The organism is Arthrobacter zhaoguopingii (assembly GCF_009828605.1).
GTDB lineage: Bacteria > Actinomycetota > Actinomycetes > Actinomycetales > Micrococcaceae > Arthrobacter_D > Arthrobacter_D zhaoguopingii.
This window is the reverse complement of record NZ_WIAE01000018.1, coordinates 1-46,987: the sequence shown is the minus strand read 5'-3', so window position 1 is coordinate 46,987 and position 46,987 is coordinate 1. Positions and strand designations below refer to the sequence as shown.

Sequence of the window (46,987 nt, the reverse complement as noted above, 5' to 3'; positions counted from 1 at the left end):
GATGCTGAACTCGCCGACGTCCAAACGCTACTCAACATCCGCCCCCGACAAACCCTCCACTGGCGCAAACCCTATGACAAACTCAACGAACTGATCACCGGTGTTGCGCTAACAACCTGAGACAGCCACGGGCTTTCGGTGGTGTACTGCACACTCGCGGCGGTGGTTACTGCGCGGTGCCGGTCCAGCCTTTTTCTTCGCGCTCGTCGCCCGTGGAAAGCACCCGCAGCACGGTGGAGGCGGCCTTCTGCACTGCCTCGTCTGCGCCCTTACGACCCTTGGTGTTGACGGTGCCGGCCGCATACCCCACGAGGAAGGCGCTGATGGCTCCCGCGTTCGGCGAGACCGCGGCCGAAGACCGATCAGCCACCTCACGGATTTTGGCGGAGTCCACCTCGAGGTCGAGGATCTGCAGCGCCTGGGTCAGGGTGCGGCTCCAGTCGCTGAGCTCGCGTTCCTCTGCGTCGGGACTCGTTGTCATCGCTTCTCCTTCGAAACGCTCCGCTGCGGACATCTTCTAGGGATAGCACCGCAGGAGGCGCTTCACAACGAAAAACTGGAAGCGTCCTCGATGCTTCGGCCCAGTTACTTGACGGCTCCCGCAGTCAGCCCACCGATCAGCCTCTTTTCGATCAGGGCGAAAAGGATGATCACGGGAATGATCGCCACGACCGAGATGCCGAACACGTACTGCCAGCTCGTTGCGTACTGACCGATGAACTTGGTCAGCGCCACCGACAACGGCTGGTTTTCGGCCGTGGACATGATCACCAGGGAGGCTGCGAACTCGTTCCAGGAGGAGACGAAGGTAAAGATGATCGCCGTGACAATGCCGGGCCAGACGAGGGGAAGGTTGACCCGGAACAGGACCATGAGCCGGCCGGCGCCGTCGAGCTGGGCTGCCTCGTCGATCTCCTTGGGGATGCCGGCAAAGAAGCTGTGCATGATCCACAGCGCGAACGAAAGGTTGAAGGCTGCGTTGATCAGGATCATCGCCAGCCACGTGTCGTTGATGTCGAGGACCAGCATCTGGCGGAACAGCCCCGCAGTCAGGACGGCCGGCTGCAGCATCTGGGTCACGATCACCAGGAACAGGAAGGCGAGCTTTCCCGGGAAGCGGAAACGCGCCGTGTAGTACGCCGCGGGCGTGGCGACCAGGAGCACGAGTAACGTCGCAAAGATCGAGATGATCAGCGTCGAGATGAGGTTGTAGGGCAGCGGGGTCTCCGGGGTTGACCACATCGAGACGTAGTTGCCCAGCTGGAGTCCGTCCTGCGGGAAGTACCGCGGCGGCACCCCGAGAATTTCAGGACGCGTCTTGAGCGACCCGACGAGCATGATCAGGTACGGCGTCAGGAAAACCAACGCGATGATGACGCCGACCGCAACGCGCAGTCCGAGCCGCCGTCCGCTGATTCCGTCGGGGCCGTACCTGCGGACGCGGACCTGCTGGGGAGGGGCCGGAACGGCCTCGACCGGGGTACTGACTGACACCTCAGGTCTCCTTCATGGGCTTAACGAGCTTCACGTACACCGCGACGATCAGAACGACGACGGCGAAATTGACCACGCTCAGGGCGCTGGCGATATCGAGGCGCCGGTCGAACTGGAGCACCTTGAAGATGTAGGTCATCAGGGTGTCGGCGCTGTAGCCGGGAATCGACCCGGTCATGATGCGCAGGATAGGCAGGTTGTTGAAGACGTTGATGACATTGATCAGCACGGCCACCGCGAGCGCCCCGCGCAGCTGCGGCAGCACCACGCTGAAGTAGGTGCGGACCGGGCCGGCGCCATCCACCTTGGCCGCTTCGAGGGCGTCACCGGGAACGGCCTGAAGGCCAGCGAGGATCGTGTAGGTGGTGAAGGGGATCGAGACGAACACCGCGACGACGATCGCGGCGCCGAGCGCCGTCGCCACGTTCTTGGTGAAGCCATAGCTGGAATCGAGGACGCCGATGTCGACGAGGAAGGCGTTCATGATGCCGTAGTCACGGTCCAGGCCATAGTAGAAGACGGTCGTCGTCATGACGACGCTGGCCGCCCACGGGACGACGACGGCCATGCGCACCAGGGTGCGGCCGGGGAAGGGTTTGTTGAGGAAGTTCGCCAGCGCCAGCGACAGCACGACCGTCACCGAGACCACAACGACCACCCAGACCAGGGTGTTCACCAGGATGCGCGGCAGGTTGGGATCGGCGAAGACTGAAGCGAAGTTGTCGAACCCGACGCCTTCGACATTGGTTCCGGCCTGGCTGATCCTGCGGGTGGAGTTGTAGATCATGTAGCCGGCGGGGAAGAGGACCACCCCGAAGATGAGGAGCAGGACGGGACCGACCCAGGGCAGGGCCGCCCACAGGCTGTCCCGGTTCTGGAGGCCGCCGGGCCTCCGCCCCCGGGTGATCGGGGCTGAAAATGTGCTCATGTGCGGTTCGTTCCTTGGGGAACGCGAGGGAGCCGGCCGAATGGGCCGGCTCCCCTGCTGGCGGACTAGAGATGCGCTCCGGTGACGGACCGCACGGAATCAGGCGGCGTCGGCCTTGGCCTGGATCTGGTCGAGCACCGTCTTGGCGTCCTGGTCCTCAAGCTGGCCCATGAGCGACTTGAAGGCGCCGTCGGTCGCGTTCCACGCCGGGTTGGACGTGGGGTAGAACTTGGCGTCGGGGAGCATCTCCAGGAAGGGCTTGAGGTCCTCGTTGGAGGCCATGGCCTCGGCGCCGCTCTTGGTGGTGGGAAGGAAGCCTTCGGTCTCCACCCAGTTCACGTAGGTGTCGCTTTCAAAGAAGAAGTTCATGAACTCGGTGATGGCCTCCTGCTTGTTGTCGTCGTTCTTGAAGGCCATCAGGCGGTCAGCGACACCGAGGGTGGCGGGCTCACCGCTCTTGGTGGGCACGTTGGCCACCCCGTAGTTGAGGTCCGGGTTCTCCTTCTCGATCTGGCCGACGGTCTGCGGGAGGGCGTAGACCATACCGATCTGGCCCTGGGCAAAGACGTTGATCATCGGAGTGCGCTGGGTAGCTCCGGGGTCGGGCTGGGTGACTCCGTCGGTGATCATCTTCTTCATGAACTCGGCCGCTTCGATGTTTTCCGGGGTGTTCACGGTGATCTCGGATTCGTCGCCGAAGCCGCCGCCGTTGCCCGCGAACCAGATGAGGCTTTCACCCTGGGCCTCCTCCGAGCCCAGCGGCATGCCGTACCCGGGAGTACCGGTGTCGGTGATCTTCTTGGCCGCGTCGTAGAGTTCGTCCCAGGTCTTCGGCGGCTCGGCGACGCCGGCCTCCTCCATCAGGTCCTTGTTGTAGAACAGGGCACGGGCCGAGGCGATCAGTGGAAGGCCGTACTGGGTGCCTTCGAACGACTCATTCTCGGCGAAGGACTCCTGGAAGTCGCTGATGACGTCCTCCGAGGCGATGTCCTCGGCCGGGTACAGCAGTCCCTCTGCTGCAAAGGCGGAGAAGGCACCGCCGTTGTAGATATCCGGGGCCTCGCCGGCCTGGATCTTGGTCTGCAGGACCGACTCGAGGTTCTCCCAGGATTCGATCTGGAGGTCCACGGTGATGCCGTCATTGGCAGCCTCGAACTCCTCGACCACGCCCTCCCACAGCGCCTTCGTGCCGTCGGAATAGCTCGGTACGAGCATGTTGAGGGTGGTGTCTCCACCCTCGCCCCCGCCCTCGGAGCCGCCTCCGCCGAATCCGCAGGAGGTGACCATCAGGGTCCCGGCGGCAACAGCTGCCACCAGGCCGCTACGCAGTCTGTTCTTCATGAAATCCTCTTTCAGGTGATGTTTCGAGTGAGAGCACCGAGGGGGTGTCCTGATCCCGACGGGCTGGACGGCCAGAAGCGCGGCTCGAGGTTGCAAAGTGGTGTTTTGTGATACCTGAAGGCGCTCCCCAATCACAAGGAATCACCTAATTCCAAAATAATGACGTGATGTGCGTCTCACGTCAAGGGAAACTCGCCGGGCCCGGACAGCGGGTAACGGCGGATCGAAGGGTCGGTTCCGGCGCTCGACCCGTCCCCGGCCGCCGCCGAGGGGGAGTCCCGCCACTGATCGAGGTTGAGCACTGGACATCTGGATCGATCACGAGCCATCATGGGAGCACGCACCCCCACCGTTTCCCGCACCGGGCGCCACCGCCCGAAGGAGCCACCCATGGCACAGCCCGCCGACCCGTCCACGCCTCCGGCTGCCCTGCCCGGTCGGCACATGTCCGCCGAGCTGTACTCCCAGCCCGAGGTGTGGGAGCGCGCCATCGCTCAGGCCGGGACGGAACAGTCGCCGATTCCGGCCGACGGCGCGCGCGTCGCCGTCGTGGGCTGCGGGACGTCCTGGTTCATGGCGCAGTCCTACGCCGCCGCCCGCGAAACCGCGGGCCGGGGTGAAACCGATGCCTTCGCTGCATCGGAAGCCTCGGTACTGGAGACCCGGGCCTACGACGCGGTCGTTGCCATCACCCGCTCCGGCACGACCAGCGAGATCCTGACCCTGCTGACGCAACTGAAGGGCCGGGTTCCCACCCTGGTGATCCTCGGCGACCCCACCTCCCCCGCCGCCGGACTGGCGGACGCCGTCGTCGCCCTTCCCTACGCCGACGAGTCCTCGGTGGTGCAGACGCGCTTCGCCACCACCGCCCTTGCCTACCTGCTGGCCACCCTCGGGCACGACCTGACCGGCGCAGTCGCCGATGCGCGGCGGGCCCTTGAGGAGCCGGTTGCCCAGGACCTGCTCGACGCCGAACAGTTCAGTTTCCTCGGCACGGGCTGGACCGTGGGCCTCGCGCACGAGGCGGCCCTAAAGATGCGGGAGGCCGTGCAGGGATGGACCGAGTCCTATCCCGCCATGGAGTACCGGCATGGCCCCATCGCCATCGCCGCCCCCGGCCGCGTCACCTGGCTGTTCGGCCCGTCCCCGGACGGGCTGGCGACGGAGGTCGAGGCAACCGGAGCGTTCTTTGCCGCCCCGGACCTCCATCCGCTGGCCGGCCTGGTCCGGGTGCACAAACTGACCCTGGAGCGGGCCCTCGCCCGCGGCCTCGACCCCGATGTTCCCCGGCACCTGTCCCGCTCCGTCATTCTCGGGGCCGAATCCCCGTGAGCGTCGTGGTGGAGCCCACACCCGAACCGGAGGTGCGCAGCAGCACCGGCAAGCCCCCGCCCGCCCGCGGCGTCCTGGCCTTCGACGTGGGCGGCACCGACATGAAGGCCGCCCTGCTAGACGACGCCGGAGACCTCCACGCCCTGGTCCGAATCCCCACCCCCCGCGACGAGCGGCATCCCGGTGACGCCATCGTGGCGAAGGTCGCCGCCCTGACCGGGGAGTACCGGGCACGGTTCCCGGACTGTTCCATCGAATCCATCGGCTTCGTGGTGCCAGGGCTCGTTGATGAGGACGCCGGCATCGGCATCATGTCGGCCAACCTCGGCTGGCGGGACTATGCCTTCACCGAGAACATCACCCGTGCCACCGGCCTGCCCGTGGCCTTCGGGCACGACGTCAGTATCGCGGGAGAGGCAGAGATGCGGGCCGGCGCCGGGCGCGGGCTGCGCGACGTCGTCATGATGGTCATCGGCACGGGCATCGCCGCGGCGGTCTTCTGCGACGGCCGCCGGGTGCGCGCCGGCGGGTACGCCGGCGAGATCGGTCACGCGGCCGTGCCCGGCGGATTCGCCTGCCCCTGTGGTGCTGCCGGCTGCCTCGAGACCGTTGGATCCGCCGGAGCGATCACCCGTCGGTACAGCGAACTCTCCGGTTCGCCGGTGTCCGGGGCGAAGGGCGTCCTCGAGGCGGCCCGCCGCGGCGACCCGCACGCCGTCCAGGTCTGGGATGACGCCGTCGACGCCCTGGCGTTCAGCATCTGCCAGCTCTCGGCGGTCCTTGGCACTGAGGCAGTAATCCTCGGCGGCGGGCTCGCCCAGGCCGGCCCTGCGCTCCTGGATCCGCTGCGCGAACGGGTGAAGTCCGGCCTGTCATTCCACCGAGTTCCGCACCTCACCACCTCGGTGCTCGGCCAGGATGCCGGGCTGATCGGGGCAGGCCTCCGGGCCCGGGACCTGGTGGCCGGGCCGTGACGGAAGCCCCTCCCGCCGGACGGGTGCTCACCGTGACGCCGAACCCGGCACTGGACGAAACCTACACGGTGGCCGGACTCGTCCCCGGTGCCACCCACCGGGTGGGGACCCCTTTCGTGCGGGCCGGAGGCAAGGGCCTCAACGTCGCCCGGGTCCTCCACCAGCAGGACGTCCCGGTGCTTGCCCTTGCCCCCGTCGGCGGGCCCGCCGGCGGGCAGTACCGCACCGATCTCGCCGCCAGCGGCATCCCGGCGGCCCTCGTCCCCATCGCAGCGCCCACCCGGCGGAGCCTCGCCTTCCACGATTCCGCAGCCGGTGACACCACCCTGTTCAACGAGACGGGCCCGCCTCTCGACGGCGCCGAATGGGCGGCGCTCCAGGCGCAGATCGACGCTGCCGTCCCGGGCGCCGGCTGCGTCGTCGGCTCGGGCAGCCTGCCGCCCGGAGCTCCCGATGAGTTCTACGCCGGACTCGTGCGGCGCGCGGGGCGGACAGGGATTCCGGTGATCATCGACGCCTCGGGGCCCGCGCTGCTGCGTGCCGCCGAAGCCGGGGCTGATGCCCTCAAGCCGAACGCCGCCGAACTGAGTGAAGCGACAGGCACCCGGGACCCGGTCGAGGGCGCGCGGCTCCTGATCGGCCTCGGAGCACGCCGCGTCTTCGTCAGCTGCGGGGAGGACGGGATGCTCGCCGTCACGGCCGAGGACCCCGACGGCCACCTTCATGCCACCCTCCCCCGGCCGCTGCGTGGCAATGCAACCGGTGCCGGTGACGCCGCGGTGGCCGCACTCGCCGCACTTCTCGTCTCCGGCCACCGGGACACCGAGGAGCTCCTGCGCACCGCCACCGCATGGTCGGCGGCCGCCGTGCTCATGCCCGCGGCCGGTGAAATCCATGAGGACCACCGCCGGCTGGCGGAAACCCTCGTGGTCACCCGGCGCACCGGGGGCGTCGGCACGCCGGGCACCCCGGCCGGCCGGAAGGACACGCCATGGGACTGACTCCGACGCGCGACCTTCTCACTGCGGCATTCGCCGCGGGAACCGGAATCGGTGGGTTCAACGTGCTGCACCTCGAGACGGCAGAGGCAATCGTTGAAGGCGCCGAATCCTCCGGGCTCCCGGTGATCCTCCAGATCTCCCAGAACTGCTCGGCCTACCACGGTGCGCTCGCGCCCCTCGCCCTCGCCTGCCGTGCCGTCGCGGCAGGCGCCCATGTGCCGGTGGCACTTCACCTCGACCACGCCGAGGACGAACGGCTCGTCGACGAGGCCATCGAGCTGGGCTTCGGATCGGTGATGTACGACGGCTCAACCCTTCCCTACGCCGAAAATGTTCGATCCACGGCCCGGGTGGCAGGGCGGGCCCGCGACGCCGGCGTGCTGGTGGAGGCGGAGCTGGGACGCATCGGCGGCAAGGACGGAGCCCACGCCCCCGGGGTCCGCACCGATCCGGGCGAGGCGCGCAGCTTCGTCGAGGCGACAGGGGTCGATGCCCTCGCCGTCGCCGTGGGATCTTCGCACGCCATGACCGAGCGGACCGCGTCCCTCGATGTCGGCCTCGTGCGGGAACTGCGCGCGGTGCTTGAGGTTCCGCTCGTGCTTCACGGCTCCTCGGGGGTTCCGGATGACACGCTCGTCGCGGCGGTCCGGGCCGGGATGACGAAGATCAACGTCTCGACCCACCTGAACGGCTTCTTCACCCGGGCGGTGCGCGGTGTACTCGAGGAGCAGCCGAACCTTGTGGACTCACGGCGCTACCTGGGTGCCGGACGGCGGGCCCTGGCCCCCGAGGCGGCGCGCCTCCTGCGGCTGCTCGCCCTTTCAGAGGGTGGGAGCTGAGCGATGGAAAAGACCGAGCGGCTCAACGCCATCCTGGACCTGCTCGCCGCCGACGGCCACGTGCAGGTCGAAGATATCGTCCGGGAGCTGAAGGTTTCCCCCGCGACGGCCCGGAGGGACCTCGACAGCCTGGCCACCCAGCGCCTGCTCACCCGGACCCGCGGCGGGGCCACCATGGAGTCGGTCGCCTACGACCTTCCCACCCGGTACAACCGCGACGACCACACAGCGCAGAAGCAGGCCATCGCCCAGGCCGCCAGCGCCCTGGTCCCCAAGGGCGCGGTGATCGGGCTCTGCGGTGGCACCACAAGCACGGCCATCGCCCAGGCCCTGGGCATGCGGCCCGACCTGCTCGAACCCTCGAACAAACCGACCCTCACCGTGGTCACGAACGCCATCAATATCGCAGTGCAGCTTGTGGTTCGGCCGAATATCCGCATCATGGTTACCGGTGGGGTGGTGAACCCACGCTCCTACGAGCTGGTGGGGCCCTACACCGACGTGATCCTGCAGCGCGTCGCGCTCGACATCGCCTTCGTCGGGGTGAATGGCCTCGATCCCGAGGTCGGCCCCACCGTCAACGACGAGGGCGAAGCGGCGGTCAACGCCCTGATGGCCCGCCGCGCCTCCGAGACCTACATCGTCGCGGACTCATCGAAAATCGGGATGCGGAGCTTCGCGACCATGACCGGTTTTGTCTTCAACAACCTCATCACCGACAGCGGTATCACCGCCGCCCAGAAAAAAGCGTTCGAAGCCGGCGGCACGAAGGTGATCGTCGCCCCACCCGCCCCGCTCTGACCGACTCCCGAATCCGCCGTAACGATTGGCTCCCCATGCACATCGTCATCCTCGCGAACGCCGCCGATATCGGCGGGTACGCCAGCGACCGAATCCTCAAGCGGTCAGCCGCCGGCACGCTCCGCACCTTGGGGGTGGCCACCGGGTCCTCCCCGCTGTCCCTCTACAAGGAACTTGAGCGCAGGTGGACACCCGCGCTCGGTTCCCTCAACGCCTTCGCGCTCGATGAGTACGTCGGGCTGCCTCCGGGCCACCCTGAAAGCTACGCCTCGGTGATCCGCCGGGAGGTCACCGACCGGCTCAGGCTCGACCCGGCGAAGGTCCACGTGCCGCAGGGCAACGCGCCGGACCTGCAGGCGGCATGTGCCGAATTCGAGGCCGCCATCGCCGCCGCCGGTGGCATCGACCTGCAGATCCTTGGGATCGGACGCAACGGGCACATCGGCTTCAACGAGCCGACCTCCTCCCTTGCCTCCCGGACCCGCGTCAAGACGCTGATGTCCGCGACCCGGGTCGATAATTCGCGGTTCTTCACCGACGAATACCAGGTGCCGCGCCACTGCGTAACGCAGGGGCTGGGCACCATCCTCGAGGCACGGGAGGTGCTTCTCGTGGCACAGGGGGCGGCCAAGGCGGAGGCGATCGCACGGGCGGTCGAGGGACCGGTGTCGAGCATGTGTCCGGCGTCGGTGCTGCAGCTTCATCCCCGGGCAACCCTGGTCATTGACGAGGAAGCGGCCCAGCAGCTCACGCTGCGCGAGTACTACCGTTACGTGCAGGAGAACCCTGTCGAAAGGGCGACCGGGGCGCCCTGAGTCGCCAGCGGTCCGGCGCGTTCGGGGCAGGATCGGCCGGACCTGCGGCACCGACCGGACCGGGAAGGGTGCCCTGCCCGGGCAAAGCAACTACCCTGCTGTCATGCCGCGCGTCATTTACAACACCGCCACCTCGTTCAACGGGTTCATCGCCGATGAGTCCAACTCGCTTGACTGGCTCTTCGCCGCCGAAGCCCCCGACCCGGCCGGCCATGAACGGTTCCTCTCCGGGATCGGCGTGCTGGTCCAGGGCTCGACAACCTACGAGTGGGTTCTCCGGGAGGAGAATCTGCTGGAGGCGCCCGAGAAGTGGCCGACCTATTTTGGACCCCGACCCACCTTTGTCTTCACCTCCCGGACCCTGCCAGTCCCGGAGGGAGCGGACGTCCGCTTCGTCAGCGGGGCGGTGGACACGGTATTTGAGCGCTTGACCGAGGCAGCCGGCGACCGGGACATCTGGATTGTCGGCGGCGGCGACCTCGCCGGGCAATTCCTCGACAGCGGACATCTCGACGAGATCCAGATTTCGGTCGCCCCGGCGGCTTTGACCGGCGGCGCCCCCCTGTTTCCCCGACGGGTCAATCCCGACGCCCTGGTGCTGCGCGAAGCGACCCAACAGGGGCAGTTCGCCCAACTCATCTATGAGGTGAGGCGGTAAGGCCGGCGCCTGGATTCCCGACAATCAGGCGGCGTCAGTCAGGCGGCGTCAGTCAGGCGGCGTCAGTCAGGCGGCGTCAGTCAGGCGGCGTCAGTCAGGCGGCGTCAGTCAGGCGACGTCGCGGTGGGCCTTCCGGAGGTCGCGCATGGCCGAGGCTACAACAGCGGCCCGCTCGGCGCCCAGGATGTCGACGTAGATGGAGCGCACGACGTCGGCCACCAGGCGTTGGAGACCGGCGGCCATCTCCCAGCCAGCAGGGGTCAACTCGAGATAGGTGATCCGGCGGTCATCCGCACCCGGTGAACGCTGAACGAGCTGGCGGCGCGCCAGCCGGTCGGCAACCTTGGTGAAACCTCCCGAGCTGAACGCAGCCTCCCGGGCCAGCACCGTCATCGGCACCCGATGAAGGGGGTTGCCCCCAAGGCGGAGCATGGTTTCGGTCTCCGGTTCGTCAAGATTGAACGCTGCGGCGACCGCCAGGTGGAGCTTCTTGTTGGTGACGGAGAATCCCCGGATCACCTGGCCCCACTCGGCGATGACCTCCTCGTCGCTGGGCACCGGTGTAGAGCTCGCTTCGCGGGATGACATCTCGAACCTTTCCTGCTCGGTCGCCGCCGACAATTCTGCTTCCGGCAAGCATATTCCACGGAAGCGAACGAAGATGGTCGGGGCGCTCTCCGACGCCGGCGCGCACCTGCTGCAGCCGACCGCGGGGCCGACGGAAGGAACGAACCGGCAGAAGGGGCCCGGCAGTTGCATGGAAGGCGCAATAACCGCCGGAGAGCCAGCTATGTGATTCCTGCTGAACACGGCAATCGCATCTTTGGAATTCATCGGGAAACATATCGCCATTGCCGGCCAACCGGCGGAAATGCATTTTCCGGAACAATGGGCGGGATAAATGAGCAACTCCTGCCTTTCGCGCATGCGCCCACCTATTCTCGGCGCTCGGATCAGTGATCGTCCGGCAGCGGCAGCGGTCACCCCATCTGAGCGGCGCACCCGCGACCCTCAGCACATTGGATGACATTACTACTTCCTGAGGACGATATTCACCCTTTCGGCGGTTCCCGGAAGTTCCGGCAGGCTAGGCTGGAAAGGAATCAGCGGCCGGCTCAAAAATGCCATCGCCGCACAATCAACAAAGCCATCTTCGGCCGTTAGGAAAATATGTCGAATTATCAGTTTCAGGACACCGAAACAAAGAATGGCAACCGGACGTCCGGTGAAGGAGGGGTCGTCCAGCGCACCTCCGGGAGCAGGACCCTGAGCATCACCGGCCTTGTTCTCGCGTTCCTCATCAGCCCGGTCGGACTTATCCTCAGCATCGTCGCACTGGTGAAGGCCCGCAGGAGCGGCACGGGCAACGGATTGGCCGTCGCCGGAATCATCGTTGGGCTTCTCGGCACGGCGATCCTGGTGGTCGGTGCCTTCGTCGTCATGTCACTTGTGCCGAACTTCGTCGAGCTGACTGAACAGTGCCAGGGCCTGGCTTCGGGCGCACCCGTCGAGGTCAATGGCGCAAAGGTTCAGTGCCCCTAGCTGCACCGTGCCGGCAGTAGTTCCGAACCGGCCCCGGCCGAAGGGGGACATCGGCGCATCAGCGATCTGCGGGTCCCGCCCACGCATCAGCCCCTGCAGGCGCAGAGGAATTCCGCCCGCAGGGGCTGATGCGGTGAAGGCACCCGATCGACGTCGACGGGCCCGGAGCGTGCTAACCGCAGTCAAGGGCCGGGAGCGCCGAACCTGCTATTCGAGGTTGGGGATGATCTTGCACGCGAGGGCGACGAGCTGCGCCTGCTCCTCGGCCGTGAGGCGCTGCACGGTTCTGCGTTCGAGCTCTTCCCAGGTCGCCAGGGTGCGGTCCTTGAGTGCATGGCCGACGTCGGTGAGGAAGACAAGGGTGACCCTGCCATCGACTGTGGATTTTTCCCGGCGGACCAGGCCCGCGGTTTCCAGACGACGCACGGACTTGGCGATCGTGGAATGGTCGAAGCGCTGGGTCTGACCAAGGGCCTTCTGGGACTGGCCATCCTCGTCCCAGAGCTGCATAAGGATTAACTCCTGGCTGGGAAATAGTCCAAGATCTGAAAGCATGGAAGCCGCCAGCGCGCGGTGTGAGCGGGCCAGGCTGTAGATCGCCCAACTTGCGGGAAAGTCGCGCGCTATGGAGGACTGGGTCTCCACAGATCCGTTCGGGGATTTCACGATTGCTGCCTTTGGTTCGTTTCCTGAGGTGTGGAACGGGCGGCACATCCGGTCGGACCTCCCGCGCCCAAGCGGGTCAACCCTAGCATTCCGCCCCCGCTGGCGTGATGCAGGAGGCCTGTGACACCTCCGGTGGGGGTGGACGGGCGGTGAGTCCCTCCACCCCCACGGCGCGGCCGGCGCCAGCACGTATGTGCCGTGCGTTGCCTGTGCTATTGCCGCAATCAGGCCCTTCGATGCTTCCGCGCGAGGATCCGACCGCGAAGGCGGTGAAGGTGAGGCATGATGCCATAAATCACGATGGGAACCGCGACAGTAGCCAGGACGAAGGTGCGCAGAACGGGGGGAAGCATTCCCAGCCAGGTACCGAAGACAAGGTTAAGGATGGTCAGCGTGGGGAAGACGGCCAGCCAGATCATCAACGCCAGCTGATGTTTGGTCGGCGGTGTTGGGCGATAGTGCGCGGTTGATGTCGTTGGTGGTTCTGAGGGGTTGGTGCTGGTGCTCATGGGTTTCCTTGCGTGTGATTTAGCGTTGCCGACGCTACGTGCGTACCGCCGGAGCCCGGCTAGCAGCACACGGATGGGCGGAGGGGCACTGAGCCCCTCCACCCCTCGGTGTGGATTACTTCGGCGCGATTGCGCCCAGGTCGCCTGCTGCGCGGATTACTTGCCGGCAGTCTCCAGGACGGGGTAGTCGGTGTAACCGGCAGCACCGCCACCGTAGTACGTTGCCGGGTTGCCCTCATTGAGCTCCGCACCCGTCCGAAGGCGCTCGACGACATCCGGATTAGCCAAGGCCCACGAAGCAATCGGGGCAATGTCGGCCAGCCCGGCCTCGACGTCAACGGCCACGTCCTCACGGGCCCGCCCGGCACGCAGCACCAGCAGCGTATTGGGGAAGGCGGCCCGAATGTCGCGCAGCAGGTCCTCATCACCGATGTGCAGCACGTGCACATAGGCCAGGTCGAGCTTGGCCAGTTCACCGACGAGGTAACGGTAGAGATCGGCCGACTCAGGGCCCTCATCCAGTCCACCAAGGGTCAGGCCCGGGGAGAGGCGGATGCCGGTGCGCTCGGCGCCAATCTCCTCAGCAACGCCGCGGGCGACCTCAAGGGCAAAGCGGGCGCGGTTCTCGATCGATCCCCCGTACTGATCCGTGCGCACATTCGCGTTGGGGGCGAAGAACTGCTGCAGGAGGTACCCGTTGGCGCCGTGGAGCTCGACGCCGTCGGCCCCGGCACGGATGGCGGCCGCGGCCGCGGTGCGGAAGTCCTGCACTGTGGCCGCAATTTCCTCAACGCTCAGCTCCCTGGGCGTGGGGATGTCCTGCGCTCCGGTCCGAGTGAACATCGGAACGCCCGGAGCGATGGCCGACGGGGCCACCGCGGTGCGGTGGTGGGGGGTGTTGTCGGGGTGTGACATGCGCCCTGCGTGCATCAGCTGCAAAAACATCGAGGCGCCGGCCTCATGCACGGCGGTGGTCACTTCGCGCCAGCCCTCCACGTGGGCGTCGGTGTAAATGCCCGGGGTGTTCAAGTAGCCCTGGCCGTCATCCGAAGGCTGGACACCTTCGGTGATCAGCAGTCCCAGGGAGGCCCGCTGGGTGTAGTACTCAGCCGTCAGCGGTCCGGGCGTGCCGTCCTCATTGGCCCGGCTTCGGGTCATCGGAGCCATCGCGAGTCGGTGGTTCAGGGAGATGTTGCCGAAGGAGATGGGGTCCCAGAGGTTCGTCATGATGTTTGTCCAATCGATAGGTGTCGGTGCTGCGTGGTTTGCGGCCCTGAGGCCGCTGGGGGTGGTGGATCGGGGGCGGTGGCTTCCCTTTAGGTTGCCGACCACATGTGTAGCGGATAACGTTCCGGAGATATTCCGAAGCCTGGGGCTGGGATGGCTTCGGGCCAAGGTGTGTCAATGACGACTTACGTTGCCAGCCACATGTATAGCGGATTCGGTGTGCGGATTATTCCCGGCGGCCCCGGAACGGGGAACGCACGGCTCCCTTTGCAGGAGGCGCTCAGGCAGCGTCGGAGGCGAGTTCCTTCCGGAGTTCGGGGACCACGTACTCTCCGAGCAGGTCGATCTGTTCAAGCGTGGTTTCCAGGGGCACTCCCCCAATTTCCAGGGCGAACAGGATGCGCCGGACGTCCCCTGCATACTCACGGAAGGACAACGTCTTTTCGATGACCTGCTGGGGGCTGCCGGCGATAGTGGGGGTCTGTGCCATGTAGTCCGCAAGTGCCGAGCCGCCGGGGAACATCGGTGCATTGTCGAAGTAGGGCTGGAAGTCACGAACGGCATCCTGGGAGTTCTTCCGGATGAACGCGTGCGCCCCAAGGCCCACGATGGCCTGGTCCGCGGGTCCGTGCCCGTAGTGCTCGAACCGTTCGCGGTACAGGCCGATCATCCGGGCGGTGCGCTGCGGCGGGCCGAAAATGTGGTTCGCGAAGAAGCCATCCCCATAGTAGGCAGCCTGCTCGGCGATCTCGGGCGTCTTCACCGAGCCGTGCCAGACGAAGGGGGCGGCGCCGTCGAGCGGGCGCGGGGTAGAAGTGAAGTTCTGCAGCGGCGTGCGGTACTTCCCACCCCAGGTCACCAGGTCCTCCTCCCACAACCGCCGCAGCAGTGCATAGTTTTCGATCGCCAGGTCGACACCCTTGCGAGTTTCCTTACCAAACCACCCGTAGACAGGACCGCTGTTTCCGCGGCCCAGCATCAGGTCGAGGCGACCGTCCGCCAGGTGCTGGAGCATCGCGTAGTCCTCGGCGATCTTCACGGGATCGTTCGTAGTGATCAGGGTGGTCGAGGTGGACAGGTGGAGGGTGCTGGTTTTGGCGGCGATATAGCTGAGAAGCGTTGTGGGCGATGAGGTTATGTAGGGCGGGATGTGGTGTTCCCCGGTGGCGAACACATCGAGGCCTGCCTGCTCCGCGCGCAGCGCCATCTCAACAGTTCCCTTGATGCGTTCACGTTCCGTCGGAAGCCGGCCCGTTGCGGGATCCGCCGTGCGGTCGCCGACGCTGAAAATGCCAATCTGCATGATTCCTCCATCTCATGGCGCCGATACCGCCGCCGTCACCGGCGTGGGGGGCGGCGTCTCTGGTTCCGCCTTTAGGTTGCCAACCACACAACTGACGGACGCGGCTGGCTATTCCCCGTTCGGCTACGGCGTGCCGGGGAATGGAAGAGTCCCGGAGCCGGTTGTAGATACGTGCCCGGCAACATAAAAGATTGAGTGGAAGGAAAGTTCGAAATGACTACGCAAAGGATCCTGGCAGTGTCTGCAGGACTGGGGGCTCCGTCCTCCAGCCGGATGCTCGCCGATCAGTTGGCCGATGGGGTTCGAGCGGAAATGGCGCTCCGCAACCAGCCGGTCGAGGTCGAGGCGGTGGAACTGCGGGACCACGCCGTGGACATCGCCAACAACTTTCTAACCGGCTTTCCCGCGCCTGCGCTTGCCTCGGTCATCGATCGCCTTGCCCACGCCGATGCCCTCATCGTTGTAAGCCCCGTTTTCTCCGGCTCCTACAGCGGCCTGCTGAAGTCCTTCTTCGATGTATTGGACCCCACCGCCCTGGAGGGGATGCCGGTGCTGATGGGAGCCACCGGGGGAAGCGCCCGCCACGCCCTGATGCTCGACCACGCGATGCGCCCCCTGTTCAGTTACCTCCGGGCGGTTGTCGTCCCCACCGCCGTCTACGCCTCACCGGAGGACTGGGGCTCCGGCGAGGCGTCAATACAGCCCTTGGAACAGCGGATCCACCGCGCAGCCCGGGAACTCGGCGGAATACTCCGCAATTCTCCGCGCACTTTTCGGACCAGCCAGGACCCGGTCCCCTTCCAGGAACTCCTCGATCGGGCCGCCGGCTGACCGGCCCGCCCCACCGCGCACCCCACCCCCACCTAAGGCAGCACAATGACCACTCCCCCAGCCCCCTCCCCCACCCGGCCACCACAGGCAGGTGCCGCAATGTCCCAGCGGCAGGTCCTCCAAGCGCTCACCGGCCTCTTCGCCGGACTCTTCACGGCAATCCTCAGCAGCACCATCGTGGCCAACGCCCTGCCGGCCATCATTGCGGACCTCAACGGCTCACAGACGGACTTCGCGTGGGTCATCACCGCCGCCCTGCTCGCCGGCGCGGTGACCACTCCTCTATGGGGAAAGCTGGCGGATCTGTTCGACAAGAAGCTCCTGGTACAGCTGAGCATTGTCGTTTTCGTGGCGGGTTCGGTGCTTGCGGGATTCGCCTCGACCATCCCCGTCCTGCTGGCGGGCCGCGCCATCCAGGGCATAGCCATGGGCGGGCTGACCGCCGTGTCAATGGCGATCATCGGCGCCATGGTCTCACCCCGGGAACGGGGACGCTATTCGGGGTACCTCGGCGGAGTAATCGCCGCCGCCACCGCGGCCGGGCCGCTGCTCGGCGGAGTCATCGTGGATTCGCCGCTGGGCTGGCGCTGGACCTTTTTCGTCGTCGTGCCATTGGCAGTTATTGCCCTCATCCTGCTCCAACTGACCCTTCGGCTCACTTCCACCGCCCGGCGCGTCTCGATTGACTGGGTTGGCTCGGTACTGCTGACCGCGGGAGTGAGCACCCTCCTGATCTGGGTCTCCTTCGTCGGCAAGGAGAGCACCTTCGGGTGGGTCTCCTGGCAGAGCGGGCTGATGGTCGGCGGCAGCGTGCTGCTCCTGGGCTTGTTGGTCCTCGTGGAGTCGAGGGCCGCCGAGCCGGTGATCCCGCTGAAGATCATCACCGAGCGCACCACCGCCCTGGCGATCTTCGCCTCCCTAGCCGTGGGAGTCGCCATGTTCGCCTCGACGACCTACCTGGGCCAGTACTACCAGGTGGCACGCGGCTTCACCGCGACCGACGCCGGCCTGCTGACCCTCCCCATGATCGCCGGAAACCTGATCGGCTCCGTCGCCTCCGGCCAGCTGATCACCCGGTTCGGGCGGTGGAAGCGCTTCCTTGTCGGCGGGGCGGTCCTGCTGGTCCTCGGGCTCGCCCTCGCGGGCACCATCGACGAACTCACCAGCCTCTGGTTCGTCGGCAGCTTCATCTTCCTCTTCGGGCTGGGCCTCGGGATGTTGATGCAGAACCTCGTGCTCGCCGTGCAAAATACGGTGTCGGTGAAGGATGTCGGCTCCGCCAGCGCATCGGTGGCGTTCTTCCGCACCATCGGCGGAGCGGCCGGCGTCGCCGCACTGGGGGCAGTCCTCGGAAACTCGACAGCGGCCCGGACGGCGGAGGGACTTCGGGCAGCCGGGCTCTCGACCGGCACTACCGACACCGGCACATCCCTCAACCCGGCCGGCTTGCCCGCAGCGGTGGGCGACATCATCCGGGCCGCCTATGCTGAAAGTACGGCCCTGATCTTCCTGATCACCGCCGGCATCGCCGTCCTGGCTCTGCTCAGCGTGCTGTTCATCAAGGAAACCGCGCTGCGAGGCACCGTTGACATTCAACCCGCGGCCGCGACACCCCCATCAGCAGCAGGTCCCTCCGCACCGAACGCGGATCCGTCGGCTCCGGACAAGGGCGCCTCCGCACCGGATGCGGACCTCTCCGACGGTCGGGGAACGCTGACCGCCTCGGGTCCGCGGTCCACACCGGTCGGCTGAGCGAAGCCGTCACCTCCAGAAGACGCCGTCGGGCCTCCCGGCTGCGTCTTTTTTCGACCGAAAGCCGCTCCTGTTGACCAGCGTGGCGTCTGTTGTCCGGAAATATCTTCCATGGAAATAAATTACATGGAAGCGAAGTTGTACACACCGCACCCGGACCGCCACGGTCCGAGCGAACACGTTTGTTAGTCGATTGGAGGTGGGCAGATATGCCCACAATGCCTGTAGCCGGGATTACCCCCCGCGCAGATGCGGTCGAACCCGCTGATCTGATTGTTCGAAACGGCAAGATCTTCACCGGCGATCCGGCACGCCCGCAGGCGACCGCCGTCGCCGTCCGGGATGGAAAGATCACAGTCATCGGCGACGACGCCGACATCGCCAAGGTCGCCGGACCCGGCACAAAGGTGGTCGATGCGCAGAACCGCAGGGTCGTCCCCGGGTTGAACGACTCGCACCTCCACGTGATCCGTGGTGGCCTCAACTATGTCCTCGAGCTGCGCTGGGACGGGGTGCCCACCCTGAAGCTGGCGATGCAGATGCTCCGCGAGCAGGCGGCCCGCACCCCAAAGGGCCAGTGGGTCCGCGTGGTTGGCGGTTTCACGAAGGAGCAGTTCGCCGAGAAGCGCCTTCCCACCCTCGCCGAGCTCAACGCGGCAGCCCCCGACACCCCGGTGTTCATCCTCAACCTCTACTCCTCCGCGCTGCTCAACCGCGCCGCAGTGAAGGCCGCCGGCTACTCCAGGGAGACGCCCGACTTCAAGGGCGGACAGATCGTCCGCGGACGCGACGGCGAGCCCACAGGACTCCTCCTCGCAGCGCCGAGCGCACTGGTCCTCTACTCGACCCTGGCCAAGGCTCCGCTGCTGCCCGCTGAGGAACGCAAAGACTCGACCCGCCAGTACCTGCGGGAACTGAACCGGTTTGGACTGACCTCCGCGATCGACGCGGCCGGCGGGTTTCAGAACTTCCCCGACAACTACCGCACGGTGATGGACCTGGCGAACGAGGGCAAGCTGTCCCTCCGCATCGCCTACCATCTCTTCCCGCAGGTCGCCGGACAGGAAGTCGACGACCTCCGCCGTTGGACCGAGACGGTCCGCCCGGGCGACGGCGACGAGTGGCTCCGGCTCAACGGTGCCGGTGAGAACCTCACCTGGGCCGCCGGCGACTTCGAGAACTTCACCGAACCGCGTCCCGAGCTCTCCCCCGACTACGAGGTTGAGTTCGAGAAGGCCGTCCGCCTCATGATGGAGAACGGCTGGAACTTCCGCCTCCACGCCACCTACAACGAGACCATCGAGCGGGACCTCGCGGTCTTCGAGAAGCTTGCCGCCGAGGGCCTGTTTCCCGGAGACAACCGGTGGATCTTCGACCACGCCGAGACGATCAGCGGCCGAAGCCTCGACCGGGTCGCGGCCCTGGGCGGAGCGCTCTCCATCCAAAACCGCATGTCCTTCCAGGGGGAGGCGTTCGTCCAGCGCTACGGCGCCGGTGCGGCAGCCGAAGCGCCGCCGATCCGCAAGATGCTCGACCGCGGACTCGTCGTCGGCGCAGGAACCGACGCCACCCGCGTTTCCTCATACAACCCCTGGGTTGCCCTGCACTGGCTGGTTTCCGGACGAACAGTCGGGGACACCCTCATCTACCCGCCCGAGAACCGCGTGAGCCGCGAGCAGGCGCTCGAGATGTTCACCGTCGCCGGCGCCAAGCTGACCGGCGAGGACAACGTGAAGGGCGTCCTGCGGGAGGGCTTCTACGGAGACCTCTCGATCCTCTCGGACGACTTCTTCACTATCGACGAGCGGGATATCCCGCACATCGAGTCCCTGTTCACCGTCGTCGGCGGCCGGATCGTGTACGCGGCCGGAGACTACCAGGGCCAGGACGAGGAAATGCCCAGGGTGTCCCCGCTGTGGAGTCCAGTGGCCCACTACGGCGGCTATCAGGCGACCCCCAAGCCTTCGATGGCCGGAGGCCGCCAGGCCGAACTGCTCGCCCAGGCCGCAGCCGAGTCCGAGCAGCAGAGGCAGTGGCGCGCAGCCCGATACGGCGCGGCCCCCACCATTGCCGACAACGCGTTCGAAACGCACGCGCACTAAGCCCCCATGAATAAGCAGAACCTGTACGACATCATTCGCACGACATTCAGCAGAAACCAGTTCAAAGGAAAAGAAGAAATGACCACCATCGATTTCGCCAACGTCACCGCCACCCCCAGTGACGACCTGCTCACGCCCGATAACAGCGTGTTCCTCTTCGTTGACCACCAGCCCCAGATGTTCTTCGGGGTCGGCAGCGGAGACCGCACCTCGATCATCAACGCCACCATCGGCCTGGCCAAGACCGCCAAGGCCTTCAACGTGCCCACCATCCTGACCACCGTGGCCGCCCAGTCCTTCTCCGGCAACATCGTCCCGGACCTGGCCGCGGTGTTCCCGGGCCAGGAGATCATCGACCGCACCACCATGAACGCCTGGGAAGACGAGCGCGTCGTCGAGGCGATCAAGGCCACCGGCCGCACCAAGATCGTCCTGTCCGGCCTGTGGACCGAGGTATGCCTTGTCCTTCCCGCGCTCTCCGCGCTGGGCCAGGGCTACGAGGTCTACGTCGTCTCCGACGCCTCCGGCGGAGTCACCACCGAAGCCCACGACAACGCCATGGAGCGCATGACCCGCGCCGGCGCCGTTCCCGTGACCTGGATCCAGGTCCTGCTCGAACTCCAGCGCGACTGGGCCCGCGGCGAGACCTACCTGCCCGTCACCGAGGTCGTCAAGGCCCACGGCGGCGTCTACGGCCTGGGTATGCACTACGCCGGTGACTTCATCGGCGGAAACGCCGGCTGACCAGCACCCGGCTGAAAAGCACGCCCCGCTGACCGGCCGCCCGGCCGGTCAGCACCAGGCACAACGACAAACCCAGGTAAAACGAGAAAAGAGACCGGTTCATGAATGCCGATATTGGAATCCTGCTGCTGCGGGTGGTGATCGGGCTGCTAATCGCCGGCCACGGGCTGCAGAAAATTTCCTTCCGGCTGGGAGGCTCGGGGCTCCAGGGCGGCATTGACGAGTTCCGCTCCGATGGATTTCGCGGCGGTGCCTACACGGCACTGGCCGCGGGTCTCGGGCAGCTCGGATCCGGTCTCTTTCTCGCTTTCGGTGCCCTGACCCCGCTTGCGGGCATGGTAGCGATCGGAGTGATGACCGTCGCCGTGACGGTCAAAGCCCGGAAGGGACTCTGGGTCCAGCACGACGGGTACGAGTACCCGCTGGTGCTGATCGTCATCGCCGCCGCGCTGAGCCTCACCGGCCCGGGCGCGCTCTCGGTGGATGCCCTGTTCGGCATCGCCGACCTGCCGCCCTGGGCAGGCATCCTTTTCCCTCTGCTAGGCGCAGCCTCCGGTCTCATCGTTCGAGTCCTGCTCCACACCGCACCAGTAAACCGACCCGACCAAAGGCACATCTGACATGGCCCGGCTACCGCAGACCCGCTACACCGCCTCATTCGCTATCATCGCAACGACCTTCGCGCTGCTCACCACCGGTGGCACCCTGCCGATCCCCCTCTACACCCTCTGGGGTGAAGACTTCGGATTCGGCGCCGAAACCACGACCTGGGTGTTCGCCGTCTACGTCCTGGGAACCCTGCTCGCCCTGATCTTCTTTGGAGGTCTCTCCGACCAGGTCGGCCGCAGGCCGCTGGCCTTCGCAGCGCTGTCGCTGACCATCGGCTCCACGCTGTTCTTCCTCTTCGCCGCAAACGTCCCCATGCTGCTCGCGGGGCGGTTCCTCAGCGGTATCGGCGTCGGCCTGATGACGTCGGCAGCCACCGCGGCCCTCGCGGAGCTGTACCGGGGTTCCAATAAGGCGTTTCCCTCGATGATCTCAACCGCCGCCAACATGGGTGGGCTGGGCCTTGGCCCGCTGGTCGCAGGCGTCTTCGCCCAGTACCTCCCGGCGCCGACGGCCCTGATCTTCGTCGTCTTCGGCGCACTTGTGGCGGCAGCATTCCTGCTGACGTTCTTCGTTCCCGAAACCCATCCGCGCACGGCCGGCAAGATCAACTGGGCGCCCCGGGTTGGAGTGCCACGCTCCGCGAGGGGAATCTATGGCAGGTCGGCGGTGGCAGTCATTCCGACCTTCACCCTGCTTGGCCTGTTCTCGAGCCTGACTCCCCGCTTCATCTCGCAGACCCTCGACGTGCACAACCTCGCGATCGCCGGGCTTGCGACCTTCATCCTCTTTGAGATCGGTGTGATCGCCCAGCTCACCTTCCGCGCGAAAGCACCCCGGTGGTCAATCCTCCGCGGACTTCCCCTGCTGATCGCGGCCCTCGCCCTCGTCCTCACCGGGTTCCTCACGGGAAACCTCGGAGTGTTCGGTCTTGGCACGGTCATCGGCGGGTTCGGCGCCGGCCTCACCTTCATGGGAGGCCTGGGACAGCTTGCGCGCGCTGTACCGCATGAGAGCCACGCCAAGAGTGTCGCGGCCTACTTCATCGCAGCCCAAAGCGGCCTGGCCATCCCGGTCCTCTCGATCGGCGCCCTCACCGGCCCGCTCGGGCTCACCACGTCAACAACTCTCGTGATCGCCGTCGTGATGGTCCTGGCCGCCGCGGCCTGGATCGTCAACCGCCGGTCACCGCGCGTAGCCGCCTGAAACCGGCGCCCGCGCTTCACACAAGCCAACCCCTCAAAAACCAGCACCACCCTTTGGAGAAAAATCATGGAAATCGGCGTTTTCACTGTTAGTGATGTCACCCGCAACCCGCTCACCGGCAAGACCCCCACCGAGGGCGAGCGCATCAAGGCAGCCGTCGCCATCGCCAAGAAGGTCGAAGAGATCGGCATGGACGTCTATGCCACCGGCGAGCACCACAACCCGCCCTTCTACGCCAGCTCCCCGACGACGATCCTCGGCTACATTGCCGCGCAGACCGAGCGGATCAAGCTCTCGACCTCCACCACGCTGATCACCACGAACGACCCGGTGAAGATCGCCGAGGACTTCGCCACCCTGCAGCACCTGGCCGACGGCCGGGTCGACCTGATCCTTGGGCGCGGCAACACGGGGCCGGTCTACCCCTGGTTCGGGAAGAACCAGCAGGACAGCGTCGAACTGACCATCGAGAACTACAACCTGCTGCGCCAGCTGTGGGACAACGACGTGGTGAACTGGGAGGGCAAGTTCCGCACTCCGCTGCGCAACTTCACCTCGACCCCGCGCCCGCTCGACGGCGTCGCACCCTTCGTCTGGCACGGCTCCATCCGCACCCCGGAGGTCGCCGAGATCGCCGCCTACTTCGGCGACGGGTTCTTCGCGAACAACATCTTCTGGCCCAAGGAGCACTACCAGCAGCTGATCGGGCTCTACCGCGAGCGTTACGCCCACTACGGCCACGGCGCAGCCGACCAGGCGATCGTGGGCCTCGGTGGTCAGTTCTTCATGGCCCGGAAGTCCCAGGACGCGATCAAGGAGTTCCGTCCGTTCTTCGACAACGCCCCGGTCTACGGCCACGGCCCGCGGATGGAGGACTTCATGGCCCAGACTCCCCTGACGGTCGGCAGCCCGCAGGAGGTCATCGAAAAGACCCTTTCCTTCCAGGAATACTTCGGCGACTACCAGCGCCAGCTGTTCCTCATCGACCACGCGGGCCTGCCGCTGAAGACGGTGCTGAACCAGCTCGATCTCTTCGGCGAACTTGTCCTTCCCGAACTGCGGGCGGAGTTCGCCAAGCGCCGCCCCGCGCACGTGCCCGACAAGCCGGTCCACACCACCCACAAGCCGGGCTCCGTCACGGCTGCCTGACCCGGGGCGCAGAACGCACCAACGCACCTAGAGGCGCCGATGCGCCCGAAATGAAGCACAAGCCCCGGTGGATGGGTTCCTTCCACCGGGGCTTGTCCCGTTCACGGGGGTGTCCGGTTCAGCCGGGATCACCCAATCCGGAACGTTCTCCCAATCGGCCCGGCGGACGGCACCGCCCTGCAACGGCAATAATGACGGGATGAGCTTCACCGTCCGCCCAGCGGTTCCCGCCGACGCCGCCGCGCTGGCTGCCTGCGCCGCCGTGACCTTCCCCCTTGCCTGTCCTCCGAGCTCGGACCCCCGGGATATCCAGCGCTTCCTTGAGACCGAACTGTCGGAGACCCGCTTCGCGGAGCATCTCGGCGACCCCGACCGGATGATCCTGTGCGTAGACCTCCCACCGGCCGTTGATGGATCGGACGCCGCGGGTTCGACGGAACGTGGGCTCGGCGGCTACAGCATGCTGGTGAGAGCCCAGCCGGAGGATGCCCGGATCCGCGAGGCCTTGACCGTACTTCCTGCGGTGGAGCTCAGCAAGTTCTATATCGATCCCGCCCACCACGGCGCCGGCGCCGCACGGGCCTTGATGGAGGCCTCACTGGAGACGGCGGCCGGCACCGGAATGCCGGGCATCTGGCTCGGCGTCAACCAGGAGAACGAACGGGCCATCCGGTTTTACTCGCGCAGCGGCTTCCGCCTCGCCGGAACGAAGACCTTCCGTCTGGGAGGGCGGCTCGAAGATGACTTCATCCTCGAACGGTCCCTGACCGGGCCCCGCGCTGTTGGCTAGACAGGTGGACTGTACACCGGAGGTACGGAATCCAGGAGCATCGGAAGCTGGCTGGTGATGAAGGCATAAAGGATGAACCCCCAGATCGCCGAGAGGATCCAGTAGCCGACGGCCGTCCAGGCGAGGATCTTGCCCGCGGTGGAGGGCTCGTCCAGCCGCTCGGCCCTACCCGCCTGAATCAGGGCCAGGGGCACAAAGACGATGGGAATCCAGAAGCTCAGGAACCCGAAGGCCAGGGAGAGTTGCATGTGTTTCTTGCCGGCCAGCGAGTCCGCCGGCGTACCTGCCCCGCGGTAGAACTGCCCTCCGCCGCTGAAGGGCTGCTCGCTGGGATACGCGGGCCTGCTCTGGTGCGCATACTGGGACATCGGAGATTCCTTCCAGGGAAAAGCGGTTGAGGTGCTGCACCTCGCTGATAGAACTGCGAACCGGCCCGAGCCCGCGTGGAAGGTTCCCCCATCGATGCGATCTGTGTAAGGCGGCATGAGAACTATAGCCCGCCGACTCACCAGTGGGAAGATACGCATGTTGCATCTGAGGCGGCAGAGATTCATCCCCGACAGGAGGTTCATGGACGGAACGGTTGTCCTTGGCTGGTTGGCGGTGGCGCTCGGGACCTATGCGCTGCTGCTCCTTGGCCTCGCCGCGTATGCCCGGGCCCACCCCGAGACCCTCACCATGACCGATGCCCTACGGTTCCTGCCCGACCTGCTCCGCCTGCTGCGGCGCCTCGCCGCCGACCGGACGGTCCCCGCCGGCGTGCGCGTGGCGCTCCTGCTGCTCCTCGCGTATCTGCTGCTGCCGATCGACCTGGTTCCGGATTTCCTCCCCGGCATCGGCTATGCCGACGACGTCCTCCTGGTCGCCCTCGTCCTTCGCCTCACCGTCCGCCGTGCCGGCGCCGGGGCCGTTGAGCGCCACTGGCCGGGGAGCCCTCAGGGACTCGCGGTCCTCCTTCGGCTGGCCGGCCTCTAGGCGGCCCGGCGACACGAAACGTAACCCGGGCGCACGGCCGGGCCCGCACCGGGCGTAGTCTCCCGGCATGGTTTCAAGCACAATCCCCGTCTTCGACCTCGGCACGGCCCGCCGCCCCGATGGTTCCTTCGATCCCCGGTTCATCGACCGGCTCCGCGACGCCGCGCACACCGTCGGCTTCTTCCAGGTGACCAACTACGGAGCCTCCGCCACCCAGGCCGAGGACCTGCTGTCGGTGGCCCGCCGGTTCTTCGACCTGCCGCTCGAGGAGCGCCTGCGGCTCGACAACCGGCAGTCCCCTCACTTCCGGGGCTACGCCCGGCTGGGCACCGAGATCACCCGCGGCAGACCCGATGCCCGCGAACAGATCGACTTCTCCCCGGACCGCGCGCCCCTCGAGAGCTACCCCGCGGACCAGCCGTACTGGCTGCTCCAGGGGCCCAACCAGTGGCCCTCCGAGGCCCTTCCCGAACTCGAACGCTCCGCGATGGCCTGGGCGGAACTGCTCTCCACCGTGGGGGCCGAACTGCTCGGCGCCCTCTCGGTGGCCCTGGGCCTGCCCGAGGAGCACTTCGCCGAACCCTTCGACGGCACGCCGGCGTGGATGGCGAAGCTTGTCCACTACGTGGGGGGCGACGGCGAAGCCGGAGGACAGGGCGTCGGTTCCCACGCCGACTACGGGTTCGTCACCCTCCTGCTCCAGGACGAGGTGGGCGGGCTTGAGGTGCTTCCCCGGGGACGCTCCGAGTGGGTGCCGGTCGAACCGATTCCCGGGGCGCTCGTTGTCAACCTCGGGGAGATGCTCGAAGTAGCCACCCAGGGATACCTCGCCGCCACCGTCCATCGGGTGGCCTCTCCTCCGCCCGGAGTGGACCGGTATGCGGTCCCGTTCTTCTGGTCCCCCCGGCTTGACGCCGTCATCGAACCGGTGGTGCTCCCCGCGGAGCTCGCGGCGGCAGCGACCGGCATCACCGACGATCCTGAGAACCCGATGCTCTCCTCCTACGGGGAGAACGTCCTCAAGGGGCGCCTGCGCGCCCACCCGGACGTCGCCGAACTGCACCACCCCGACCTGGCCGGCAGGTAGGGCCGCCGACGCACCCCGCACCGCCCGGGGTGCACCTCAGCCCGCCGCGACGGGCGGACCGGCGATCAGCAGCAGCGTGAAGACGACCCCGATGCCGACGACGGCGAGCGCCGCGGCGAGCACCGGACTGCGCAGCACCCAGGCCTGGAGGGATTCGACGGGGTTCCCGGGAGCTTCCCCGCCCGGGCGGAGGCGCCACGGGCCGCTGAGCAACCCCCTGCGCTGAACCATCAGCTCGAAGGGGATGGTGGCGAAGGGCACCACTGCTGAGACCAGTCCGAGCACGCCCGTCCGCCATGACCACTTCGAGTTGATCCAGACGAACACCGTGGTCGCGACGAAGCAGAGGAACACGAACCCGTGGATCCCGCCGGCCGGCGGCACAAGCGCTTCGGTGCTTTGGGTGACGTACTTGAAGAACATGGCGGTGAGCAGGAACGCCCAGGTGAGAGCCTCGGCCACGGCGACGGTCCGAAACAGGGTGAGCGGATTCATGAATCTCCAAAGGCAGTGGATGTTCGGGCGGAGCCGGTAAAAAACTGAAGGCGCACCCCAGCTGCTGGTGGCAGCGCCTCGGGCCGGGACCATCCGAAGGGTAAACAGGCCCTTCCACGCTACCGCATCCCCCTTGGTAGATTGTTGCTGATCGCCCAGCCGCCGGGAGGCCCAGTGTTCCTGCTTGAAAACGCCGCACCGGACACCGGGGCCGACCTGGTGTTCTCGGCCAGCGACCTTGTCAACGCCGCCGAGTGCGAGTACCGCGTCCTGCGGATCCTCGATGAGAAACTCGGCCGCACTCCGCCGGCCGAGTTCGCCGCCGATGAGATGCTCCAGCGTGCCGCAACCCTGGGCGACGTGCACGAGCACCTGGTCCTCGAGAAGTTCACCGCCGAGCTCGGCACGTACTCCCCCGGGAACCCGGGCGGCGTGTACGAGGTGGTTCCGGCGGCCACCATGGACCGCGCCACTCTGACGGCGAAGCATGAGGAATCGCTGGGGGCCCTGCGCGCCGGGGCCGGCGTTGTGTTCCAGGCCTCCTTCTTCGACGGGGTGTTCCACGGCCGCTCCGACTTCCTGGTCCACACCGGCGAGGGCTACGCGGTGTGGGACACCAAGCTCGCCCGGCACGCGAAGGTCGGCGCCCTGCTGCAGCTTGCAGCCTACGGCGACCAACTGCTGCGCGCCGGGCTCACCCCGGCACCCCAGGTGACCCTCGTCCTCGGCGACAGCACCTCGAGCGTCCACAGCCTCGACGATCTCATCCCGGTCTACCGGGAACGCCGGGCACGGTTCCTCGACCTGCTGGCGGCGCACCGAGCCCAACCCGACCCCGTCGAATGGGACGGCCCGGGCCATAGCGCCTGCGGCCGGTGCGACTACTGCCAGCAGATGGTTGAGTCAACGCGGGATCTGCTGCTCGTGGCGAACCTGAGCCTCGCCCAGCGCGCCGAACTGCGGAAAGCAGGCATTTTCACGATCGACCAGCTTGCGGCGGGCGAAGCGGCCGGGGGGTCCCCGGCCCTCGCGCGGCTGCGCGACCAGGCCCGGATGCAGACGGGCCTCGAGGAAGCCGACGGCGGCGTCGACTACACCGGCGCCGACGGCACGTCCCGACGCCTTGGGTACAAGGTTCTGCCCGGCCACGCCCTGGGCCTGCTGCCTCCGCCCAACGAGGGGGATGTCTTCTTCGACTTCGAGGGCGACCCGCTGTGGCAAGACCCCGGAACGGGATCCTGGGGAATCGAGTACCTTTTCGGCGTCGTCGAGAATGCCCGCGATGCCGGTTCGAAGCCGCCGTTCCGGGCGTTCTGGGCCCACTCCCGCGCCGAAGAGCGGACGGCCTTCAGCAGCTTCCTCGACTATGTCGCCGAGCGCCGCGCACGGTATCCAGGCCTCCACATCTACCACTACGCCGCCTACGAGAAGAGCGCCCTGCGCCGGCTGTCAATGACCCACATTCTCGGCGAGGACGCGGTGGACACCCTGCTGCGCGAGGGGGTGCTGATCGACCTTTACGAAGTCGTTCGGCGCAGCCTGCGCATCTCGGAGAAGTCCTACAGCATCAAGGCCCTCGAACCCCTCTATATGGGGGCCGACCTCCGAACCGGAGCGATCACCGACGCCGGGGCCTCGGTGGTCGCCTACTCCGAGTACTGCGCGGTCCGCGACGCCGGTGATGATGCCCGGGCCGCCGAACTGCTCGCCGGCATCCGGGACTACAACGAGTACGACTGCCGCTCCACCCTGCACCTGCGCAACTGGCTCCTCGAGCGGGCCGGCGAACGCGGGATCGGGCCCGCCTCTGCGGACCCGCCGGAACGCGAGCGCACTGTGTCCGAGCCGCGGCCGGAGGAGGCGCACCTGCTGGCGTACCTCGGCTCCCTCCCGGGGGCCGCGCAGGGTTCCGATGATCAGGCCGTGGCGATGGTGGCGGCGGCGGTGGGTTATCACCGGCGTGAGCGCAAGCAGTTCTGGTGGGAGCACTTCGACCGGCTCGGCACCGCGCCGGAGAACTGGACGCAGGCCCGGGACATGTTCCTTCCTGAGTCCGTCGAGGTGGAGACGGACTGGGCTCTGCGCACCCCGCGCGCCCGCTCCCTCTCCCGGACCCTCCGCCTCACCGGGGTCCTTCCCGAAGGTGCGGACTTCCGGAAGGACTCCACCTGGTTCAGCGTGTACGAGGAGCCCCTGCCCGATGGGGTCGACTCCGCAGACTCGGGGCGGGGCGGGTGGTTCGGTGCGAAGGTGCTCACTGCCGGAACCGACGGCGGGAAGGACGTGATCCTCCTCGAGGAACGGCTGCGGGCCGGCGCGCCCGCCCACCCGTATCTGCCCGTGGCGCTCGCCCCCGACCAGCCCATCCGCACCCCTTCCATTGAGGCGGCCCTGCTCGCCGTGGCCGCCGAGGTCGGATCGGCCATTCCGCAGCTTCCCCACGGAGCCGGCCTTGACCTGCTCCGCAGGACTCCGCCGCGGCTGACGAGCGGCGCCCTCCCTCCGGCATTTCCCGGGCCCACCGGGTATGTTGACGCCATCACCGCGGCGGTCGAACGGCTCGACTCGTCCTATCTGGCCGTCCAGGGACCGCCCGGAACCGGCAAGACCTTCGTCGGCGCCGCGGTGATCACCCGGCTCGTCACCCGCGGCTGGAAGGTCGGCGTCGTCGCCCAGTCCCACGCCGTCGTCGAGAACCTGCTCAGGGCCGCTCTCCGGGCCGGGGTGCCCCCGGAGAGGGTTGCAAAGAAAACCGCGGATGCCGCCGCTCCCTGGCTTAACTCCACCGACGACGGCGTCGCCGCGCTGCTTCACGAGGATGCCGGCTGCCTGGTCGGCGGCACCGCCTGGACGATGACCGGCAGCAAGGTTCCGGCGGGCTCGCTCGACCTCCTGGTCATCGACGAGGCCGGCCAGTTCTCCCTTGCCAACACGCTCGCGGTGGCACGCTCGGCCCGGCGGCTGCTGCTGCTCGGGGATCCGCAGCAGCTCCCCCAAGTGACCCAGGGCAGCCACCCCGAACCGGTTCATGAGTCGGCCCTCGGCTGGCTTTCCGACGGGCACGCGACGCTCCCCGAAAGGTTCGGGTACTTCCTCGCCGACAGCTGGCGGATGCAGCCGGCGCTGTGCGCCTTTGTCTCCCGGCTCTCCTACGATCGACGGCTTGAATCCACGCCGTCGGCCGCACTCCGGCACCTCGACGGACTCGCCCCGGGCGTCGAATGCGTGATGGTTGACCATACCGAGCGGCGGAGCACCTCCTCCCCGGAGGAGGCGGCGGAGGTGATGGCCCAGGTCGTGCGGCACCTCGGCCGGGACTGGACGCCGGGCGATGGCGCCGGAGTGCGGCCCCTGGGCGAGGCGGACCTCCTCGTTGTCGCTGCCTACAACTCGCAGGTCCAGCTGATCCGGACCTCACTCGACGCCGCGGGCCACCCGGGGGTCCGGGTTGGAACTGTCGATAAGTTCCAGGGCCAGGAGGCGGCCGTCGTGATCGTGTCGATGGCCTGCTCGAGTGCAGCCGAGGCGCCGCGGGGAATTGAGTTCCTGCTCAGCCGCAACCGCATTAACGTGGCAGTGTCACGGGGCCAGTGGCGTGCCGTGATCGTCCGCGCACCGGGGCTCACCCATCACGTCCCGTCGCGTCCGCAGGCGCTCGAGGAACTCGGCGCGTTCATCGGCCTGTGCGCCGGCGGAGCCTGAGCCTGGCTCGACGTCTTCGACGCAAAGCCCCGGCACGTCGGACCCGAAAAGGGGTTAAACAAAAGCAGGGCGGGAAAATCCCGCCCTGCTTTAGATCCGGACCTTAGAGAGGCTGGATGTTTGACGCCTGGGGACCCTTGGGGCCCTGCTCGGTGTCGAAGCTAACCTTCTGGTTCTCATCAAGCGAGCGGTAGCCGCTGGCGTTGATGGCGGAGAAGTGTGCGAACACATCTGCGCTTCCGTCGTCGGGGGCGATGAAGCCGAAGCCCTTTTCAGCGTTGAACCACTTCACGGTACCTGTTGCCATTTTTGTTTATCCTTCTGAAATTCAGACGCTCTCCGACTTTCGGAAAGCCCCAGTCGCGGCGTGCTTGTCCGCTCTTTCAGAGATGCGGCGTGGGCCCCGAGGAGCTACACCACGTGAAATACAAATGCGCAACACTACAACCGTTACCAACCTAACAGCACCACCATGGGTGATGGCAAGCAGGAATCCAAACCTTCTTTATAAATATTTGGGCCTCAGGCGGCCACCGGCCGCGCGAGGCCTGCAACCAGCTCGAAGGAGCGCAGCCAGGCCGCTTCGGAACTCGCCCTCGTGGCGATAATCAGTTCGTCCGCATCGGCGTGCCTGGTGAAGCCCTCAAGGTAGTCCTGAACCTGGGGCGGGGTCCCCACGGCCGAGTAGGTGAACATCTGCGCCACCTGCTGGCCTCCTGGAGAGGCAAGGAGTGCATCGGCCTCCTCCGGGGTGAAGGCACGGCCGCGGCCGAGCAGCAGCTCGGCCATCCTCCGCTGGCCCTCCTGGAACTGGGCCCTCGCCTCATCCTCGGTATCGGCCGCAAGTACGTTGAGGCCGGCAATGACGTGGGGCTGCTCGAGCTGGGCGGAGGGCTGAAACTCCCGCCGGTACAACGCCACAGCCTCCTGCAGCGCCGCCGGGGCGAAATGCGAGGCGAACGCGTAGGGCAGCCCGAGCGCCGCGGCGAGGCCCGCCCCGAACAGCGAGGAGCCAAGGATGTACAGGGGAACGTTCGTCCCGCGTCCGGGCGTGGCGTGGACTCCCGGAATGCGCGTGTCGCCGGAGAGGTAGCCCTGGAGTTCGAGGACATCCTGCGGGAACGTGTCGGCCGCGGCGGGGTCGCGGCGCAGCGCCCGCATCGTGTTGCCGTCGCTTCCCGGTGCGCGGCCCAGGCCGAGGTCGATCCGGCCCGGATGCAGTGTCTCGAGGGTCCCGAACTGTTCGGCGATCGTCAGGGGTGAATGGTTCGGTAGCATGATTCCGCCGGATCCCAGCCGGATGCTGGTGGTGGCCGCGGCGACGTGGGCGATCAGCACGCTCGTCGCCGAGGAGGCGATGCTGCTCAGGTTGTGATGCTCGGCGTACCAGATCCTCCGGTACCCCCACTTCTCCGCGCTCTGAGCCAGCCGCACGCTCGAGGCGAGGCTTCCGGCGGCCGTGCCTCCCCGCGGAATGTGTGCCAGGTCGAGGATGGACAAAGGAACAGATATCAAGAAAAGCCTTCCCTGGAGGTGCGCGCTGTGCTATCGCGGGTCCCGGCCGTCACGGTGGAGACCGGGCATGCTTTAGGCAACGGCAGGAATGGGCTACTTATTTCGAGCGTCCTCTATCCGGGACATTCACCCCGCGGGCAGCGCGGCTGCCGGTGCCGGCTGGGCATCCGGCAGGATGGCGTCTGGCAGGATGGCGTCTGGCAGGATGGAACTATGGCTGATTTCGAGACCGCTGATTTCGAGCTTCCAACCACCGAGGCCGGGCTCCGGGCGCGGCAGGACGAACTGGTACGCGCCCTTGCCACCGAAAACAGCGCCGGGGGTCTTGCCTCGCTGAGCACCGAACTCGAGGCCATCCAACGCCGGCTCGAGCACCTCCGCTGAGGTTCGGCCGCGGGGAGGGCCTCCCTCAGCTGCACAACTAGATGGGCGTTTTTGGCGCCTGTCCCTCGTCACCGCTGACACGCACCGCCTTGCGTTCGCGCGCACGGTCGAGCGCATTGATCACCGGGGCGGCGGTCATTCCGTGAAGCACGATGGACATGCAGATCACCAGCGCCACGATCCGCCACAGCGAGGCTTCCTCGGCGTCGAATTCCCCCTTGGACAGCGCATACCCCAGGTAGTAGATCGAGCCGATGCCGCGGACACCGAAGAATGAAATCACACCCCGCTCCCATGGTCCGGTGCGTCCCCGGGCGAGGCTGACCCAGGCGGCAACGGGACGGATCACCAGGAGGAAAAGGACGGCGACAAGGACCTCCTGCCAGGTGAGACCCATCAAGAGGCCACGGGAGACGGCACCCCCGAGCAGGACGAGCACCACGACCGTGAGCAGCCGCTCGAGCTGCTCGATGTAGCTGTGAAGGACACCGTGGTAGCCGCTCGTCTGCTCCGCGGTGCGGATGGTGACGGCGCAGACGAAGACGGCGATGAAGCCGTACCCCTCGGCGATTTCGGTGAGGCCGTAGGTCAGGAAGGTCGCCGCCAGCGCCACGAACCCTTCGGAGTGGTTTGCCAGCCGGACGGTTTCGATCCGGGCCGAGAAGAACAACCGCCGGAGCAGCATGCCCATGCCGAACCCGAAGAGGCAGCCGATACCCATGCGCCACGCCACATCCAACGCGATCCACTCGGGGAACCAGGCGCCGGGAGCCGCCCCCACGAGGCTGATGGCGATCGCGAGATAGACGAAGGGGAAGGCGAGACCGTCGTTGAGGCCCGCCTCCGAGGTCAACCCGAAGCGCACCTCGTCCTCGCCTCCGAGTTCCTCCTCCGATTCGGCAGGCTCGCCCACCTGCACCTCCGAGGCGAGCACCGGGTCGGTGGGCGCGAGGACCGCGGCGACAAGCAGTGCCCCGGCGAGGCCCAGGCCCAGCACCCAGAGGCCGAGGAGCATCAGGCCCAGGATGCACAACGGCATGGCTATGCCCAGCAGGCGCCAGGTGGTGGCCCAACGTTTCCTGCCCACCCGGCGGTCCAGGGCGAGCCCTGCACCCATGAGGGAGATGATGACGCAGACCTCGGCCAGGTGGGTGGTGAAGTCGCCGTGGGCCACCGGGTCGGGGGTGGGCAGCGTATCCATCAGGGAGAAGGCAAGCACCCCCGCCCCGAGGAACACCATGGGCATGGAAATGGGCGCCCGCATCAGCAGGCGAGGCAGCAGGGCGGCGGCAAAAACCGCGAGCCCGGCGGCAGCGTAGATAAAACTCGGCGCTTCGAACACCGGCACCCTTTCTCCGGACGACGTCGGACAGCCCCTTTCGTACCTTACGTGCTGCACCCGTGCACCGGATACCGGAACCCGGCCCCCGCCGCATGGAGGTCCGCGCGGCGGACGGTATGGCCGACAGCGGACAGCACCACCTCCCGGGCACGGCGCGCAGCCGCCGCGTGAGAGCATGAAAGTATGCCCTCTTCGTCCCACCCCCTGATCGATGTCACCGACATCATCCGCATCGTGGGCGGTGCGTCGTTCCAACGCGGACAGGTCTACGCCAAGGACGGCGCCGTCAGTTCCCTCGCCTGGGACGCGAGCGCGAAGATTCTCACCGGCCGGGTCCGGGGAAGCGCGCCCACCGAGTACCGCACCAAGCTGCGCCTCGGCCTCAAGGGTGACGGCCGCTTCCGTCCGCTCGAAAACTTCTGCAGCTGCCCCGTCGGCTCGGACTGCAAGCATGTTGCCGCCACCGCCCTCCAAAGCAACACCGAACACCTCCTGGCCCGCCAGGAGACCACCGCGGCACCGCCGCCTCCGCGGCCGGCGGCGGGCTGGCAGGCCTCCTTGAGCGAACTGCTCGCCCCGGCACCCGGCACTGCCGAAGTGCCTGCAGCGCCGACGACGCCACTGGGCCTGCAATTCGAGGTGCGCACCCCCGAAGTGGCGGTCCAGCGCTGGGGATCAGCCGCCGACAGGCAGGGCCTGCGCACCCTCAACGCCCGGCTGGGGGTGCGTCCCGTGAGCCAGAACTCCAAGGGCAAGTGGGTGAAGAACAACCTCTCCTGGGGAAGCATCAGCTACCAGACCTATGGTTTGCGGCTCGACCCCGACCAGCACCGCTGGTTCTCCCAGTTCCCTGCCCTGCACCGGGGCACCGGCGTCAACTACTTCGGCAACAACGACTCGTGGCTGTACCTCGACGACTTCAGCAATCCCCTGCTCTGGCACCTCCTCGAGGAAGCCGGGCGGCTCGGCATCGAGTTTGTCGGATCGAAGAAGTCAGTGACCGTCGTCCTCGCCCACCGGGCCACCCTGCGCCTTGACGCGACAGCGGCGGCTGATGACTCGGTCCAGCTCTCCCCCGTCCTGGAGATCGATGGGCGGATCCACCCGCCGGAGACCGCCCACATCATCAGCGACCACGGGATCTACGCGGTGGCACCGGACACGACAATCACCCTCGCCCCGACCGGCAGGAAGCTCAGCGGACAGGACCTTGAACTGCTCCGTCGCTCCCGTCCGCTCCACATCCCGGCCGGGGAGACCTCGATCTTCCTTGAGGAGTACTACCCCCGCCTCAGCCGGTCGCTCAAGGTGGCCAGCAGCGATGGAAGTGTAGACCTGCCCGAGGTCCAGCCGCCGGCGCTCGTCCTCACTGCCGCCTACCGGCCCGACGGCGCGGTGACCCTCTCCTGGGACTTCCGGTACACCTTCGGCACCGCCGTGCAGCGTCACCCGCTGGGCGGTGGCCCGGCGGCCGCTGACGGCTACCGCGACGCCGACGCCGAGGACGCCCTGGAAGCGGCGGCCCGGGCCGTGATCAGCCCACTGCCGCTGCGGAAGACCATCCTTGAGGACATGCAGGCCGTGGAGTTCACCGAGTCGGTGCTTCCGCGGATCGAGGTGGAGCCGGGCCTTGAGGTCGACGTCGTCGGGGACAAACCCGACTACGAGCACCTGACCGAAACCCCGCAGCTGGTGATCAGCACCGTCGAGACCGAGGACCGGGACTGGTTCGACCTGGGTGTGATGGTGACGGTCAGCGGGCGCAAGATCCCCTTCGACTCAATCTTCCGCGCCCTCGCGCAGGGCCGGACGAAGCTCAAGCTCGTCGACAACAGCTACCTGTCCCTCCAGCAGCCCGTTTTTGACCAGCTGCGCGAACTCATCGAGGAGGCACGCGGCCTCACGGAGTGGGAGACCGGCTTCCAGATCAGCCGCTACCAGGCCGGACTGTGGGCCGAGTTCGAAGACCTCGCCGATGAGACGGAGCAGGCCGAGTCCTGGCGGAACGCCGTCGCCGGGCTGCTAGAGCTTCCCGACCTGGCGCCGGTCGAGGTTCCCCTGGGGGTCAAGGCCGAACTGCGGCCCTACCAGAAGGAGGGGTTCAACTGGCTCGCCTTCCTCTGGCGGCATCAGCTCGGTGGTGTGCTCGCAGACGACATGGGCCTCGGTAAGACCCTTCAGGCCCTGACCCTGATCCAGCACGCCCACGAGGCCGGCGGGCCGCACGCGCCCTTCCTCATCGTCGCACCGACCTCCGTGGTGCCCAACTGGATCAACGAGACCCACCGCTTCACCCCCGGGCTCCATGTCGTCGGCATCTCCGACACCCAGGGCGCCTCCGGGGTGCCGATCCGCGAGCAGGTGCGCGGCGCCGACGTCGTCGTGACCTCCTACACCCTGTTCCGGCTCGACCTTGAGGCGTACTCAGAAACCGAGTGGGCGGGACTGATCCTCGACGAGGCGCAGTTCGTCAAGAACCGCACCTCGAAGGTCCACCAGGCCGCCAAGGACTTCGCCGCCCCGTTCAAGCTGGCGATCACGGGCACGCCCATGGAGAACAACCTGATGGAGCTGTGGGCGATGTTCAATATCGTCGCCCCCGGGCTGTTCCCCTCGGCCCGCCGGTTCACCGAGGACTACCGCACCCCGATCGAGAAGATCGGCGACAACCGCCCGTTGGCGCGGCTGCGCCGGCGCATCCGCCCCCTGATGATGCGCCGCACCAAGGAGGCCGTCGCCTCCGACCTGCCGCCCAAGCAGGAGCAGGTGCTCGAGGTCGAGCTCACCCCCGAGCACCGGCACATCTATTCGACCTATCTGCAGCGGGAACGGCAGAAGCTGCTGGGCCTCATCGATGACCTCAACAGCAACCGCATGATCGTGTTCCGGTCGCTGACGCTGCTGCGCATGCTGAGCCTCGACGCCTCACTTGTCGACCCCGACCATTCGGACGTTCCCTCGGCCAAGCTTGAAGTGCTCTTCGAACAGCTCGAGGACGTCCTTGCCGAAGGCCACCGCGCGCTGGTGTTCAGCCAGTTCACGTCCTACCTGAAGAAGGCCGCCGAGCAGCTCGAGGCCCGCGGGATCGAGTACGCCTACCTCGACGGCTCGACGCGCAGCCGGGGCGAGGTGATCGACAGGTTCAAGGAAGGCTCGGCACCGGTGTTCCTGATCAGCCTGAAGGCCGGCGGTTTCGGCCTCAACCTGACCGAGGCGGACTACTGCTTCCTCCTGGACCCCTGGTGGAACCCTGCCAGCGAGGCGCAGGCGGTCGACCGGACCCACCGGATCGGGCAGACAAAGAACGTCATGGTCTACCGGATGGTCTCCAAGGGCACCATCGAGGAGAAGGTGATGAAGCTCAAGGAGCAGAAGGCCCAGCTCTTCAGCTCCGTCATGGACGACGACGCCGTGTTCAGCTCGGCACTCACCGCCGAAGACATCCGCGGCCTGCTCGAGGCCTGAGCTTCCCAGCCCCGGCCGCAGCGTCCACAATGAACAGCGTCCACAATGAACAGCAGGCGGGCTCGGGCTCCGCTGCAGTCCCCGGGCGGATGGAGGTGGCGGTGGAGACGGAACGGCACGACGCCGCCGGAGCAGCGGCCGGCACCGCCCGGCTGCAGTGCGCCGGCGCTTCCAAGCGGTTCGGCGGCGAGCCGGTCCTGGAGCGGGTCAGCCTCGAGGTGCGCGGGGGCGAAATCCATGCCCTGGTGGGCCTCAATGGAGCAGGCAAGACGACGCTGATGCGCCTGTTCCTGGGCATGCTCCGGCCCGACGGCGGGTCGGTCCTGGTGGCGGGCCGCGAACCCTCGATGCTGTCATCGGGCGAACGCGCCGGCGTTGGCTACCTGCTTGAACACCCGCTTGCCTATCCGGAACTCACCGTCCTGCAGAACCTCACGCTGGCCGGGCGGCTGGCCGGGCTGCGGCCGGAACGTGCCCGCGCCGCGGCCCTTGAGCTCATCGAGGAGTTCGCGCTCACGAAATGGGAATCCACGCAGGGCCGCAGGCTGTCCCTGGGCAATAAGCAGCGCCTCGGCCTCGCGGCGGCCCTGACCGCCTCGCCGGGCACAATTCTGCTCGACGAGCCCACGAACGCGCTTGACCCTGCCGGGGTCATGATCGTGCGCCGGATGCTCCTGGACCGCGCCCACACGCGCGGCGCAGCGGTGCTCGTCTCAAGCCACCATCTCGACGAGGTGGCGCGGGTCGCCGACCGCATCAGTGTCCTGAACGCAGGACGCATCATCGGCAGCCTCCCGCCCGATGCCATGGACCTCGAGCGGCGCTTCTTCGACATGATCTACGCCGACTCCGGGATCGGGCAGTGACCGGCCCGGCGCAGCTCGGGGCGGCCCTCGCCGCGGAATGGCTCAAGTTCCGCCGCGCCCGCCCCGTGGTGTTCACGAGCTTTTTCCTCGTCCTCGGCGTACCGGTGATGACGGTGGCATCGGTACTCTCCCTGAACGGCGCCAACCCGTTGCTGGCGGTCAAGGCCGAAGGCGTCATCGGTGCCGGAGGCTGGGAGGGGTTCTTCACGGGAGCCGGCACCATCAGTGCCGTCGGCGGCCTCCTCGGGTTTGGGGTGGTCACCGGATGGGTATTCGGCAGGGAGTTCACCGACGGAACCGTCGGTTCCCTCTTCCTTGCGGCGGTCTCCAGGACGGCCACGGCCGCCGCGAAGCTGCTGCTGATCCTCGCCTGGTCCGGTGCGGTCGCCGTCGCACTGACGTTTACCCTGGTCGCGGCCGGGCTCCTCACCGGAACGGCCGGGAATCCGGGCGATCCGGGCATTCCTGCCCTCGCTGCCAAGTTCCTGCTGATCACTGCCGCCACGGCCCTCCTGGCCCTGCCCTGCGCGTGGGCCGCCACCCTGGGCCGGGGCTACCTCTCCGCGATCGGCGCGGTGATCGTCATCGTTGTCCTGGCACAGCTGGCGGCAATGGTGGGGCTCGGCGGCTGGTTCCCGTTCTCCGCCCCCGGGCTGTGGGCGAGCCAGCGCGGCGCCGGCGCGGACGTCACGACTGCGGTCCAGGTGCTGCTGTCGCTGCCGCTGGGTGGTCTTGCCGCGGGCCTCACGCTGCGGTCCTGGCACCGGCTCACCCTCTCCTGAGTCCGCCGCCCGGCCGCTCCTACGGCTCTCCGCGGAGCAGGTCGGCGAAGTCGGCTGGCCGGGTTTCCGGCCACCAGTGCCCGGCGTCGACCCTCGTCACCCTCAGGTGCTCCACCCACTCCCCGAGCCCCTCGACCAGCGCCGGTGAAAGGAAGGGATCCTTCACCGGCACCACGACGTGAACGGGCACCGTCACGGCCGGCAGCCGCGGCCGGAGGCCGGAGCGCGAGCGCAGCGCCCGGTACAGGGCGAGGCCCCGGATGGGATCGGCTCCCACCCGGCGCCGCGCCGTTCGCTCATAGCGCCGTCGCAGCGCCACCTGCCAGAAGAGTTCGGGGAGGACCGGCAGCTGGAAGGCCGCAATGTACCAGCTGCGCAGCAGCTGCCCGGCGAGTTCCGGCCAGCGGCCCGGGGTCCGGAGGCGCTCGCGCGTCCAGCGGCGGAAGTGCCCGAGGTCGGGCCCCGAGATGCTCGTGAAGCGGGCGATTCTCCCCTCGGAGCGGGGGTCGGCCACCGCCGCCCAGCCCTGGATCGAGCCCCAGTCATGGCCGACGAGGTGCACCCCGGGAACGGCCACGGCGTCGAGCACCGCGAAGAGGTCATCCACCAGGACGGAGATCCGGTAGTCCCTCGAACGGGCCACCGATTGGCCGGCGTTGCGGGTATCGACGGCGACGAGGTGATGGGTCGCGGCCAGCAGGGCGATGGCCGGGAGGTACACGCGGTGGTCGTCGGGGTAGCCGTGCACCAGCACCAGGGTGGGCACGCCCGGCCCCGGCTCCCTGCCGTATTCGAAGACCTCCAGTTCCGCGCCTTGCCCCGGCGTTCCGACGACCACGGTGCGGCGGCGGGCGGTGTCTCGGACGTCGCTGGAGTCTCCGCTTCTTTTAGCAGGACTGCCGCTCCGGCCGGCGGCCGGGGCGGGCGCACCGGACGGACCGGCGTTCGGGCCTGAGGCGTCGGGGCGTTCCATGCGGCAACCCTACGCCCCGTCCGCTCCCCGGCGGGCCCCGCCGGAGAGGATCCTGCCGTCCTTCAGCTCGAGAATCCGGGTGCACAGGGCGTCGGCGAACGCCCCGTCATGGGTGGCAAGCACCACGGCGCCGCCTGCCGCGGCGTGGCCGAGGAGCAATTCCGCCACCCGGTTGCGGCCCCGCAGGTCAAGGCCGGCGGTCGGTTCGTCGAGCACCCACACCGCCGGTCCCGAGGCGATCAGGGAGGCAAACGCCACCAGCCGGCGCTCAACGAACCCCAGCTCGTACGGGTGTTCTCCTGCGGCGTGTCCGAGCCCAACGGCCGCCAGTGCCGTCCGGGCCCGCTCCTGGGCCGCCTCCCGGCCGGCCGCGGCCGCAGCGGGCCCGTAGGTCACCTCGCGCAGCACGGTCCGTTCGAAGAGCTGCTGGTCGGTGTCCTGGAACAGGTATCCCACCGCACCGGCCAGCTGCCCGGTGGGAGTGCGGCGCCCCAGCGGCTGCCCCGCGACGGTCACCGTGCCCGACGACGCCCTCAACAGCCCGTTAAGGTGCTGCAGGAGCGTCGACTTGCCCGACCCGTTCGCCCCCGTCAGTCCGACGATGTCGCCCGGACTGACCCTCAGGTCGACGCGCCGGAGGACCTCGGCCCGCCCGCGGGCACCCTCTCCGCGGTAGGAGAAGGAGACGCCGGCGAGCTCGGCGAGCGGACCCGCGGCCTGGACCTGCCGCACGTCCGGGGCCGCCGGGGCGGCGGGCACCCGCCGCAGGTCCGGGGCTGAGCCTTCAGTGCCGATGGCGTACCGCTCGAGCCCCGCAGTGCGGGCCTGCGCGACAGAGCCGTCGAACACGGGCCGGCCGCTCACAAGCGCCAGGACCCGGGAACGTTGCGGGGCCGAACCGGGGAGCATCGGGGCGCAGATCACCAGAGCGGTGCCAGCCGCGCGCAGCACCTCAAGGGTCCGGGCCACCTCGGCCCGGGAGCCGGCATCGAGCCCCTGGAAGGGCTCGTCGAGGATCAGCACCCGGGGGTTCCCGACGACGGCAGCAGCGATGATCGTGCGGCGGAGCTGGCCGCCGGAGAGCCGGCGGGGATCCCGGTCCAGGAGGTCCGTCAGCCCGAGCCGGGCTGCTGTGGCCTGCACGGCCGCCCGCAGCTCCCCGGCGGGCACGCCCCGGTTCGCCGGCCCGAAGGCGATCTCCTCCGCGACGGTGGCCGACATCATGGAGAGCTGGCCCTCGGTCCGCTGCGCCGCATACGCCACGGTGGAACTCCACGCGGCGGGATCGATCAGCGGATCCCCCGGGCCGCCCGCGAACCCGAGCCGGTCCCCTCCGAGGGTCAGCGCACCGCGGAACTGCGCTCCGCTCCCGGCCCCGGTCTGCCCTGCCAGCAGGCGGGCAAGGGTGGTTTTTCCGGACCCCGACGGCCCGACGACGTGCACCAGGGCTCCGGGTTCCACGGCGAGATCCACACCGGAAAGGGCGACGGGACCGCCGTCGTACGCGTAGCTTGAACACTCGAGCCGGATCACCGGCCGGCCCCCACGGCGTACCAGGCGCAGCCGAACGCGAGCACCCCGGCGGCCATCAGCCACCGGGCGGTGCGCTGGCCCGCCGTGTCGGTATCGGGAAGGTAGCTGGTGCGGGGTCCCGGGGAGGAGAACCCCCGGGCCTCAAGCAGCTGGGTCCGCTCGGCGGCGTCGATCAGCAGGCCGGTGACGAGGGGAACGCTGACCATCAGGAGTCCCCGTACCCGGGAGGGGATACTGCCGCCCACCACCAGTCCGCGCGCCTGCTGCGCCCGGGTGATCTGGCGGGCCCGTTCGGCGACGTGCGGCAGCAGCCCCACCGCCGAGCCAACGACGAAGACGAGCCTGCGGTTCCAGCCGCGGTGGGTAAGCGTGGACACCAGCTCGGGAATGCTTACGGTCAGGGCCGCGGTGAGCAGCACTCCGGTGAAAACGGCGAGCCTCAGCCCGGTGAGCGCGGCGAACTGCAACCCCTCGGCGGTGACGCGGGCGGGCCCCCACTCGGCGAGGACCGTGGTTCCCTCAGGAAAAAACAAGCCGTGCAGAAGGAACGAGGAGACCAGCAGCGGACCGGCGGTCACCGCGATGGCCAGGGCGATCTGCCGCGGTTTACCTGAAAGCAGCACTCCCGGCATCACGGCGACGACGAGGACGGCGAGTGAGAACTGCCAGGTGTTGACCACCAGGACCAGCACCACCAGCAGCGCCGCGGCGGAGAGTTCGGTCAGCGGGTTGAGGACGCGTCGCCGGGGCACTTGATTACCGCCCGGCGGCCGGCCCGGTCCTCCCGGCGAGGACCCCGTACCGCCGGAGGAAGGGGAACTGGGCCCGCGAGCGGCGCGGCAGGGCGTAGGCGAGAAGGGCCACCAGGGTGAACACGACGAGCTTGTCGAGGGTGTCCGAGGTCAGTCCCTGCTTCGTCGCCGCGACCAGCAGCGAGTCCCCCACGGCGCGGAAGGCGGCAACGAGGGCGTTGGTGCCCACCGTGCCCGCGGCGCCGAACATAAAGGCGGCCACCGGGGCAGCCACCAGGCCGCCGACGGCACCGACGACGAGTCCGGCAACCGGTGCCAGGTAGACCCGCCGGAACATGCCGTACCGTGCGGCGGTGCCGGCCAGCAGCCCGATGAGGGCGGCTCCGGCCGCGAAGGGAAGCGCAAGCGGGTTGAACAGACCCCAGATGGCGTTGCTCAGCGCCCCGGTCGCCGCACCCGCGGCCGGACCGGCGAGGACCGCGACGAGGACCGTGCCGATGGCGTCGAGGTAGATCTGCAGCCCCAGGCTGCCCGCTGTCTGCCCAATAGCGATATTGAGGGCGATACCCAGCGGCATCAGGACGAGGGAACTCGTGCTCAGGGAGGGCAGGATCCCCGCCACCAGCAGGGCGCCGCCGCCGAGGAAGCCGAACAGGGTGATCAGCGAGGAGGTTCCGCCGATCCCTTCGGCGATCTCCGCGGGCTGCACCAGCACGAGGTACAGGTACGTGGCGGCGATCAGGGCGGCTCCGACGGCGACCAGGGCGCTCCGGGGGCGCGTGGCCTTCGTCGCGGGAAGGGTCAGGGGTGAGCTCATTGCAGTCCTTGGGCGCGCGGGGCAGGGGCGTGCACCTCATGTCACCTCGGCGCGGCCCGCGGCGGTGCGGGCAGTAGCTAAGTGTACCCGCAGGGTCAGGGGCGGGTCAGCCCCGTTCGGCGGCCAGCCGGGCGAGGCGGTCGATGAGCGTCTCGAAGACCCTTTCCGGCTCGTTGGCGGTCACCACCCGGGCGTTGTGCGGCTGCTTCCAGAACCCGGCGAAGTCGCCTATGGTCTGCCCAAAGGTCAGGGGCGAGTCCGTTTCGACGTCGACCGTCGCGGGCCGGGTGGTGGCGGTCGCCTCCCCGGTGGCGATCATGGCGGCGAAGAGGTCGTGGAGGTGGGCGAGGTAGCCCTGGTCGTACCGGCGGTGGAACTCCATGTAGAAGCGCAGCGCATCCGAGACGCAGGCGATGATCCGGTTGGGGTTGGTGCTGCGCAGCCCTTCGGGGTCGGCGGGGCTGAGCAGTTCTGCGCCCGCACCGGCGGCTTGCGACAGCCGCTCGAGGTGCTCCGGGCGGCATTCGATCCGCTCGGTCGACTCCAGGGCGCACACCACCGGCAGCCGGTCCGCCGGCAGGCCGCGGTAGGCCGCGAAGACCTCCTTGGCCGCATGCGGATCGACATGGATGTTCCATTCGGCGACCGGCGTCGTGTTGCCGGGGTAGTTGAACGCCCCGCCCATGATCACCAGGCCCTTCAGGAGCATCGGCAGCCGCGGCTCGGCGCGCAGGGCGAGGGCGAAGTTCGTCAGCGGCCCGGTGATCAGCCCCGTGATCTCCCCGGGGTTCGCCCGGGCCGCCTCCACCCATACCTCCACCGCGGAACGGTCGGAGACCTGCTGCCGGGCGGCCGGAAGCACGGCGTAGCCCACCCCCTGGTCCCCGTGGGTTTCCTCGGTCGTCACCAGCGGCACCACGAGGGGCACCTCGCTGCCGATGGCCACCTCGACCCCACTCTGCCCGGCGAGTTCGAGGAGGGCGAGGTTGTTCGCCGCGACCTGCGCCGCGTCCACATTTCCGGCGGTGCAGGTAATGCCTTCGAGGCGGACCTCGGGCACTGCACACAGGTAGAGCAGCGCCACCGCGTCATCGATGCCGGTGTCGACGTCGAGCAGCAACCTGGTCGGGCCCACTAGCCGGCCGCCGAGGTCCGCAAGAGCGCAAGCCGCAGGGCGCGGGCCGTCTCCATGTGGGTGCGGGCGATCCGCCGGGCGTCCTCGGCCCGGCGGTCGGCCACGGCGTGCACCAGTGCCTCGTGCTCCTCCAGCGACTCCTGCCAGCGGTTGCCGACGGACAGGGTGGAGCGCGGGGTGTGGATCAGGTGCGTGGAGAGTCTCGCCAGCAGGTCGGTGAGCACGGGGTTGTGGGAGGCCGCCCACAGCGCCACGTGGAACTCCTGGTTGAGGTTGATCCTGGTCTGGTCGTCCGGGTCGGGCAGGGCCTTATCCCGCTCCACGAGGGCCTCGAGGCGGATCATATCGGCCGACCGGCGTTCCGAGGCGGCCTGGCCCGCGGCCTCCTCCTCGAGCATCACGCGCAGGTCGTAGATCTGGATGACCTCCTGCGGGTCGATCTGCGGCACCTGAAGGCCACGCGCCGCCCGCTCCAGGAGCCGCTCGTGCTGGAGCCGGCTGAGCGCCTCCCGCACCGGAGTGCGGGAGACGCCGAACCGCTCGGAGATGACCACTTCGCGCAGGGCGGTGCCCGGCGGGTGGACCCCGGCGAGGATCTCCCCCCGGAGGACCCGGAAGATCGCCTCGCCGTCAACTTTCGCTGACACGTCCGTGGACTCGGTCACGGGGCCGGGTCAGCCCACCAGCTGCCGGAGGACGTACTGAAGGATGCCTCCGTTGCGGTAGTAGTCGGCCTCGCCCGGGGTGTCGATGCGCAGGACCGCGTCGAAGGAGACCGGCTTGCCGCCGTCGGCGGGCGTCGCCGTCACCGTGACGGTGCGCGGCGTGCGGCCCTCGTTCAGCTCGGTCACTCCGCTCACCGAGAACGTCTCGGTACCGGTCAGCCCAAGGCTCTCGGCGTTCTCGCCCTGCGGGAACTGAAGCGGGAGCACGCCCATGCCGATGAGGTTGGAGCGGTGGATCCGCTCGTAGCTTTCGGCGATGACCGCCCGAACGCCCAGCAGCGCGGTGCCCTTTGCCGCCCAGTCACGGGAGGACCCGGAGCCGTATTCCTTGCCGGCCAGGACGACCAGGGGAATCCCCGCCGCCCTGTAGTTCTCCGCGGCGTCGTAGACGGCTGCCTGCGGCGCATCGGGCTGGCTGAAGTCGCGGGTGAAGCCGCCCTCCACACCGTCCAGCAGTTGGTTCTTGATGCGGATGTTCGCGAACGTGCCGCGGATCATCACCTCGTGGTTGCCGCGGCGGGAGCCGTAGGAGTTGAAGTCCTTGCGCTGCACGCCGTGCTCGAGCAGGTATCGTCCGGCCGGGGTGTCCGACTTGAAGGAACCCGCCGGGCTGATGTGGTCGGTGGTCACCGAGTCGCCGAGCTTGAGCAGGACGCGGGCGCCGTCGATGTCGGAGACCGGCTCGGCCTCGAGGGTCATGCCCTCGAAGTATGGCGGCTTCCGCACGTAGGTGGACTCGGGATCCCACGCGAAAGTGGCGCCGGCGGGCGTCGGCAGGGACTGCCAGCGCTCGTCGCCCTCGAAGATGGCCCCGTAGCTCGAGGTGAACATCTCCTCATTGATCGAGGAGTCGATGACTGACTGCACCTCGACGGGGTTGGGCCAGATGTCCTTGAGGAAAACGTCGTTGCCGTCACTGTCGGAGCCCAGGGGCTGGTTGTCGAAGTCGAAGTCCATGGTGCCGGCCAGGGCGTAGGCGACCACCAGCGGCGGGGAGGCCAGGTAGTTCATCTTCACGTCCGGGTTGATCCGGCCCTCGAAGTTCCGGTTGCCCGAAAGCACTGCCGTCACGGCGAGATCGTTGTCCTGGATGGCCTGAGAGATCTCATCCTCGAGCGGCCCGGAGTTGCCGATGCAGGTGGCGCAGCCGTACCCGACGATGAAGAAGCCGAGCTTCTCGAGGTAGGGAATAAGGCCTGACTTCTCGTAGTAGTCGGTGACGACCTTCGAGCCCGGGGCGACGGAGGTCTTCACCCACGGCTTGGAGCTCAGGCCCTTCTCCACGGCGTTGCGTGCCAGCACGGCGGCGGCGAGCATGACCGAGGGGTTGGAGGTGTTCGTGCAGGAGGTGATCGACGCAATGCTGACGGCACCGTGGTCAAGCTCGAACTCGCGCCCGTCCTTCATGCTGACGCTGACCTTCTTCGAAGGCCGGCTCTCAGGGTCGGCCTGTGCAGGCACCGTCTCGCGCGGCTGGGCGTTCTCGTCGACGGTGGTGCCACTGTCGGCGCTGTAGCTCGGAGCGTCGGAGGCCGGGAAGCTGAGCTCCGAGGCTTCGTCGACTGTTCCAGCGGCCGACTTGTGCATCTCGAGGTCGGGGTCGTTGGAGTAGGTGCGCAGATCCTCACGGAACTGGCTCTTGGATTCGGTCAGGGCGACCCGGTCCTGGGGGCGCTTGGGCCCGGCGATGGAGGGCACCACCGTGGACAGGTCCAGCTCCAGGTATTCGGAGAACCGGATCTCGGTGGACGGATCGTGCCACAGGCCCTGTTCCTTGGCGTAGGCCTCCACCAGGGCCACGTTCTCCGCCGGGCGCCCGGTCAGGCGCA

General features: G+C 67.8%; 44 protein-coding genes. 23 read left to right on the top strand and 21 right to left on the bottom strand.

Annotated elements, in window-relative coordinates; all coding sequences use genetic code 11:
* Positions 1 to 166: 166 nt before the first annotated feature.
* From GVV77_RS16615 to GVV77_RS16600, 4 genes are all read right to left on the bottom strand, one after another.
* Positions 167 to 481 (bottom strand): DUF6457 domain-containing protein, encoded by a 315-nt coding sequence (locus tag GVV77_RS16615; protein ID WP_159620244.1) that lies wholly within the window; start codon positions 479 to 481, stop codon positions 167 to 169.
* Between the two features lie 104 nt (positions 482 to 585).
* Positions 586 to 1,494: a carbohydrate ABC transporter permease gene (locus tag GVV77_RS16610; protein WP_201291449.1), complete on the bottom strand. Its 909-nt coding sequence runs from the start codon at positions 1,492 to 1,494 to the stop codon at positions 586 to 588.
* A 1-nt stretch (position 1,495) separates the two neighbouring features.
* Positions 1,496 to 2,422: a carbohydrate ABC transporter permease gene (locus GVV77_RS16605; RefSeq protein WP_159620242.1), complete on the bottom strand. Its 927-nt coding sequence runs from the start codon at positions 2,420 to 2,422 to the stop codon at positions 1,496 to 1,498.
* Between the two features lie 99 nt (positions 2,423 to 2,521).
* On the bottom strand, positions 2,522 to 3,763 hold the full coding sequence (locus GVV77_RS16600) for an extracellular solute-binding protein (protein ID WP_159620240.1): 1,242 nt from the start codon (positions 3,761 to 3,763) through the stop codon (positions 2,522 to 2,524).
* Positions 3,764 to 4,153: 390 nt separating this feature from the next.
* Here GVV77_RS16600 and GVV77_RS16595 point away from each other — a divergent pair, with 390 nt between their 5' ends.
* The 7 genes from GVV77_RS16595 to GVV77_RS16565 all read left to right on the top strand — a co-directional run bounded on the left by GVV77_RS16595 (position 4,154) and on the right by GVV77_RS16565 (position 10,183).
* Positions 4,154 to 5,095, top strand: coding sequence for an SIS domain-containing protein (locus GVV77_RS16595; protein ID WP_159620238.1), 942 nt, complete (start codon positions 4,154 to 4,156; stop codon positions 5,093 to 5,095).
* Complete coding sequence (locus GVV77_RS16590) at positions 5,092 to 6,069, top strand: ROK family protein (RefSeq protein ID WP_246199877.1); 978 nt, start codon at positions 5,092 to 5,094, stop codon at positions 6,067 to 6,069. The genes GVV77_RS16595 and GVV77_RS16590 overlap by 4 nt, the downstream gene beginning before the upstream one ends.
* Positions 6,066 to 7,070 (top strand): 1-phosphofructokinase family hexose kinase, encoded by a 1,005-nt coding sequence (locus tag GVV77_RS16585; protein WP_159620236.1) that lies wholly within the window; start codon positions 6,066 to 6,068, stop codon positions 7,068 to 7,070. Before GVV77_RS16590 ends, GVV77_RS16585 begins: the two co-directional genes overlap by 4 nt.
* Positions 7,061 to 7,909 (top strand): class II fructose-bisphosphate aldolase, encoded by an 849-nt coding sequence (locus GVV77_RS16580; protein WP_159620234.1) that lies wholly within the window; start codon positions 7,061 to 7,063, stop codon positions 7,907 to 7,909. The genes GVV77_RS16585 and GVV77_RS16580 overlap by 10 nt, the downstream gene beginning before the upstream one ends.
* 3 nt (positions 7,910 to 7,912) lie before the next feature.
* Positions 7,913 to 8,710 (top strand): DeoR/GlpR family DNA-binding transcription regulator, encoded by a 798-nt coding sequence (locus GVV77_RS16575; protein WP_159620232.1) that lies wholly within the window; start codon positions 7,913 to 7,915, stop codon positions 8,708 to 8,710.
* A gap of 35 nt (positions 8,711 to 8,745) precedes the next feature.
* The gene (gene nagB / locus GVV77_RS16570) at positions 8,746 to 9,525 is read left to right on the top strand and encodes a glucosamine-6-phosphate deaminase (protein ID WP_159620230.1); all 780 of its coding nucleotides are present in this window, start codon (positions 8,746 to 8,748) and stop codon (positions 9,523 to 9,525) included.
* A 103-nt stretch (positions 9,526 to 9,628) separates the two neighbouring features.
* Positions 9,629 to 10,183, top strand: a complete 555-nt coding sequence (locus tag GVV77_RS16565; RefSeq protein ID WP_159620228.1) for a dihydrofolate reductase family protein — start codon at positions 9,629 to 9,631, stop codon at positions 10,181 to 10,183.
* A 108-nt stretch (positions 10,184 to 10,291) separates the two neighbouring features.
* Here GVV77_RS16565 and GVV77_RS16560 read toward each other — a convergent pair whose 3' ends face one another.
* Positions 10,292 to 10,771: a MarR family winged helix-turn-helix transcriptional regulator gene (locus tag GVV77_RS16560; RefSeq protein WP_159620226.1), complete on the bottom strand. Its 480-nt coding sequence runs from the start codon at positions 10,769 to 10,771 to the stop codon at positions 10,292 to 10,294.
* A 582-nt stretch (positions 10,772 to 11,353) separates the two neighbouring features.
* On the opposite strand from GVV77_RS16560, the gene GVV77_RS16555 reads away from it, so the two are divergent.
* On the top strand, positions 11,354 to 11,725 hold the full coding sequence (locus tag GVV77_RS16555; protein ID WP_159620224.1) for a DUF4190 domain-containing protein: 372 nt from the start codon (positions 11,354 to 11,356) through the stop codon (positions 11,723 to 11,725).
* A 207-nt stretch (positions 11,726 to 11,932) separates the two neighbouring features.
* Here the strand turns inward: GVV77_RS16555 and GVV77_RS16550 are convergent, their stop codons facing one another.
* The 4 genes from GVV77_RS16550 to GVV77_RS16535 form a co-directional block, all read right to left on the bottom strand.
* Positions 11,933 to 12,280, bottom strand: a complete 348-nt coding sequence (locus tag GVV77_RS16550; RefSeq protein WP_281350605.1) for a MarR family winged helix-turn-helix transcriptional regulator — start codon at positions 12,278 to 12,280, stop codon at positions 11,933 to 11,935.
* A 335-nt stretch (positions 12,281 to 12,615) separates the two neighbouring features.
* On the bottom strand, positions 12,616 to 12,900 hold the full coding sequence (locus GVV77_RS16545; protein WP_201293264.1) for a putative antibiotic biosynthesis monooxygenase: 285 nt from the start codon (positions 12,898 to 12,900) through the stop codon (positions 12,616 to 12,618).
* 156 nt (positions 12,901 to 13,056) lie between these two features.
* Positions 13,057 to 14,127: an alkene reductase gene (locus GVV77_RS16540; protein ID WP_159620222.1), complete on the bottom strand. Its 1,071-nt coding sequence runs from the start codon at positions 14,125 to 14,127 to the stop codon at positions 13,057 to 13,059.
* Between the two features lie 280 nt (positions 14,128 to 14,407).
* A complete protein-coding gene (locus tag GVV77_RS16535) occupies positions 14,408 to 15,430 on the bottom strand; it encodes a CE1758 family FMN-dependent luciferase-like monooxygenase (RefSeq protein ID WP_159620220.1) in 1,023 nt (340 codons plus the stop codon).
* Positions 15,431 to 15,643: 213 nt separating this feature from the next.
* Between GVV77_RS16535 and GVV77_RS16530 the strand changes: the two genes are divergently transcribed.
* The 8 genes from GVV77_RS16530 to GVV77_RS16495 all read left to right on the top strand — a co-directional run bounded on the left by GVV77_RS16530 (position 15,644) and on the right by GVV77_RS16495 (position 24,610).
* Positions 15,644 to 16,261, top strand: a complete 618-nt coding sequence (locus GVV77_RS16530; protein ID WP_159620218.1) for an FMN reductase — start codon at positions 15,644 to 15,646, stop codon at positions 16,259 to 16,261.
* A 45-nt stretch (positions 16,262 to 16,306) separates the two neighbouring features.
* Positions 16,307 to 18,013 carry an MFS transporter gene (locus GVV77_RS16525; RefSeq protein WP_343033077.1) on the top strand — a complete coding sequence of 569 codons (1,707 nt, stop codon included), beginning with the start codon at positions 16,307 to 16,309 and terminating at the stop codon, positions 18,011 to 18,013.
* Positions 18,014 to 18,222: 209 nt separating this feature from the next.
* The gene (locus tag GVV77_RS16520; protein WP_159620216.1) at positions 18,223 to 20,115 is read left to right on the top strand and encodes an amidohydrolase; all 1,893 of its coding nucleotides are present in this window, start codon (positions 18,223 to 18,225) and stop codon (positions 20,113 to 20,115) included.
* A gap of 78 nt (positions 20,116 to 20,193) precedes the next feature.
* Entirely contained in the window at positions 20,194 to 20,859 is a 666-nt protein-coding gene (locus GVV77_RS16515) for a hydrolase (RefSeq protein ID WP_159620214.1), read from the top strand.
* Between the two features lie 101 nt (positions 20,860 to 20,960).
* Positions 20,961 to 21,479, top strand: coding sequence for a DoxX family protein (locus GVV77_RS16510; RefSeq protein ID WP_159620212.1), 519 nt, complete (start codon positions 20,961 to 20,963; stop codon positions 21,477 to 21,479).
* Position 21,480: 1 nt separating this feature from the next.
* Positions 21,481 to 22,671 (top strand): MFS transporter, encoded by a 1,191-nt coding sequence (locus GVV77_RS16505; protein WP_159620210.1) that lies wholly within the window; start codon positions 21,481 to 21,483, stop codon positions 22,669 to 22,671.
* A 66-nt stretch (positions 22,672 to 22,737) separates the two neighbouring features.
* Positions 22,738 to 23,820, top strand: coding sequence for a CE1758 family FMN-dependent luciferase-like monooxygenase (locus GVV77_RS16500; protein ID WP_159620208.1), 1,083 nt, complete (start codon positions 22,738 to 22,740; stop codon positions 23,818 to 23,820).
* A 199-nt stretch (positions 23,821 to 24,019) separates the two neighbouring features.
* Complete coding sequence (locus tag GVV77_RS16495; protein ID WP_159620206.1) at positions 24,020 to 24,610, top strand: GNAT family N-acetyltransferase; 591 nt, start codon at positions 24,020 to 24,022, stop codon at positions 24,608 to 24,610.
* Here the strand turns inward: GVV77_RS16495 and GVV77_RS16490 are convergent.
* Positions 24,607 to 24,978: a hypothetical protein gene (locus GVV77_RS16490; RefSeq protein ID WP_159620204.1), complete on the bottom strand. Its 372-nt coding sequence runs from the start codon at positions 24,976 to 24,978 to the stop codon at positions 24,607 to 24,609. The genes GVV77_RS16495 and GVV77_RS16490 overlap by 4 nt on opposite strands.
* Before the next feature lie 202 nt (positions 24,979 to 25,180).
* Between GVV77_RS16490 and GVV77_RS16485 the strand changes: the two genes are divergently transcribed.
* On the top strand, positions 25,181 to 25,585 hold the full coding sequence (locus GVV77_RS16485; RefSeq protein WP_159620202.1) for a DUF1232 domain-containing protein: 405 nt from the start codon (positions 25,181 to 25,183) through the stop codon (positions 25,583 to 25,585).
* 67 nt (positions 25,586 to 25,652) lie between these two features.
* On the top strand, positions 25,653 to 26,672 hold the full coding sequence (locus GVV77_RS16480) for an isopenicillin N synthase family dioxygenase (RefSeq protein ID WP_159620200.1): 1,020 nt from the start codon (positions 25,653 to 25,655) through the stop codon (positions 26,670 to 26,672).
* Between the two features lie 36 nt (positions 26,673 to 26,708).
* Here the strand turns inward: GVV77_RS16480 and GVV77_RS16475 are convergent, their stop codons facing one another.
* Positions 26,709 to 27,167 carry a DUF3817 domain-containing protein gene (locus GVV77_RS16475; protein ID WP_159620198.1) on the bottom strand — a complete coding sequence of 153 codons (459 nt, stop codon included), beginning with the start codon at positions 27,165 to 27,167 and terminating at the stop codon, positions 26,709 to 26,711.
* Between the two features lie 174 nt (positions 27,168 to 27,341).
* Here GVV77_RS16475 and GVV77_RS16470 point away from each other — a divergent pair, with 174 nt between their 5' ends.
* Positions 27,342 to 30,869, top strand: coding sequence for a TM0106 family RecB-like putative nuclease (locus GVV77_RS16470; protein ID WP_159620196.1), 3,528 nt, complete (start codon positions 27,342 to 27,344; stop codon positions 30,867 to 30,869).
* Positions 30,870 to 30,972: 103 nt separating this feature from the next.
* Here the strand turns inward: GVV77_RS16470 and GVV77_RS16465 are convergent, their stop codons facing one another.
* Complete coding sequence (locus GVV77_RS16465) at positions 30,973 to 31,176, bottom strand: cold-shock protein (RefSeq protein WP_026533290.1); 204 nt, start codon at positions 31,174 to 31,176, stop codon at positions 30,973 to 30,975.
* Positions 31,177 to 31,391: 215 nt separating this feature from the next.
* Positions 31,392 to 32,381, bottom strand: coding sequence for an LLM class flavin-dependent oxidoreductase (locus tag GVV77_RS16460; protein ID WP_159620250.1), 990 nt, complete (start codon positions 32,379 to 32,381; stop codon positions 31,392 to 31,394).
* Positions 32,382 to 32,597: 216 nt separating this feature from the next.
* Here GVV77_RS16460 and GVV77_RS16455 point away from each other — a divergent pair, with 216 nt between their 5' ends.
* Positions 32,598 to 32,768: a hypothetical protein gene (locus tag GVV77_RS16455; RefSeq protein WP_159620194.1), complete on the top strand. Its 171-nt coding sequence runs from the start codon at positions 32,598 to 32,600 to the stop codon at positions 32,766 to 32,768.
* Between the two features lie 37 nt (positions 32,769 to 32,805).
* Here the strand turns inward: GVV77_RS16455 and GVV77_RS16450 are convergent, their stop codons facing one another.
* Complete coding sequence (locus GVV77_RS16450; RefSeq protein ID WP_159620248.1) at positions 32,806 to 34,110, bottom strand: cation:proton antiporter; 1,305 nt, start codon at positions 34,108 to 34,110, stop codon at positions 32,806 to 32,808.
* Positions 34,111 to 34,293: 183 nt separating this feature from the next.
* Between GVV77_RS16450 and GVV77_RS16445 the strand changes: the two genes are divergently transcribed.
* The 3 genes from GVV77_RS16445 to GVV77_RS16435 are packed head-to-tail and all read left to right on the top strand — an operon-like array spanning position 34,294 to position 39,223.
* A complete protein-coding gene (locus GVV77_RS16445; protein ID WP_159620192.1) occupies positions 34,294 to 37,575 on the top strand; it encodes a DEAD/DEAH box helicase in 3,282 nt (1,093 codons plus the stop codon).
* 29 nt (positions 37,576 to 37,604) lie between these two features.
* Positions 37,605 to 38,441, top strand: a complete 837-nt coding sequence (locus GVV77_RS16440) for an ABC transporter ATP-binding protein (RefSeq protein ID WP_246199876.1) — start codon at positions 37,605 to 37,607, stop codon at positions 38,439 to 38,441.
* A complete protein-coding gene (locus GVV77_RS16435) occupies positions 38,438 to 39,223 on the top strand; it encodes an ABC transporter permease (RefSeq protein WP_159620190.1) in 786 nt (261 codons plus the stop codon). The genes GVV77_RS16440 and GVV77_RS16435 overlap by 4 nt, the downstream gene beginning before the upstream one ends.
* A 19-nt stretch (positions 39,224 to 39,242) precedes the next feature.
* Here the strand turns inward: GVV77_RS16435 and GVV77_RS16430 are convergent, their stop codons facing one another.
* The 7 genes from GVV77_RS16430 to acnA form a co-directional block, all read right to left on the bottom strand.
* The gene (locus GVV77_RS16430; RefSeq protein WP_159620188.1) at positions 39,243 to 40,196 is read right to left on the bottom strand and encodes an alpha/beta fold hydrolase; all 954 of its coding nucleotides are present in this window, start codon (positions 40,194 to 40,196) and stop codon (positions 39,243 to 39,245) included.
* A 9-nt stretch (positions 40,197 to 40,205) separates the two neighbouring features.
* On the bottom strand, positions 40,206 to 41,729 hold the full coding sequence (locus GVV77_RS16425; RefSeq protein ID WP_159620186.1) for an ABC transporter ATP-binding protein: 1,524 nt from the start codon (positions 41,727 to 41,729) through the stop codon (positions 40,206 to 40,208).
* Positions 41,726 to 42,481, bottom strand: coding sequence for an energy-coupling factor transporter transmembrane component T (locus GVV77_RS16420; RefSeq protein ID WP_159620184.1), 756 nt, complete (start codon positions 42,479 to 42,481; stop codon positions 41,726 to 41,728). The genes GVV77_RS16425 and GVV77_RS16420 overlap by 4 nt, the downstream gene beginning before the upstream one ends.
* Positions 42,482 to 42,485: 4 nt before the next feature.
* On the bottom strand, positions 42,486 to 43,298 hold the full coding sequence (locus GVV77_RS16415; protein ID WP_159620182.1) for an ECF transporter S component: 813 nt from the start codon (positions 43,296 to 43,298) through the stop codon (positions 42,486 to 42,488).
* Between the two features lie 106 nt (positions 43,299 to 43,404).
* A complete protein-coding gene (locus tag GVV77_RS16410) occupies positions 43,405 to 44,433 on the bottom strand; it encodes a nucleoside hydrolase (protein WP_159620181.1) in 1,029 nt (342 codons plus the stop codon).
* Positions 44,433 to 45,080, bottom strand: a complete 648-nt coding sequence (locus GVV77_RS16405; protein WP_246199875.1) for a GntR family transcriptional regulator — start codon at positions 45,078 to 45,080, stop codon at positions 44,433 to 44,435. The genes GVV77_RS16410 and GVV77_RS16405 overlap by 1 nt, the downstream gene beginning before the upstream one ends.
* 27 nt (positions 45,081 to 45,107) lie before the next feature.
* Positions 45,108 to 46,987 (bottom strand): aconitate hydratase AcnA (acnA, locus tag GVV77_RS16400; protein WP_159620179.1); only part of this gene is annotated, 1,880 nt, incomplete at its 5' end.

What these genes read in the sequence shown, in the direction of transcription:
- GVV77_RS16440 (WP_246199876.1), top strand. Translation starts at nt 37,605, where the DNA reads ATGAACAGCGTCCACAATGAACAGCAGGCGGGCTCGGGCTCCGCTGCA.
- GVV77_RS16575 (WP_159620232.1), top strand. Translation starts at nt 7,913, where the DNA reads ATGGAAAAGACCGAGCGGCTCAACGCCATCCTGGACCTGCTCGCCGCC.
- GVV77_RS16510 (WP_159620212.1), top strand. Translation starts at nt 20,961, where the DNA reads ATGAATGCCGATATTGGAATCCTGCTGCTGCGGGTGGTGATCGGGCTG.
- GVV77_RS16500 (WP_159620208.1), top strand. Translation starts at nt 22,738, where the DNA reads ATGGAAATCGGCGTTTTCACTGTTAGTGATGTCACCCGCAACCCGCTC.
- GVV77_RS16525 (WP_343033077.1), top strand. Translation starts at nt 16,307, where the DNA reads ATGACCACTCCCCCAGCCCCCTCCCCCACCCGGCCACCACAGGCAGGT.
- GVV77_RS16495 (WP_159620206.1), top strand. Translation starts at nt 24,020, where the DNA reads ATGAGCTTCACCGTCCGCCCAGCGGTTCCCGCCGACGCCGCCGCGCTG.
- GVV77_RS16550 (WP_281350605.1), bottom strand. Translation starts at nt 12,280, where the DNA reads ATGCTTTCAGATCTTGGACTATTTCCCAGCCAGGAGTTAATCCTTATG.
- GVV77_RS16545 (WP_201293264.1), bottom strand. Translation starts at nt 12,900, where the DNA reads ATGAGCACCAGCACCAACCCCTCAGAACCACCAACGACATCAACCGCG.
- GVV77_RS16595 (WP_159620238.1), top strand. Translation starts at nt 4,154, where the DNA reads ATGGCACAGCCCGCCGACCCGTCCACGCCTCCGGCTGCCCTGCCCGGT.
- GVV77_RS16565 (WP_159620228.1), top strand. Translation starts at nt 9,629, where the DNA reads ATGCCGCGCGTCATTTACAACACCGCCACCTCGTTCAACGGGTTCATC.
- GVV77_RS16455 (WP_159620194.1), top strand. Translation starts at nt 32,598, where the DNA reads ATGGCTGATTTCGAGACCGCTGATTTCGAGCTTCCAACCACCGAGGCC.
- GVV77_RS16485 (WP_159620202.1), top strand. Translation starts at nt 25,181, where the DNA reads ATGGACGGAACGGTTGTCCTTGGCTGGTTGGCGGTGGCGCTCGGGACC.
- GVV77_RS16605 (WP_159620242.1), bottom strand. Translation starts at nt 2,422, where the DNA reads ATGAGCACATTTTCAGCCCCGATCACCCGGGGGCGGAGGCCCGGCGGC.
- nagB (WP_159620230.1), top strand. Translation starts at nt 8,746, where the DNA reads ATGCACATCGTCATCCTCGCGAACGCCGCCGATATCGGCGGGTACGCC.
- GVV77_RS16415 (WP_159620182.1), bottom strand. Translation starts at nt 43,298, where the DNA reads ATGAGCTCACCCCTGACCCTTCCCGCGACGAAGGCCACGCGCCCCCGG.
- GVV77_RS16475 (WP_159620198.1), bottom strand. Translation starts at nt 27,167, where the DNA reads ATGAATCCGCTCACCCTGTTTCGGACCGTCGCCGTGGCCGAGGCTCTC.
- GVV77_RS16430 (WP_159620188.1), bottom strand. Translation starts at nt 40,196, where the DNA reads ATGGAACGCCCCGACGCCTCAGGCCCGAACGCCGGTCCGTCCGGTGCG.
- GVV77_RS16445 (WP_159620192.1), top strand. Translation starts at nt 34,294, where the DNA reads ATGCCCTCTTCGTCCCACCCCCTGATCGATGTCACCGACATCATCCGC.
- GVV77_RS16515 (WP_159620214.1), top strand. Translation starts at nt 20,194, where the DNA reads ATGACCACCATCGATTTCGCCAACGTCACCGCCACCCCCAGTGACGAC.
- GVV77_RS16490 (WP_159620204.1), bottom strand. Translation starts at nt 24,978, where the DNA reads ATGTCCCAGTATGCGCACCAGAGCAGGCCCGCGTATCCCAGCGAGCAG.
- GVV77_RS16535 (WP_159620220.1), bottom strand. Translation starts at nt 15,430, where the DNA reads ATGCAGATTGGCATTTTCAGCGTCGGCGACCGCACGGCGGATCCCGCA.
- GVV77_RS16615 (WP_159620244.1), bottom strand. Translation starts at nt 481, where the DNA reads ATGACAACGAGTCCCGACGCAGAGGAACGCGAGCTCAGCGACTGGAGC.
- GVV77_RS16465 (WP_026533290.1), bottom strand. Translation starts at nt 31,176, where the DNA reads ATGGCAACAGGTACCGTGAAGTGGTTCAACGCTGAAAAGGGCTTCGGC.
- GVV77_RS16530 (WP_159620218.1), top strand. Translation starts at nt 15,644, where the DNA reads ATGACTACGCAAAGGATCCTGGCAGTGTCTGCAGGACTGGGGGCTCCG.
- GVV77_RS16555 (WP_159620224.1), top strand. Translation starts at nt 11,354, where the DNA reads ATGTCGAATTATCAGTTTCAGGACACCGAAACAAAGAATGGCAACCGG.
- GVV77_RS16580 (WP_159620234.1), top strand. Translation starts at nt 7,061, where the DNA reads ATGGGACTGACTCCGACGCGCGACCTTCTCACTGCGGCATTCGCCGCG.
- GVV77_RS16520 (WP_159620216.1), top strand. Translation starts at nt 18,223, where the DNA reads ATGCCCACAATGCCTGTAGCCGGGATTACCCCCCGCGCAGATGCGGTC.
- GVV77_RS16600 (WP_159620240.1), bottom strand. Translation starts at nt 3,763, where the DNA reads ATGAAGAACAGACTGCGTAGCGGCCTGGTGGCAGCTGTTGCCGCCGGG.
- GVV77_RS16505 (WP_159620210.1), top strand. Translation starts at nt 21,481, where the DNA reads ATGGCCCGGCTACCGCAGACCCGCTACACCGCCTCATTCGCTATCATC.
- GVV77_RS16560 (WP_159620226.1), bottom strand. Translation starts at nt 10,771, where the DNA reads ATGTCATCCCGCGAAGCGAGCTCTACACCGGTGCCCAGCGACGAGGAG.
- GVV77_RS16480 (WP_159620200.1), top strand. Translation starts at nt 25,653, where the DNA reads ATGGTTTCAAGCACAATCCCCGTCTTCGACCTCGGCACGGCCCGCCGC.
- GVV77_RS16540 (WP_159620222.1), bottom strand. Translation starts at nt 14,127, where the DNA reads ATGACGAACCTCTGGGACCCCATCTCCTTCGGCAACATCTCCCTGAAC.